Annotated in this window: 53 protein-coding genes (2 of these 53 only partly in view); 43 read left to right on the top strand and 10 right to left on the bottom strand. The window is 60.2% G+C overall.

Going from position 1 to position 57,671, the window contains the following annotated elements; translation table 11 throughout:
• The 11 genes from BTN45_RS15460 to BTN45_RS15410 all read left to right on the top strand — a co-directional run.
• On the top strand, positions 1-321 hold the end of the coding sequence (locus tag BTN45_RS15460) for a 3-oxoacid CoA-transferase subunit A (protein WP_037092253.1). The gene continues 387 nt to the left of window position 1, outside the view; the window shows 321 of its 708 coding nt (coding positions 388-708); the start codon falls outside the window, past its left edge; its stop codon occupies positions 319-321.
• Positions 318-1,013, top strand: coding sequence for a CoA transferase subunit B (locus BTN45_RS15455; protein ID WP_207589890.1), 696 nt, complete (start codon positions 318-320; stop codon positions 1,011-1,013). Before BTN45_RS15460 ends, BTN45_RS15455 begins: the two co-directional genes overlap by 4 nt.
• A gap of 10 nt (positions 1,014-1,023) precedes the next feature.
• Positions 1,024-2,229 carry a 3-oxoadipyl-CoA thiolase gene (gene pcaF / locus BTN45_RS15450; protein ID WP_037092252.1) on the top strand — a complete coding sequence of 402 codons (1,206 nt, stop codon included), beginning with the start codon at positions 1,024-1,026 and terminating at the stop codon, positions 2,227-2,229.
• A gap of 431 nt (positions 2,230-2,660) precedes the next feature.
• Complete coding sequence (locus tag BTN45_RS15445) at positions 2,661-3,689, top strand: LacI family DNA-binding transcriptional regulator (RefSeq protein ID WP_207589889.1); 1,029 nt, start codon at positions 2,661-2,663, stop codon at positions 3,687-3,689.
• A 279-nt stretch (positions 3,690-3,968) separates the two neighbouring features.
• Entirely contained in the window at positions 3,969-4,151 is a 183-nt protein-coding gene (locus tag BTN45_RS15440; RefSeq protein WP_207589888.1) for a hypothetical protein, read from the top strand.
• A 152-nt stretch (positions 4,152-4,303) separates the two neighbouring features.
• Positions 4,304-5,212, top strand: coding sequence for a sugar ABC transporter substrate-binding protein (locus tag BTN45_RS15435; RefSeq protein WP_207591649.1), 909 nt, complete (start codon positions 4,304-4,306; stop codon positions 5,210-5,212).
• A 46-nt stretch (positions 5,213-5,258) separates the two neighbouring features.
• Complete coding sequence (locus tag BTN45_RS15430) at positions 5,259-6,155, top strand: sugar phosphate isomerase/epimerase (protein WP_207589887.1); 897 nt, start codon at positions 5,259-5,261, stop codon at positions 6,153-6,155.
• 10 nt (positions 6,156-6,165) lie between these two features.
• A complete protein-coding gene (locus tag BTN45_RS15425; protein WP_207589886.1) occupies positions 6,166-7,176 on the top strand; it encodes a Gfo/Idh/MocA family oxidoreductase in 1,011 nt (336 codons plus the stop codon).
• A gap of 8 nt (positions 7,177-7,184) precedes the next feature.
• Positions 7,185-7,970: a TIM barrel protein gene (locus tag BTN45_RS15420; protein WP_207589885.1), complete on the top strand. Its 786-nt coding sequence runs from the start codon at positions 7,185-7,187 to the stop codon at positions 7,968-7,970.
• Positions 7,971-8,166: 196 nt separating this feature from the next.
• The gene (locus BTN45_RS15415; protein WP_207589884.1) at positions 8,167-9,213 is read left to right on the top strand and encodes a LacI family DNA-binding transcriptional regulator; all 1,047 of its coding nucleotides are present in this window, start codon (positions 8,167-8,169) and stop codon (positions 9,211-9,213) included.
• A gap of 116 nt (positions 9,214-9,329) precedes the next feature.
• Positions 9,330-10,406 carry an Ldh family oxidoreductase gene (locus BTN45_RS15410; RefSeq protein WP_006700206.1) on the top strand — a complete coding sequence of 359 codons (1,077 nt, stop codon included), beginning with the start codon at positions 9,330-9,332 and terminating at the stop codon, positions 10,404-10,406.
• Positions 10,407-10,432: 26 nt separating this feature from the next.
• Here BTN45_RS15410 and BTN45_RS15405 read toward each other — a convergent pair whose 3' ends face one another.
• Positions 10,433-12,427 (bottom strand): GGDEF and EAL domain-containing protein, encoded by a 1,995-nt coding sequence (locus BTN45_RS15405; protein ID WP_207589876.1) that lies wholly within the window; start codon positions 12,425-12,427, stop codon positions 10,433-10,435.
• 314 nt (positions 12,428-12,741) lie between these two features.
• Between BTN45_RS15405 and BTN45_RS15400 the strand changes: the two genes are divergently transcribed.
• The 9 genes from BTN45_RS15400 (at position 12,742) to BTN45_RS15360 (ending at position 25,505) form a co-directional block, all read left to right on the top strand.
• Positions 12,742-13,788 carry a class I SAM-dependent methyltransferase gene (locus BTN45_RS15400; protein WP_006700367.1) on the top strand — a complete coding sequence of 349 codons (1,047 nt, stop codon included), beginning with the start codon at positions 12,742-12,744 and terminating at the stop codon, positions 13,786-13,788.
• Positions 13,789-13,877: 89 nt separating this feature from the next.
• Positions 13,878-14,702 (top strand): bifunctional allantoicase/(S)-ureidoglycine aminohydrolase, encoded by an 825-nt coding sequence (locus tag BTN45_RS15395; RefSeq protein WP_113382397.1) that lies wholly within the window; start codon positions 13,878-13,880, stop codon positions 14,700-14,702.
• A gap of 169 nt (positions 14,703-14,871) precedes the next feature.
• Complete coding sequence (locus BTN45_RS15390; RefSeq protein WP_004445093.1) at positions 14,872-16,377, top strand: sensor domain-containing diguanylate cyclase; 1,506 nt, start codon at positions 14,872-14,874, stop codon at positions 16,375-16,377.
• Between the two features lie 225 nt (positions 16,378-16,602).
• The gene (locus BTN45_RS15385; RefSeq protein ID WP_034496683.1) at positions 16,603-17,835 is read left to right on the top strand and encodes an efflux RND transporter periplasmic adaptor subunit; all 1,233 of its coding nucleotides are present in this window, start codon (positions 16,603-16,605) and stop codon (positions 17,833-17,835) included.
• 11 nt (positions 17,836-17,846) lie between these two features.
• Positions 17,847-20,981, top strand: coding sequence for an efflux RND transporter permease subunit (locus BTN45_RS15380; RefSeq protein ID WP_112766314.1), 3,135 nt, complete (start codon positions 17,847-17,849; stop codon positions 20,979-20,981).
• Positions 20,982-21,081: 100 nt separating this feature from the next.
• Positions 21,082-21,702, top strand: coding sequence for a TetR family transcriptional regulator (locus BTN45_RS15375; protein ID WP_006700369.1), 621 nt, complete (start codon positions 21,082-21,084; stop codon positions 21,700-21,702).
• A 201-nt stretch (positions 21,703-21,903) separates the two neighbouring features.
• On the top strand, positions 21,904-23,427 hold the full coding sequence (locus tag BTN45_RS15370; protein ID WP_044459250.1) for a sugar ABC transporter ATP-binding protein: 1,524 nt from the start codon (positions 21,904-21,906) through the stop codon (positions 23,425-23,427).
• 50 nt (positions 23,428-23,477) lie between these two features.
• Complete coding sequence (locus tag BTN45_RS15365; protein ID WP_045531660.1) at positions 23,478-24,479, top strand: ABC transporter permease; 1,002 nt, start codon at positions 23,478-23,480, stop codon at positions 24,477-24,479.
• Between the two features lie 72 nt (positions 24,480-24,551).
• On the top strand, positions 24,552-25,505 hold the full coding sequence (locus tag BTN45_RS15360) for a substrate-binding domain-containing protein (RefSeq protein ID WP_004445078.1): 954 nt from the start codon (positions 24,552-24,554) through the stop codon (positions 25,503-25,505).
• Positions 25,506-25,745: 240 nt separating this feature from the next.
• Here the strand turns inward: BTN45_RS15360 and BTN45_RS15355 are convergent, their stop codons facing one another.
• Positions 25,746-26,639 carry a LysR family transcriptional regulator gene (locus BTN45_RS15355; RefSeq protein ID WP_004445076.1) on the bottom strand — a complete coding sequence of 298 codons (894 nt, stop codon included), beginning with the start codon at positions 26,637-26,639 and terminating at the stop codon, positions 25,746-25,748.
• A 537-nt stretch (positions 26,640-27,176) separates the two neighbouring features.
• On the opposite strand from BTN45_RS15355, the gene odc2 reads away from it, so the two are divergent.
• The 7 genes from odc2 (at position 27,177) to BTN45_RS15320 (ending at position 33,683) form a co-directional block, all read left to right on the top strand.
• Complete coding sequence (gene odc2 / locus BTN45_RS15350; protein WP_207589874.1) at positions 27,177-28,310, top strand: ornithine/lysine decarboxylase; 1,134 nt, start codon at positions 27,177-27,179, stop codon at positions 28,308-28,310.
• Positions 28,311-28,501: 191 nt separating this feature from the next.
• Entirely contained in the window at positions 28,502-29,071 is a 570-nt protein-coding gene (locus BTN45_RS15345) for an N-acetyltransferase (protein ID WP_207589872.1), read from the top strand.
• 144 nt (positions 29,072-29,215) lie between these two features.
• Positions 29,216-29,617: a MarR family winged helix-turn-helix transcriptional regulator gene (locus BTN45_RS15340; RefSeq protein WP_207589870.1), complete on the top strand. Its 402-nt coding sequence runs from the start codon at positions 29,216-29,218 to the stop codon at positions 29,615-29,617.
• 88 nt (positions 29,618-29,705) lie between these two features.
• Positions 29,706-31,001, top strand: coding sequence for an MFS transporter (locus BTN45_RS15335; RefSeq protein ID WP_034496672.1), 1,296 nt, complete (start codon positions 29,706-29,708; stop codon positions 30,999-31,001).
• Between the two features lie 276 nt (positions 31,002-31,277).
• Entirely contained in the window at positions 31,278-31,976 is a 699-nt protein-coding gene (locus BTN45_RS15330) for an OmpW family protein (RefSeq protein WP_004445064.1), read from the top strand.
• Between the two features lie 208 nt (positions 31,977-32,184).
• Positions 32,185-32,628 carry a glyoxalase superfamily protein gene (locus BTN45_RS15325; protein ID WP_207589868.1) on the top strand — a complete coding sequence of 148 codons (444 nt, stop codon included), beginning with the start codon at positions 32,185-32,187 and terminating at the stop codon, positions 32,626-32,628.
• A 311-nt stretch (positions 32,629-32,939) separates the two neighbouring features.
• A complete protein-coding gene (locus tag BTN45_RS15320; protein ID WP_113382402.1) occupies positions 32,940-33,683 on the top strand; it encodes a class I SAM-dependent methyltransferase in 744 nt (247 codons plus the stop codon).
• A gap of 59 nt (positions 33,684-33,742) precedes the next feature.
• On the opposite strand, the gene BTN45_RS15315 is transcribed toward BTN45_RS15320, so the two are convergent.
• From BTN45_RS15315 to ugpB, 4 genes are all read right to left on the bottom strand, one after another.
• Positions 33,743-34,804 (bottom strand): sn-glycerol-3-phosphate import ATP-binding protein UgpC, encoded by a 1,062-nt coding sequence (locus BTN45_RS15315; RefSeq protein ID WP_006700376.1) that lies wholly within the window; start codon positions 34,802-34,804, stop codon positions 33,743-33,745.
• Positions 34,804-35,652, bottom strand: a complete 849-nt coding sequence (gene ugpE / locus BTN45_RS15310; protein WP_004445050.1) for a sn-glycerol-3-phosphate ABC transporter permease UgpE — start codon at positions 35,650-35,652, stop codon at positions 34,804-34,806. Before ugpE ends, BTN45_RS15315 begins: the two co-directional genes overlap by 1 nt.
• Before the next feature lie 10 nt (positions 35,653-35,662).
• Positions 35,663-36,544 (bottom strand): sn-glycerol-3-phosphate ABC transporter permease UgpA, encoded by an 882-nt coding sequence (gene ugpA / locus BTN45_RS15305; RefSeq protein ID WP_004445049.1) that lies wholly within the window; start codon positions 36,542-36,544, stop codon positions 35,663-35,665.
• Between the two features lie 69 nt (positions 36,545-36,613).
• Positions 36,614-37,924, bottom strand: coding sequence for a sn-glycerol-3-phosphate ABC transporter substrate-binding protein UgpB (gene ugpB, locus BTN45_RS15300; protein WP_173615987.1), 1,311 nt, complete (start codon positions 37,922-37,924; stop codon positions 36,614-36,616).
• A 364-nt stretch (positions 37,925-38,288) separates the two neighbouring features.
• Between ugpB and BTN45_RS15295 the strand changes: the two genes are divergently transcribed.
• The 3 genes from BTN45_RS15295 to BTN45_RS15285 all read left to right on the top strand — a co-directional run bounded on the left by BTN45_RS15295 (position 38,289) and on the right by BTN45_RS15285 (position 40,169).
• Positions 38,289-39,368 (top strand): GTP-binding protein, encoded by a 1,080-nt coding sequence (locus tag BTN45_RS15295; RefSeq protein WP_207589866.1) that lies wholly within the window; start codon positions 38,289-38,291, stop codon positions 39,366-39,368.
• Positions 39,365-39,634 carry a hypothetical protein gene (locus BTN45_RS15290; RefSeq protein WP_006700378.1) on the top strand — a complete coding sequence of 90 codons (270 nt, stop codon included), beginning with the start codon at positions 39,365-39,367 and terminating at the stop codon, positions 39,632-39,634. Before BTN45_RS15295 ends, BTN45_RS15290 begins: the two co-directional genes overlap by 4 nt.
• Positions 39,635-39,731: 97 nt before the next feature.
• The gene (locus BTN45_RS15285) at positions 39,732-40,169 is read left to right on the top strand and encodes a YqaA family protein (RefSeq protein ID WP_207591647.1); all 438 of its coding nucleotides are present in this window, start codon (positions 39,732-39,734) and stop codon (positions 40,167-40,169) included.
• Positions 40,170-40,324: 155 nt separating this feature from the next.
• On the opposite strand, the gene zigA is transcribed toward BTN45_RS15285, so the two are convergent.
• The gene (zigA, locus tag BTN45_RS15280) at positions 40,325-41,530 is read right to left on the bottom strand and encodes a zinc metallochaperone GTPase ZigA (protein ID WP_137069352.1); all 1,206 of its coding nucleotides are present in this window, start codon (positions 41,528-41,530) and stop codon (positions 40,325-40,327) included.
• Positions 41,531-41,870: 340 nt separating this feature from the next.
• Here zigA and aztA point away from each other — a divergent pair, with 340 nt between their 5' ends.
• The 10 genes from aztA (at position 41,871) to BTN45_RS15230 (ending at position 51,801) form a co-directional block, all read left to right on the top strand.
• Positions 41,871-42,683 carry a zinc ABC transporter ATP-binding protein AztA gene (gene aztA / locus BTN45_RS15275; protein ID WP_207589864.1) on the top strand — a complete coding sequence of 271 codons (813 nt, stop codon included), beginning with the start codon at positions 41,871-41,873 and terminating at the stop codon, positions 42,681-42,683.
• Positions 42,676-43,542 (top strand): zinc ABC transporter permease AztB, encoded by an 867-nt coding sequence (gene aztB / locus BTN45_RS15270; RefSeq protein WP_034496649.1) that lies wholly within the window; start codon positions 42,676-42,678, stop codon positions 43,540-43,542. The genes aztA and aztB overlap by 8 nt, the downstream gene beginning before the upstream one ends.
• Before the next feature lie 27 nt (positions 43,543-43,569).
• Positions 43,570-44,595, top strand: coding sequence for a zinc ABC transporter substrate-binding protein AztC (gene aztC / locus BTN45_RS15265; protein WP_113382403.1), 1,026 nt, complete (start codon positions 43,570-43,572; stop codon positions 44,593-44,595).
• 357 nt (positions 44,596-44,952) lie between these two features.
• Positions 44,953-45,966, top strand: a complete 1,014-nt coding sequence (locus BTN45_RS15260) for a LacI family DNA-binding transcriptional regulator (protein ID WP_006700382.1) — start codon at positions 44,953-44,955, stop codon at positions 45,964-45,966.
• Positions 45,967-46,224: 258 nt separating this feature from the next.
• Positions 46,225-47,583, top strand: a complete 1,359-nt coding sequence (locus BTN45_RS15255) for a flagellar protein FlgA (RefSeq protein WP_006700383.1) — start codon at positions 46,225-46,227, stop codon at positions 47,581-47,583.
• Positions 47,584-47,600: 17 nt separating this feature from the next.
• Positions 47,601-47,903, top strand: a complete 303-nt coding sequence (locus BTN45_RS15250; RefSeq protein WP_034497555.1) for a putative quinol monooxygenase — start codon at positions 47,601-47,603, stop codon at positions 47,901-47,903.
• 12 nt (positions 47,904-47,915) lie between these two features.
• Entirely contained in the window at positions 47,916-48,818 is a 903-nt protein-coding gene (locus BTN45_RS15245) for an NAD(P)-dependent oxidoreductase (protein WP_107327274.1), read from the top strand.
• Between the two features lie 22 nt (positions 48,819-48,840).
• Positions 48,841-49,836, top strand: a complete 996-nt coding sequence (locus BTN45_RS15240; protein ID WP_035210337.1) for a DctP family TRAP transporter solute-binding subunit — start codon at positions 48,841-48,843, stop codon at positions 49,834-49,836.
• A gap of 129 nt (positions 49,837-49,965) precedes the next feature.
• Positions 49,966-50,517, top strand: a complete 552-nt coding sequence (locus tag BTN45_RS15235) for a TRAP transporter small permease (protein WP_004445019.1) — start codon at positions 49,966-49,968, stop codon at positions 50,515-50,517.
• A gap of 3 nt (positions 50,518-50,520) precedes the next feature.
• On the top strand, positions 50,521-51,801 hold the full coding sequence (locus BTN45_RS15230; protein WP_004445017.1) for a TRAP transporter large permease: 1,281 nt from the start codon (positions 50,521-50,523) through the stop codon (positions 51,799-51,801).
• A gap of 24 nt (positions 51,802-51,825) precedes the next feature.
• Here BTN45_RS15230 and BTN45_RS15225 read toward each other — a convergent pair whose 3' ends face one another.
• Positions 51,826-52,722 (bottom strand): LysR substrate-binding domain-containing protein, encoded by an 897-nt coding sequence (locus BTN45_RS15225; RefSeq protein ID WP_006700384.1) that lies wholly within the window; start codon positions 52,720-52,722, stop codon positions 51,826-51,828.
• An 85-nt stretch (positions 52,723-52,807) separates the two neighbouring features.
• Positions 52,808-54,004: an MFS transporter gene (locus BTN45_RS15220; RefSeq protein WP_004445010.1), complete on the bottom strand. Its 1,197-nt coding sequence runs from the start codon at positions 54,002-54,004 to the stop codon at positions 52,808-52,810.
• Between the two features lie 124 nt (positions 54,005-54,128).
• Here BTN45_RS15220 and BTN45_RS15215 point away from each other — a divergent pair, with 124 nt between their 5' ends.
• Complete coding sequence (locus BTN45_RS15215; RefSeq protein WP_004445008.1) at positions 54,129-54,983, top strand: helix-turn-helix transcriptional regulator; 855 nt, start codon at positions 54,129-54,131, stop codon at positions 54,981-54,983.
• Positions 54,984-55,042: 59 nt separating this feature from the next.
• On the opposite strand, the gene BTN45_RS15210 is transcribed toward BTN45_RS15215, so the two are convergent.
• Complete coding sequence (locus tag BTN45_RS15210; protein WP_207589863.1) at positions 55,043-55,933, bottom strand: helix-turn-helix domain-containing protein; 891 nt, start codon at positions 55,931-55,933, stop codon at positions 55,043-55,045.
• A 92-nt stretch (positions 55,934-56,025) separates the two neighbouring features.
• Between BTN45_RS15210 and BTN45_RS15205 the strand changes: the two genes are divergently transcribed.
• Together BTN45_RS15205 and BTN45_RS15200 are read left to right on the top strand one after the other, a co-directional pair.
• Positions 56,026-57,297: a sugar ABC transporter substrate-binding protein gene (locus BTN45_RS15205; RefSeq protein ID WP_207589860.1), complete on the top strand. Its 1,272-nt coding sequence runs from the start codon at positions 56,026-56,028 to the stop codon at positions 57,295-57,297.
• 253 nt (positions 57,298-57,550) lie between these two features.
• Positions 57,551-57,671, top strand: the beginning of a protein-coding gene (locus tag BTN45_RS15200; RefSeq protein WP_022562661.1) for a sugar ABC transporter permease. The gene runs 740 nt beyond the window's last position; only the first 121 of its 861 coding nucleotides appear in the window; the start codon lies at positions 57,551-57,553; its stop codon lies beyond the right edge, outside the window.

The raw sequence follows: 57,671 nt of genomic DNA, 5'->3' as shown, positions 1-57,671 counted from the left end.
GCAGAAGGCAAGGTGATCGCGGAATTCGACGGCCGCTCCTATGTGCAGGAGCGCTGGCTGAAGGCCGATTTTGCCATCGTCAAGGCCGAGCTTGGCGATACGTATGGCAACCTCACCTACAACAAGGCCGGGCGCAATTTTAATCCGCTGATGTGCATGGCCGCGAAAACCACCATTGCGCAGGTCTCGAAGATCGTCGCCGCCGGCGAGATCGATCCGGAGCATGTCGTGACGCCGGGTATTTTCGTAAACGGCGTCGTGGAAATTCCCGATCCGCAACAGGAAGAAGTCCTCATTCGCGCGGGAGTAGCCTACGCATGACCACGACCATCGACACCCGCGAAGACATCAAGCTTTCCAACGCCCAGATCGCATGGCGCGCGGCGCAGGACATCGAAGATGGCGCCTACGTCAATCTCGGCATCGGCTTTCCCGAAATGGTGGCGCGCTATCAGCCACCCGGCCGTCAGGCGATCTTCCACACCGAAAATGGCATCCTGAATTTTGGCGAAGCGCCGCCGGAAGGCGAGGAGGACTGGAACCTCATCAATGCCGGCAAGAAGGCCGTGACGCTGAAGCCGGGTGCCGCCTTCTTCCACCATGCCGACAGCTTCGCGATGGTGCGTGGCGGACATCTGGATGTGGCGATCCTCGGGGCCTATCAGGTGGCCCAGAATGGCGATCTCGCCAATTGGCGCGTCGGCTCCAAGGGTGTGCCAGCCGTCGGTGGGGCCATGGATTTGGTTCATGGGGCCAAGCAGGTCTTCGTCATCACCGAACATGTGACCAAGAATGGCGAGCCAAAGCTGGTTGAGAAATGCGCTTTCCCGCTGACCGGCGTCGGCTGCATCACCCGCATCTATACCAGCCACGCGGTGATTGACGTGGTGGACGGCCGCTTCGTGCTGCGTGAAAAACTGCCGGCGATGACGTTCGATGAGTTGCAGGCCATGACCGGCGCGCCGCTTCATGTGGATGGCGTGGTTACTGATCTCGTTGCACCGGAACTTTGAGGAAACACCGATGACCGAAGCCTATATCTGCGATTACATCCGCACGCCCATTGGCCGTTTCGGCGGTGCGCTTTCTTCCGTGAGGGCGGATGACCTCGGCGCGGTGCCGCTGAAGGCGCTGATGGAACGCAATCCTTCCATCGACTGGGAAGCCGTCGAGGATGTGATCTTCGGCTGCGCCAATCAGGCGGGTGAGGATAACCGCAACGTGGCGCGCATGTCGTTGCTGCTCGCCGGCCTGCCGGTGTCGGTAACCGGAACGACCATCAATCGTTTGTGCGGTTCCGGCATGGATGCCGTCATTGCTGCCGCCCGCGCCGTCAAATCGGGCGAGGCGGAGCTGATGATTGCCGGCGGCGTCGAAAGCATGAGCCGCGCGCCCTTCGTTCTGCCCAAGGCGGAGAGCGCTTTTTCGCGCAATGCCGAAATCTACGATACCACCATCGGCTGGCGTTTCGTCAACCCACTGATGAAGGCGCAATATGGCGTCGATTCCATGCCGGAAACCGGTGACAATGTCGCGGTCGATTATCAGGTCTCGCGCGAGGATCAGGATGCCTTCGCCGTACGCAGTCAGCAGAAGGCAGCGGATGCGCAGGCCAATGGCCGGCTCGACAGGGAAATCGTTTCGGTAACGATCCCCCAGCGCAAGGGCGATCCACTTGTCGTCTCGAAGGACGAACATCCGCGGGCCACAAGCCTCGAAGCACTGGCTAAGCTGAAGCCGGTGAACAAGCGCGAGGGCGCTACGGTAACGGCGGGAAATGCGTCTGGCGTCAATGATGGCGCGGCCGCGCTTATCATCGCGTCAGCCGAGGCTGCGAAGAAATATGGCCTCACTCCCATCGCCCGTATCCTCGGTGGCGCCGCTGCCGGCGTGCCGCCGCGCGTGATGGGCATCGGCCCGGCTCCGGCCTCCGCCAAGCTTCTGGCGCGGCTCGGGCTGAAGCAGGAACAGCTCGATGTGATCGAGCTGAACGAGGCTTTCGCGAGCCAGGGCCTCGCGACGCTGCGCCAGCTCGGCATTGCCGATGACGATGCGCGGGTAAATGCGAATGGCGGTGCCATCGCGCTCGGCCATCCGCTCGGCATGTCCGGTGCGCGTATCGCCGGAACGGCGGCGCTCGAACTTTCCTTGACGGGCAAGCGGCTGGCGCTCGCCACCATGTGTATCGGCGTCGGGCAGGGTATCGCCGTCGCGCTGGAGCGGATCTGACGGGATAACGGCTTCAGTATCGTGATAACGGTGCTAATGCCGCCGTAAACCGGTACGAATGCCCGCTGCCGCAGCTTCCTTAGTGTGACAGTGGCCATTCAGGTTACTCGGCAGGTGATTTTTTCGCTCTGACACATCCCAGCCCCCATTCCTGTGCTTGTCACAGGAATCCAGCCGACGCGCGTCTGCGCGGCGGAAAGACTCCTCTCAGCCCAGGGACTTGGGCTGGCTGGATCTCCGTGACGAGCACAGAGATGAGGGGAGGAGGCGTGCTGGGCCAAGCAAGCCGGCCCTGCGATGCAGGCCCCGGTCGATTATTCCCTGATAAAGTACTCCACGCTCTTATCCCTCTGCACATGTTGGATTCCATCATGATCCGTGACATGTTTTGCGAGATATGACAGGAATCTTTCCGTCTACGGGGCACCCGCATGAAACGTCCGACCATTACCGATGTTGCAAAGGCCGCCGGCGTCAGCGTCGCCACGGTCGACCGGGTGCTGAACGGCCGCCTGCCGGTGCGGGAGGAAACCTCGCGGCGTGTGTTCGAGGCCGCGGAGAAGATCGGCTTTCATGCCACCAACATCATTCGTCAGCGTATGCTGGCGGATATGCCTTCCTATGGCCTTGGCATCATTCTGCGCAAGGAGCGGCACGCCTTTTATCAGACCTTTGCCGACGAGCTGCAGCTTGCGGCGCGCAACATCCGGGATCGCCACGTCAGTCTGCGCATCGAATTTGCGCAATCCGGTGAGCCGGCGGAGCTTGCGGCGCTGCTTATAGGCATGAAGGGCCGGGTACAGGCGGTGGCCGCTACCGGGCCGGACCACCACGATGTCACGGCCGCCGTCGAGGCATTGAAGATCAAGGGCATTCCGACATTCTCGCTGCTTTCCGATTTTGCCCAGGGCGTGCGGGAAGCTTATCTCGGTGTCAACAGCATGAAGGTGGGACGCACAGCGGCGTGGATGATCTCACGACTGGCGCGCAGCAAGGGCAAGGTGCTTCTGCTGCTTGGCGGTCACCGGTTTCATGGTCATTCGCTGCGCGAAACCGGCTTTCGCAGCTACATGCGTGAATATGCGCCGGAATTTGAGGTTATGGATGCCCTGATCACGCTGGAAACGCGACGCGTAACCTATGAGCTCGTGATGGACTCTATCGCCAAGCACAGGGATCTCGTCGGCATCTATTGCGTGGGCGGCGGCATGGAAGGGGTGATCGAGGCACTTCAACACGAAAAGCGGCAGGAACCCATTGTCTGCCTTGTCAACGAACTGACCCCCGTGTCCCGCCAGGCACTGCTGGAAGGCAGCATCAGCGGCGTGTTCCAGACCCCGCTACGCGAATTGTGCGCCGATCTCATCCCAACCATGGTTCACACTATCGAACATGGCATGGCGGAGACGCCGGGACAGCGTTTCCTTCCTGCCCATCTCTGGGTTCCTGAAAGCCTTTGATGGTTTGATAGATTGCATCATATCGCGCCCGCCCGTTTCTATCATGCTCGATGGTTTTGCCTGCTGCTGACGCGTTGACGTGGTGACCGGACTAGGAAATCTTGCCTGCCTGTGGAGCGGACAGGAGGCCGACCTTCACAGCATGAGATTACGTCGGGGTTGCTTGACGCTGCGGATATTCCTCCGCGGCGCGGGGGCAGCTTTTTCCGGAAAGCCGTGACGGCGCACTTCGAGCGCGATGGTGCGGCCGGTTCTTTTCAAGGTTTGGAGGGGAAAGAGATGAAAAAACATTTCGCCAATGCAGCCTTCGCGACCATGCGGACGACGGGCGCGCCGGTGCAGTCCGTTGGAGTTTCGATGGCGCTGAAACCTGCCAGAAACGCTGCGGCAGACAGGAGGGTCTTCGTGCCCTTCGAGCTGGTAACGCCCACCAATCTCAAAAACCATCAGGCCGGGAACTGAGCCATGGCCGTGCCTGCCGGCTTCTGCGCTCCCCGGGGGAGTGCCGCCGGAGGGGCCTGACGCGCCGCAGCCGGGCACGACCGGCTACGGTAAAAACTGGACAATGCAATCAGCAGCGATTTCCGCGGGAGGAAACCTTGAAAAAACTATTGATGGCGACGGCAATCTGTATCTTCGCGACACCGGCTCTGGCCGAGACCCGAATTGCAGTCTCTATGACGTCTTTCGACAATCCGTTTCTGACGATCCTGCTCAACGGCATAAGGGCCGAGGCCGGGCGCGACAAGACCATCGAGCTTCTGGTCGAGGATGCCCAGCTCGATCCTTCAAAGCAGCTGAACCAGGTGCAGAATTTCATTGCCAATGGCGTCGATGCGATCATTGTCAACGCCGTCGATGGTGACGCTACCTCGGCGATCACCAAGGCCGCATCCGCTGCGAAAATTCCTCTTGTCTATGTGAACCATCCGCCGGCTGAGCTGGAAACCGGGCTGCCTGACGGCACGGCATTTGTCGGCTCCAATGAACTTGATTCCGGCACCATGGAAGCCGAAGCCGCCTGCAAGCTGATGGGCGGCAAGGGCAAGGCCGCCATTCTGATGGGCCCTTTGGAAAACCATGCGGCGCTGGTGCGCACCAAGGACGTGGAAACGGTGTTCTCCAAGCCGGACTGCAAGATCGAAATCCTTGAAAAGCAGACGGCGAACTGGAGCCGCACGCAGGCACAGGACCTCGTTTCCTCCTGGCTGACGGCGGGCATACAGTTCGATGCGGTCATCGCCAACAACGATGAAATGGCGATTGGCGCCGTGCAGGCGCTGAAGGCAGCGGGCGTATCCATGAAGGACGTCGTCATTGCCGGCATTGACGCGACACCCGATGGACTTGCCGCGATGCAGGCGGGCGATCTCGATATCACCGTCTACCAGAATGCGACGAAGCAGGGCGAGGTCTCCGTTCAGACGGCGGTGAAGGCCGCTGCCGGTCAAAGCACCGAAAAGACGCTCTGGGTGCCCTTCGAACTCGTCACGCCGGAAAACATGTCCGCCTATGCCAAATGAGCCGGGGCTTCGGCCCCGTCCCTTATCCCACCGACTGGAAACAGCCATGAAACATACGCTCGATCCCCACATGTTCCGGCATCTTTCGCTGGCCGAGACCTGCCGCAAGGTCGCAGAGCTCGGTTACGACTATGTCGAACTTTCACCCCGTCCGGATTTTCTGTCCTGGTGGACGCGACCGAAGGTCTATCCCGAGCGCGTCGCCGAATTCAAAAAGGCCCTGAAGGATCACGGCGTCGGCCTTGCCACGCTGCAGCCCATGTACCGCTGGGCGAGCCCGTATCCGAACGAATGGGAGGTAGCGATCGACAACTGGAAACGCGCCATCGAGATTGCGGTCGAGATGGAGTGCCCGATGTTCGTTTCGGAATTCGGCCGTGGAGGCTCGCCGGAGCGCAGCCTCAACGACCGGTCCGGACTGCACCGTCCGGAAACCTGCGAAGCGCAGTTCTTCCGCGCCATGGATGTTCTGGTGCCGATCCTCGAGCGGGAGGGGCTGGTGCTGTCGCTGGAGGCGCATCCCGAAGACTGGGTCGAGGAAATCGCGCCGGCCATCGACATCATCAAGACCATCAATTCCAAGGCGGTAAAGGCCTCCTTCATCGCGCCTCACACCTTCTTTTACGGTCCGGACATGGTTGCCAACCTGCGCGCGACCGAAGGTCATCTGGTGCATGTGCGTCTTGCCGATACCTATGACCACACCAAATCGTCGCAGCTGCGCTACATCGTCAATCCGCCCGGCGCCAAAGTCAGGGTGCACCAGCACACGGATTTCGGCCAGGGCGAGATCGACTGGGAGATATTCTTCGCCACGCTGGCCGACATGAAATTCGACGGTGTGCTGTCGAATTGCGTCTTTGCCTGGGAAGATCGTGTCGATGAAAGCGCGCGTTTCATGCTCAGCGAAACCCGGCGATATGTCGCCAAATACTGGAAATGAGGTTTTTCGGATGACTGTGAAAATTGGTGTCATCGGCACCGGTGCCATCGGGCGCGATCACGCCCGACGTATCAATGAGGTTCTGGGCGGTGCGAAGGTCGTTGCGCTGAGCGACGTCAACCGCGCCTCGTCCGAAGCGGTCAAAAAAGACATCGCCCCTGATGCCGCCATTTTCGCCACCGGCGAGGAGCTCATTGCATCAGCTGAGGTGGATGCCGTGCTTGTCACCTCCTGGGGCGCGACGCATGAGCAATATGTGCTGGCGGCCATCGCCGCCGGCAAGCCGTGCTTCTGCGAAAAGCCGCTGGCGACGACGGCAGAGGGCGCGAAGCGGATCGTCGATGCTGAGGTGGTGCATGGCAAACGGCTGGTGCAGGTGGGTTTCATGCGCCGCTACGATGCCGGTTACGTGGCGCTGAAAAAGACCGTGGACACCATGATCGGCGCCCCGATCATGGTCCATGCCGCCCATCGCAACCCGACCGTTCCGGAGCAGTATGTGACGCCCATGGCGATCCACGACACGATGATCCACGAGATCGACGTGCTGCGCTGGCTGCTCGATGACGACTATGTGTCGGCCCGGGTTCTCTTTCCACGTGCCGCCGCCCGCAGCCATGCAAAGCTAAGGGACCCGCAGATCGTCATTCTGGAAACGGCCAGGGGCACGATCATCGACGTCGAAATCTTCGTGAACTGCCACTACGGTTACGACATACAGTGCCAGGTGGTCGGCGAGGACGGCATTGCCAGCCTGCCGGAGCCGATGGCGATACAGACGCGGCTCGGCGCCAAGCTGCAGAACGATATTCTCACCGACTGGAAGGATCGTTTCATAGCCAGCTACGACGTCGAATTGCAGGACTTCATCCATGCGGCGGCGAAGGAAACAGCCTCCGGCCCCAATTCCTGGGACGGCTACGTGGCCGCGATCACCTCCGATGCCTGCGTCGCCGCGCAGGAGACGGACGGGGCAGCTGTCGCAATCAGGCTTCCCGCCCGTCCCGCCCTTTATCAGTGAGGTCTTTCATGCGTTTTGCCATCAACCACATCACCGCCCCGGCGCTTTCGCTCGAGGACTTCTTCCAGACCGCGCGCGAACTCGGCCTCACCGAGGTCGAGATCCGCAACGACCTGCCGGATATTGTCGGTACGGTGACACCGGCGCAGGTGAAGGCGGCGGCCGAAAAGGCCGGCGTGACGATCATCTCCATCAACGCGCTTTATCCCTTCAACGTCTGGTCGGGCGACCTGCCGCAGCGCGCCGTCGCCATGGCCGATTACGCCGCGGCGAGCGGTGCAAAAGCGCTTGTCATGTGCCCGCTCAATGACGGCAGGGCGGTTTCCTTCGACGATCTCGTGACGGCGCTGAAGGCCATGAAGCCGATCCTTGAGGAGAGGGGCCTTACCGGTCTTGTCGAACCGCTCGGCTTCCCGGTCTCCTCGCTGCGCACCAAGACCGAGGCGGTGAGAGCCATTGATGTGGCCGGCGGCGGCGATGTCTACAGGCTGGTGCACGACACCTTCCACCATCACCTCGCGGGCGAAACGGCGTTTTTCCCCGAGCGCACCGGTCTCGTCCACATTTCCGGCGTCACCGACCCCGCCGTCTCCGTCGCCGACATGCTGGATGCCCACCGCGTCCTGGTGGATGGCGCCGACCGGCTGGAGAACATCGCCCAGATCAGGGCGCTGGAGGCCGCCGGTTACAAGGGGCCCTACAGCTTCGAGCCCTTTGCGACGGAAGTTCATGACCTGAAGGACCCGGCCGCTGCCGTGAAAGCCAGCATCGACCACATCGCCGGCGCGCTCTGACCGCGCTGCCGCCCGCGGTGAAGCGCGGGCGGCAACCGGACGATCGCCTAAGCCGGAGAAATCAATTCCGCATTTACGGATGATGCTGTAGTCTCCGGTAACGAGAGAGCAGCAGACCGGCGCGGTTATTCTTCAGATCGATTGCGTGAGTCTTTCCGCCAGGGCCGTCCGAAGAAGAGTGGTTGAATTCCCTTTTATGAAAATAGACAGGAAAACGACGCTTAAGGACGTCGCGCGGGAGGCGAATGTTTCGCTGAGCACGGCTTCGCATGCGATCAACGGCACGGCACCGCTCACCACGCAGGTTCGCGAGCGGGTTCTGGAAGCCGCCCGGTCGCTTGGTTATCTCGAAAACCGGCGCCAGAAGGCGACCATCGCCACCTTGCGTGTCGTCCTGCTGGCCATGACCAACGACGCGGCACCGCAGAGCGAGCTCAACATGGTCAGCTGGACAATGTTGAACGGCTTCCGCCGCGAATGCGAGCGGCGCGGAATCCGCATCGTTCCCTATGTCAGTGCAACGAGCCGGCTCGACCCCGTGGCGGTTGCCGAAGCCGTCAGGACAGATAATGTGGACGGTGTCGTGGTTCTGAATGACGACAGGCCGCAGCTGGTCGAGGCGCTTTCCGCGCTTGGCAAGCCCGTGGTGCTGATCAATGGCGAAGATCCGGCCATGATCGTTGATACGGTAACGGCGGAGAACCGGTTCGGCGCTCGCCTCGGCATCGAGCATCTGCTGTCGCTCGGGCATCGCAATATTGTGCATGTGACCTGGAAGGGCCGCACGACGATCCGCCGTCGTCATGATGGCTATAACGATGCATTCCTTGCAACGGGCCTTGCCGTTCCGGCCGATATGGTCATCGAGGTCGAGAGCTACGAACCGGAATGGGGGGAGGTGGCTATCCGCCGTCTGCTTGCCGAGCAGCGACCACTGCGAAACGCCACCGCGATTTTCTGCGCCGCCGATAATCTGGCGCTCGGCTGTCTGAAGGCCTTGGGGGTGGCCGGTATCCGGGTGCCCGAGGATGTCTCGGTGCTGGGTTTCGATGACATCATGCCAGCCGCCTTCAGCACACCGCCTCTCAGCACCATCCAGTTGCCCGCCGACAGGCTGGGCGGGGCGGCGCTGTCGCTGCTGGAGCAGCGGCTGGTGGCGGCCGATCCCACCCGGCCGGCGCACCGGCTGGAACTCGGTTGCCGGCTGGTGCTGAGGGGCAGTATCGCCCCGCCGCGCAAATAGGCCGCTTTCCGCCGCCGCCGCGCCGATCGACGTTTTCCACGTGATATTCGATTGCAAAAACCTATCCCATGAATAGCCTGTGCGGCATGGATTCTGGAATCGGGAGGGTTCCCTGCATGTCGCACAGCAATGAAAACGTCCCTGCTCTGGCGAGGCTGGATGAGCTGGATCGGTTCTGCCGCGCCGTTTTCCTCGCTGCCGGTACGGATGACGAGACGGCCGATGCCGCGACCCGCGCCATGATGCATGGCACGCGGCTTGGCGTTGACAGCCACGGTGTGCGCCTGCTCGCTCATTATGTCACCGCACTTGAAGGCGGGCGTCTCAATCCGCGGCCGCAAATCAGCCGCGTTTCCGGCTTCGGCGCGGTGGAGACGGTGGATGCGGACAACGCCCACGGCGCCCGCGCCACCTATGCGGCCATGGAAAACGCCATGGCGCTCGCGGAAAAATTTGGCATCGGCGCGGTGGCGATCAGGAATTCCTCGCATTTCGGACCGGCTGGGGCTTATGCGCTGGAGGCGGCCCGTCAGGGCTATATCGGCCTGGCTTTCTGTAATTCGGACAGTTTCGTGCGCCTGCATGATGGGGCCATGCGCTTTCACGGCACCAACCCGATTGCCGTCGGCGTTCCTGCAGCGGATGACCTGCCGTGGCTGCTGGACATGGCGACCAGCGCAGTGCCCTATAATCGCGTGCTGCTTTACCGCAGCCTCGGGCAGCAACTGCCTGCGGGCGTTGCCTCGGATGGTGACGGCGTCGATACAAGGGATCCGAATGCTGCGGAAATGCTTGCCCCCGTCGGCGGCGAATTCGGCTTCAAGGGCGCGGCTCTGGCGGGAATGGTGGAGATTTTCAGTGCGGTTCTGACCGGCATGAAGCTGAGCTTCGATATCGCCCCGATGGGCGGGCCGGATTTCTCCACGCCGCGCGGGCTTGGTGCCTTCGTTCTGGCGCTGAAACCGGAAGCCTTCCTTGAGCGCGACGCGTTTGACGAGGGCATGAAGCGCTATCTCGAAGTGCTGCGGGGTTCCCCCGTTCGCGAGGATTGCAAGGTCATGGCGCCTGGCGATCGCGAATGGGCGGTGGCGGCGAAGCGGGAAAGGGAAGGAGCGCCGGTCGATCCGGTCACCCGCGCGGCCTTTTCGGAAATGGCGGCAAGGTTTTCGGTCAGCCCGCCCGCTTATCACTAAGCTTCCACGATTGTCGCAGCGCCCGCTCAGGCGGGACGAAGAAGCATGCTGGGACGCGGATAGGGTGCTTTTGCGGGTCCCAGCCTTTCCGCCACGACCGGACGGCCGATGTAATAGCCCTGCGCGTAATCGATTTCCATCTGGCGCACGAGTCTCAGCTGTTCCTCGGTTTCCACGCCTTCGATCAAAATTTTATGGCCGCGATTGCGAATGAGGCGGATCATGTCCTGCAGCATCGCCCGTCCGCGTGGGGTCTTGCTGTCATGCAGGAAGGAACGATCAATCTTGACGGTATCGAAATCCGTCATGCGCAGCCATGACAGGCCGGCGAAACCCGTTCCGAAATCATCCAGCCAGATTTTGATGCCAAGCGTCTTCAGGTCGTTCAGGCAACGCAGCACATCCGAATGCATTTCCATGTCCAGGCCTTCGGTGATTTCGAAGGCGAGCCTGTTGCCGGCAATACCGGCTTCCACGAGAATGGCCGCGACGGACGTGGCGAACCCAGGGTTCTTCAATTGCATGGGTGACACATTGACGCTGACGACATCAACCCTGTCATCGGCCAATATGTGTTTGCAGACCGTCTTGATGGTCCAAAGGCCCAGTTCCATAATGGTGCCGGTACGCTCGGCGATCGGGATGAAGATGCTGGGGGCGACGGAATTGCCATCCAGCAGGCGAAGTCGCATCAGCGCCTCGACGCCTGCCGTCTCGTTGGTCGAGATGTTCAAGATCGGCTGGTAGACAAGGGAAACAAGGTTCTCCGCAACTGCGATCTTCAGAAGGGCGGCGATGTTTTCCGTTTCGTCGCTGGTCTGCGGATCGTCGGGATCGAACAGCTTCATGCAATTGCGGCCATTGCCCTTGGCGATGTAAAGCGCGCGATCGGCCTCGTTGATGATCTTCTCCAGCTTGCCGTCCGGATTGGGGCGGGTGAAGGAGGCGCCGATGCTGACAGTGACGATGAAGGTGCCGTCGCGGCGCTGGTCATGTGCAAGGGACAGGCTTTCCACGGTATGGCGGATCGTTTCGGCGAGCTCGCCAACCTGTTGTTTGGACTTGAATGGCGCCAGCACGATGAATTCTTCGCCGCCGTAACGGCCGATAGAGGCGCCATGCTGGATGATTGCATCCTGCAAGGCATTGCCCACGGTCACGAGACACTTGTCGCCTTCCTGGTGGCCATAACGGTCGTTGTATTTCTTGAAGAAATCGACATCGATCAGGAATACGGAAAAACCTTCTTCCTTCTTCATCCAGTTATCCCACAACAGGCGCAAATGGTGATCGATGGCGCGGCGGTTCTGCAGCCCGGTCAGGGAATCGGTGTTGGAAAGACGCAGCAGCGCCTGGCCACGCTCATCCGCCGCCTTCTGCTGGGCCTTCGCTTCCAGCCCGTTGACGAAGACATGGTAGCGTTCCCTGTTCAGGTTCCAGTTCACATAAGACGTGAAGACGAAGCAGGAGATATAGAAGGTGCCGAAAGCGAACTTGTAGAAAGCGTCTTCAGGAAACTGCGTCGCCGCCAGAAAATAGGTGACGAGAATGATGCCCGATGACACCAGCGACAGATGGAATCTGAAAGTGAAAAACAGATTGGCGCCCATCATGAAGATCGCCCCGAAAACCATGTAATAGGACATGTTTTCGATATTGTCGGTCAGCAGCGATGGCAATAGCCAGCCGATATAACCCATGACGAGGGCGGTCGCACAGGTGAGGTCGAGCGCTGCGGTGCTGGCACCCCGGCGTAGCTGGATTTCCAGTGTCAGCAGCGATGATACGGCGACCGCGAAACGTGCGACAATGGTGTAAAACGCGACGTCGGGTATCAGAACGATGTCTGAAGCGGCAAACAGAAGATAAATGAAAACAGCCGTCCACAGGCCCCGACGGATAGAACCCCGGCGGCTGCGTTCGCCTTCCTGCTGGTAAAGGGCAAGAAGTTCATCAGAAAACCGGGAGTCCGGCCGCCGATAGTCTTGCTGTCCACTCACCTCTCCCAATGTGTGCTTCATGCACTTTCCCATAGTGTTGCGTATACTTATTAAGTAACTGCTTATTCCACTTTTCCGTGTGCTGTCGCACCCAGTTCGGGTTCCTGTCGATCTCTGCCAAAGCGGATTGAGACCATGGAAAGGAAGAACGCATCATACGTTCGCAACATTAAGTTTCACTAAACCGCCTATCCTCCCGGCCGTCACCCGAGAGTGTGACCAAAAAAATACGCTAATTTACTAATCTATCCCTACACCGCGCAAAAATCGAAATCGAGTGGCCTTCGGTGTCCCAGAAACGTATAGTTAACAATGTGTTAACACTGGAGGCTGAAGTGGTGCGGGTAAAGAAGAAAAATCTGGATGGGGCAAGTCTGATCACCCCGGATACTGTCGCAAAAGAGATTTTTGCACGCAAAACGAAAACGTTCGATGAGCAGTTCGCAGTTGCAAAAGCAGAAATTGCCATCATTCTCGAATTGGCACAGCAGCAGTTCGATAATGGTATTTCAGCACATGACATAATACATCGAACGGCGGGGGCGCTGCATGGGTTGCGAGAAAAACTCCACTCAAGCGTGTGGGCTGAACTGATCCCCATCATACAGAATCACCCCGTGTCGGAGCGTTTTCTGCAGGATCCCTTCACGCGCTGGTCGTTCGACAAGCCGCGGGGTTATTCCGGCGATGCGCAATTGCTGGATTTTATCTATGGCCACGAAAGCGTTGCCGGTCTGGTCAAGAATGCGACGCCGCTGGGGCGTGATCTTTACGACTATACGAAGGACGCCAGTTCTTCCGTGGCGGTGCGCGAGCGACGGGATCTGCTGACGCGCTTTGTCGACGAAGCGGCGGCCCGGCACGGTGAAGATACCGAAATCCTCACCATAGCGTCCGGACATCTGCGCGAGGCGGATGCTTCCGCGGCGCTGAAGGAGGGCAGGCTGCGGCGCTGGGTGGCGCTCGATCAGGACCCCTTGAGCGTCGGTTCCGTTGCCCGCGATTTCGCCGGCACCTGCATCGAGGCGATCGACGGCTCGGTGCGCGATATCGTCCTGCGCACGCAGGAGCTCGGCACTTTCGATCTGATATACGCAGCCGGTCTATACGACTACCTGAACGACCGTGTGGCGATCAAACTCACGCGGCGCTGCATGGAGATGCTGAAACCCGGCGGCATGTTCCTCTTCGCCAACTTCTCCGAGGACATCGTTGTAGACGGCTACATGGAAACCTTCATGAACTGGGCGCTGCTGTTGCGCTCGAAGGCGGATATGTGGCGGATCGTCAATGCCAGCGCCGATCCGGACAGCATCGAGGCTGAGGTGTTCTTCGGCGAGAACCACAATATCGTCTACGCGACGATGCGTAAGAAGGCATGACATCCTTCGGCCCGTCTTCCTGCCAATAACCATTTGCTTAAACCTCGTCGCGGGCCTAAGAATCCGCGCCGAATGCATTGCAGAATGGAATGGCTGAAATGAAGAGATATTATTCGGATATGGGCGGTCTGCCCGGGCAGACGGAACTCCTGTCGAGCAAGGCTGTATTCAAGACCGCCTATGCTGTCATCCCCAAGACCGTGATGTCCGATATCGTGACAAGCGTGCTGCCCCACTGGACCGGCACGCGTGCCTGGATCATCGCCCGGCCGATGACCGGCTTTTCCGAGACTTTCGCGCAATATATCGTTGAAGTGCAGCCCGACGGCGGCAGCGACCGGCCGGAGCCGGACGCAAGGGCGCAGGCGGCGATCTTCGTCGTCGACGGCGAGATGACCGTGGAATTCGAGGGCGCCCGGCATGAGTTGCGGGAGGGCTCCTTCGCTTTCCTTCCGGCCGGCAGCCGCTGGCAGGTTCGTAACTCGGGCAAGGCGCCGGTCAAATTCCACTGGGTGCGAAAGACGTTTCAGGCCGTAGACGGGCTGGAGCCGCCGCCGGCGATCTTCACCCATGAAGACGAGACCGCCCTTTCGGCAATGCCGGACACCGACGGCAAATGGGCGACGACCCGTTTCATCGATCCTGATGACGTGCGTTACGACATGCATCTCAACATCGTCACCTTCGAGCCGGGCGCGACCATTCCCTTCATGGAAACCCATGTCATGGAACACGGCCTTTATGTTCTCGAAGGCAAGGCCGTGTACCGGCTGAACGAGGACTGGGTGGAGGTGCAGGCCGGCGACTTCATGTGGCTGCGCGCCTATTGCCCGCAGGCGTGTTATGCGGGCGGGCCGGGCCGATTCCGCTATCTGCTCTATAAGGATGTAAACCGACACGTGAAGCTCTGGTAACGGGCCTGCGGTCTGCAAAAACCATGAATTGTCGCGCAATCCGGCGGTTTGCGCGATAAATGCTTGCTTTGGATCGAATATCCCTAATAAATTCCCGTAGGCGGCGGCTAGTGCTGCGCCGCTCCGTTTGGTGATCCGCCTGCACCTACCCTTGAGAAGACTTGCCCGTATGACTGAGACGATCGATGCCAATGTCTTCAATCTTGCGCCCGTGGCGATGTGGATCGAGGATTTCAGCGAGGTAAAGCGCCAGTTCGATATCTGGCGGGCGGAGGGCGTAGAGGATCTCAGGGCGTTTCTTCTGGACGATCTGACAAGGGTGGCGGCCTGTTCGCAGAAGATCCGCGTCATCCAGGTCAACGCCAGGACGCTGGAACTGTTCGAGGCCCACGACCAGAACCATCTCGTCGACAATCTGCACCGCATCTTTCGCGATGACATGCTAGAGAGCCATGTGAACGAGCTTTCCGAACTCTGGGCCGGCAAGACGGAATTCACCAGCAATGCTGTCAATTATTCGATCGGTGGCAAGCGACTGGACATTCAGTTGCGCGGCGCGGTGATACCCGGCCACGAGGACACGCTCGACCGGCTGCTTCTGACCACCGAGGATGTGACGGAGCGGGAGGAGGCCCGCCGCAAGGAGCTGCTCAACCGCCGTTATGCCGAGGGCATGTTCAAACATTCGCCTGTGTCCCTATGGGTGGAGGATTTCAGCCGGGTAAGGCGCCTGATCGAGGAGGTCAGGGAGCGCGGCATCATCGATTTCCGGGTCTTCATGGATGTGCATCCGGAATTCGTGCGGCAATGCATGAGCGAAATCCGCGTCATCGACGTCAATCGCGCGACGCTCGACCTGTTCTGTGCGCCGGACCGGCAGGTTCTGCTGCAGCGGCTCGGCGATATTTTCCGAGACGAGATGGAAAAGCCGTTCCGCGAACAGCTGATGGAACTCTGGAACGGTAATCTCAGCCATCACCGCGAGGTGGTGAACTACGCGCTGGACGGTTCCGAGAGGCATCTGCTTTTGCATTTTTCGGTTTTTCCCGGGTATGAGCGGGACTGGTCTCTGGTGCAGGTGGCGCTGACGGATATTACCGCGCGCAAGAAAGCCGAAGCCTACCTCGAATATCTCGGCAAGCACGATGTGCTGACCAAGCTGCACAACCGCGCCTTCTATTCCGACGAGCTGAACAGGCTGGAGCGCAGCGCGTTGCGGCCCGTATCGGCGATCGTGATCGATCTCAACGGCCTGAAGGACGCGAATGACAAGCTTGGGCACGATGCCGGCGACGCCCTGTTGCGACGCATGGGCGAGGTGCTGAACGGCGTGGTGACCGCGCCGAACCATGCAGCCCGCATCGGCGGCGACGAATTCGCCATTCTTCTTCCCGGCGCCGACAAGCAGGTGGCCGCCGCCATGGTCGAAACCGTTTATGAGCTGCTGAAGATCAACAACCAGTTCTATTCCAGCGCGCCGCTCAGCCTGTCGTTGGGTGTGGCGACCAGCGAGGCAGGCGAGACGATGGAATCGTTGGTGCGCCGCGCCGATATGAATATGTACGAGCAGAAAAATGCCTATTACGCGGCGCTGCGTAACAGATCTGCCGACAATAACGACAAGACCAATGCCGGCCCCCAGCCCGAAGCCAGCTCGCTGAAGCGTTTGTCCTGAGGGTAAGACGGGTCGTCGACCCTTGCTCTCGCAATTATTTCTGATCTTCCGGCCATAAGGCCCAAGGCGGGACCCACGCCGTCGTGGGTCCCAGTGCCTTCCGTTTCCCGATGTTCTTGCGAATGCAGGCCGTGTTTCCACGCCGTCTCGCGCGGCTTCACAAGCGCGTGAGGCCGGTTTTGCGCTGCAACAATTCTATTGTCAGAAATTTACATACGTCTTAGTATGTATGTAAATGTGACCTTTTTCATGGATTCGGAGCGCAGAATGGCGAATAGACTGGGGCAGATCGTGGCGGTGTTGTTGGCGGGCATCGTTGTGGTCGGATGTAGCGACGAGCAGGCGTCTGCCCCCGGCGCGCCGCCGCCTGGTGCAGTCAAGGTCGTGACCGTAAAGCAGGAAGAGTTGCCGATAACCAACGACCTGCCGGGCCGCATTGCACCGACGCGACTTGCCGAAGTGCGCCCGCGTGTCTCAGGCATCATCGTTGAGCGCGTGTTCGAGCAGGGTTCGCTGGTGAAGGAAGGCGATGTCCTCTACCGCATCGATCCCGCCCCGTTCCAGGTGCGCGTCGACAGCGCCGAGGGCACGTTGCGCCGGGCGCAGGCCGCGCAGCTTCAGGCCCGGCAGACGGCCGACAGGCAGCAGCAGCTGCGCCGTTCCAACGTTGGTTCGCAGCAGGAATTCGACAATGCCATTGCCCAGCTGGCGCAGGCCGATGCCGAGGTGGCGGTGGCTGAGGCAGGCCTGGCGGAAGCGAAGCTCAATCTTCAATATGCCGATGTCAAAGCCCCGATCAGCGGCCGGATCGGCCGCGCGCGTATTACGGAAGGCGCGCTCGTCAGCGCGACCGGTTCTGAAAACCTGGCGACGATCCAGCAGCTTGATCCGATCTATGCCGACTTCACCCAGCCGGCGGCCGATCTCATTCGTCTGCGCAAGGCGCTTCAGGACGGCAAGCTGATGACCGGCCCGAATGAAGCCGAAGTCAATCTGCTCTTCGATGACGGCAGCCGTTACCCGCAGCCCGGCCGTCTGCTGTTTTCGGAGGCGGCGGTTGATGAGACCACCGGCCAGGTGACGCTGCGCGGTGAATTTCCCAACCCGAACGGCGATCTGCTGCCGGGCATGTATGTCCGCGTGCAGATCCAGCAGGGCATTCAGAAGGCTGCATTCGCGGTGCCGCAGCAGGCGGTTCAGCGCGATGCCGGCGGTCAGGCGAGCGTGCTTGTCGTCAATGCCGAAGATACGGTCGAGCAGCGGCGCGTCAGCGTCGGCCGTTCCATCGGTGACCGCTGGGTAATTTCGGAAGGGCTGAAGGATGGCGACCGCGTTGTTGCCGAAGGCTTCCAGAAGACCGCCCCGGGAGCCAAGGTGAAGCCTGAACCCTGGTCCGACGAGGCCGATGTCGCCGCTGCCGCAGGCAGCGAGAGCGCGGCTCCGGCCCAGAAGCAATAAGGACCGATTTCATGGCACGTTTTTTCATCGATCGGCCCATTTTTGCCTGGGTCGTCGCCATCTTCATCATGCTGGCGGGCCTGCTCGCCATTCCCATGCTGCCTATTGCGCAATATCCGAATGTGGCGCCGCCGCAGATTTCGGTCTCCACGACCTATCCCGGCGCTGCGCCGGAAGATATCTACCAGAGCGTCACGCGCCCGATCGAAGAGGAACTGAACGGTGTTCCCGGCCTGATCTATTTCGAGTCGACATCGGAGGCTTCCGGCCGCATTTCGATCAACGTCACGTTTGAACCAGGCACCAATATCGGTGAGGCGCAGGTCGAAGTTCAAAACCGCATCGCACGCGTGGAGCCACGCCTGCCGCAGGCAGTGACGCAGCAGGGCCTGCGCGTGGAACAGGCAGGCACCTCGTTTCTGATGATGGTGGCGCTCACCTCCGTCGACGGCAATACCGATGCCATCGGTCTCGGCGATTATCTCAGCCGCAACGTGCTCGGCGAATTGCGCCGCGTTCCCGGCGTTGGCAGCGCGCAGCTCTTTGCCACCCAGCGCTCCATGCGCATCTGGATGGATCCGGACAAGATGCTGGGCCTCAGCCTGACGTCTAGCGACGTCATCGGCGCCATCCAGGCGCAGAACTCGCAGGTCGCCGCCGGCCGTATCGGTGCATCGCCAAACCCGATTGGCCAGCAGATTTCCGCGACCGTCAACGTGCAGGGTCAGCTCACATCGCCGGAAGAGTTCGGCTCCATCGTGCTGCGCGCCAACCCGGATGGTTCTTCCGTCAGGCTGCGCGATGTCGCGCGTGTGGAGGTGGGCGGCGAAAGCTATAACTTCTCGAGCCGCCTGAACGGCAAGCCGAGCGCCGCCATCGGCGTGCAGCTGTCGCCGACCGGCAATGCGCTGCAGACATCGGAGGGCGTACGCGCCACGATGGAGGAGCTGTCGCGCTATTTCCCGCAGGGCATAGAGTATGAAATTCCCTATGACACCAGCCCCTTCGTCAAGATTTCGATCGAGAAGGTCATTCACACGCTGATCGAGGCGATCATCCTCGTCTTCGTGGTGATGTTCGTGTTTCTCCAGAACATCCGCTACACCATCATTCCGACATTGGTGGTGCCCGTGGCGCTGCTCGGCACCTGCGCCATCATGTATGTCTCGGGTTTCTCGATCAACGTTCTGACCATGTTCGCCATGGTTCTCGCCATCGGCATTCTGGTGGATGACGCGATCGTCGTCGTTGAGAATGTCGAGCGCATCATGGCGGAAGAGCATCTGTCGCCGAAGGAGGCGACCCGCAAGGCAATGGGCCAGATTTCCGGCGCGATCATCGGCATCACGCTGGTGCTGACGGCCGTGTTCGTGCCCATGGCCTTCTTCCCCGGCGCCGTCGGCATCATCTACCAGCAGTTCAGCCTGACCATGGTGGTGTCGATCCTGTTCTCCGGCTTCCTGGCCCTGTCGCTGACGCCGGCGCTGTGCGCTTCTTTCCTGAAGCCCATCAAGGCCGGGCATCATGAAAAGAAGGGCTTCTTCGGCTGGTTCAACCGCAACTTCGACAAGGCGTCGCACAAATATTCGTCTTCGGTCGGCGGCATCATCAAGCGCTCCGGCCGCTTCATGATGATCTATGCGGCGCTGCTGGTCGGTCTCGGCTGGGCCTATATGCAATTGCCGAGCTCGTTCCTGCCGAACGAAGACCAGGGCTACCTGATCGTGGACATCCAGGCGCCTGCGGAAGCCAGCAGCGACCGCACCCTGCAGTCCATCCAGCAGATCGAAAAGATCTTCCTGGAAGAGCCGGCGGTTGAACGCGTCATCGCCGTGTCGGGCTTCTCCTTCTCCGGTTCCGGCCAAAATGCCGGCCTCGCCTTCGCGACGCTGAAGGATTGGAGCGAACGTGGACCGGAGGATTCTGCAGCGGCCATCTCAGCCCGGATCAATGGCAAGCTCTGGGGCCTGCCGGACGCAATGTCCTTCGCGCTGTCGCCGCCGCCCATTCAGGGTCTCGGCAACTCCAGCGGCTTTACCTTCCGCCTGCAGGACAGGTCCGGAGCGGGCCAGACGGCACTGAGCGCCGCCGGCGCGCAGCTGATGGCCGCGGCGCGGCAGAGCCCCATCCTTGCCGGCCTTCGCATTGAAGGCATGCCGGATGCGGCGCAGGTCAATCTCGTCATCGACCGTGAGAAGGCAAACACATTCGGCGTGACTTTCAGCGATATCAACGCCACCATCTCGGCCAATATGGGTTCGTCCTACGTCAACGACTTCCCCAATGCCGGCCGTATGCAGCGCGTGACGGTGCAGGCCGAACAGGGCCAGCGCATGAAGACCGAGGATCTTCTGAACCTCAACGTCCGCAACGCCAATGGCGGCATGGTGCCGATCAGCTCTTTCGCCTCGGTGGAATGGGTGCGCGGTCCTTCTCAGGTGGTCGGTTATAACGGCTATCCGGCGATCCGTATCGGTGGCCAGGCGGCGCCGGGCTACTCCTCCGGTGATGCCATTGCCGAAATGGAACGTCTGGCGCGCGAATTGCCCGGCGGTTTCGGTTTCGAATGGACCGGCCAGTCACTGCAGGAAATCCAGTCGGGTTCGCAGGCACCGGCGCTCATCGGTCTCAGCGTGCTGTTCGTCTTCCTGCTGCTCGCAGCGCTTTACGAAAGCTGGTCAATTCCGCTCTCCGTCATGCTGGTGGTGCCGCTCGGGGTCATCGGCTCGGTGGCGGCGGTGATGCTGCGCGGCATGCCGAACGATGTCTACTTCCTCGTCGGCCTCGTCGCGATCATCGGCCTTTCCGCGAAAAATGCGATCCTCATCATCGAATTCGCCAAGGATTTGCGGGCAGAGGGCAAATCCACCTATGATGCGACGGTGGAGGCGGCGCATCTGCGCTTCAGGCCGATCCTGATGACGTCGCTCGCCTTCTCGCTCGGCGTGCTGCCCATGGCGATCGCCTCCGGCGCGAGCGCCGCGAGCCAGAATGCCATCGGTACCGGTGTTCTCGGCGGCATGATCTCGGCGACGATCCTCGCGATCTTCTTCGTTCCCGTGTTCTTTGTTTTCGTCATGAAGATTTTCGGGGATCGGAAGAAGGAGAACGAGATTGCTGCTGACGCCGTTTCACCGGCGGAATAACATCGAGGGAAAGCCGGGATACCGTCATGTCATGACGCCCCGGTATTGAGGAAAGGCACGGTGCGGAAGCGCCGTGCCGGCAGTGGAAGGAGATAACGGAATGCGCCGTACCAAGGCCGAGGCAGAAGAGACGCGTCAGGCGATCCTTGCCGCTGCCGAGCGGGTGTTCTTCAAGAAGGGCGTTGCCAACAGCTCGCTTGACGAGGTGGCGGCCGCGGCCGGGGTCACACGCGGGGCGATATACTGGCATTTTTCCAGCAAGACCGATCTCTTCATCGGCCTTTACCAATCGGTGGCTCTGCCGGAATCCGACCTGCTCGATTTCGGCGATCCCGACCTCAAGGGTGCGGCGCTGCTCTCCAGGATAGAAGAAGCGGCCTGCAAATGGCTGGCGCTCCTGGCGGGCGACGAACAGCGCCAGCGCATCATGACGATCAGTCTTCGTACCAATTATTCCGATGAGTTCGCGCCCGTGCTTCATGCTCAGGAGGAGCTGGATCGATACCACAAGGAGCGGCTGGAGGCGGCTTTCGAGCGGGCGCAGGCGGAAGGCGCGTTTAACGACAACTGGACCGCGGAATCCGCGCTTGGCGCGCTTTACTGGCTTTTGAAGGGCATGTGCTCCGACTGGCTGCTGTTCGGCAAACGATTCGATCTGGCCAGCGACGGCGCCGAAGCGGTACATCGCCTCATGAAAGGCTTCCAGCGTTCCCCTGCGTAGTGAGGCGTTTTGCGAGCTCCCCGTCCACCGGACGGCCCTCACATTTCAGTGTATTCTAACAGACAAGCGAAATTTGCTTTACGTACCTCAAAACCAACGCTAGCTTCTTCTTCGAGCTTTGGGAGGAGTTCGTTCATGGTCACTTCAAGGACAATCGAAGGGCAGGAGCCGCCCGTTCGCACCGGATGTCGGTGAGGGCGCATGGCTATTGCTGAGGTTACTGCGGAACCGGCACTTGTCCGGACGGTCGGGTTATCGAAATCTTTCGGACCGGTTCAGGTTCTGAAGGACATAGAGATAGACGTGCGGGCCGGTGAGGTGCATGCCATCATCGGTGAGAACGGCGCCGGCAAGTCGACGCTCATGAAACTGCTGGCGGGCAATGAAAAGCCCTCGGGCGGTGAGATCCGTGTCGACGGCGACCCGGTCACGCTGAGCGGGCCGGTGGATGCCGAACATCGCGGCATTGTGCTCGTCCATCAGGAAATATTGCTCGCGCCTGATCTGACGGTGGCGCAGAACATCTACCTTGGCCGCGAACTGCGCAAGGGCCCAGTGGTGGACGATCGTGCCATGCGCGACGGCGCCCGCAGGGCGATCACCGAACTGGGCGGCGTGATAGACCCCGATGCCATCGTCGGCAGCCTGTCTATCGCCCAGCGGCAGTTGGTGCAGATCGCGCGCGTGCTGCTCGTGCCGCATCGGCTGGTCATTTTTGACGAACCGACGGCCAGCCTGACGCCTATCGAAACCGAGGCGCTGCTTAACGTCATCCGCGATATTCGCGCGAAAGGCGTGGCCGTGCTCTATATCTCGCACCGCCTGCCGGAAGTGAAGGAAATCGCCGACCGCGTGACCGTGCTGCGCGACGGCCGGCTGGTCGCCTCTCACCCGGCCTCGGAGCTGGAGCCTGCCGATATGGCGCGGCTGATGGTGGGGCGCGATGTGGCGAAACTCTATCCCGACCGGAACGCCGGCGGCGAGCGCGAGCCTGTTCTTGAGGTGGAGCATTTTAACGTCCCCGGTTATGCGCAGGATGCCGGTTTCAGCCTGCGCAAAGGTGAAATCCTTGGTTTTGCCGGGCTGGTGGGGGCGGGCCGGACGGAGCTGATGGAGGGTGTGCTGGGCCTGCGGACCGGGCGTGGGACGGTGCGTCACCTTGGCCGGACGGTGCACTTCGCCAAGGCGGAGGACAGCCTCAGGGCCGGCATCGTTTACCTCAGCGAAGACCGTAAGGGGAAGGGGCTGTTGCTCACCAAGGATCTGCGGGTCAATCTCACGCTTGCGTCGCTGAAAAAATTCAGCCGTCTGTTCCAGATCGACACCGGCCGGGAAACGGCCGCGCTCGATGCTGCAGTGCGCGACTTCGACATTCGCACAGGACGCAAGGACTTGCTGGCGGGCCAGCTTTCCGGCGGCAACCAGCAGAAGCTGCTGCTGGCCAAGATGATGCTGCTCGACCCGTCCATCGTCATCATCGACGAGCCGACCCGCGGCATCGATATCGGCACCAAGGAGCAGATTTACCGCTTTATCGCCGGGCTTGCGGATGAGGGGCGCTCGATCATCGTGGTTTCCTCGGAAATGCCGGAGCTGATAGGCATCTGCGACCGCATTCTGGTGATGCGTTCGGGCAGGATTGTCGGTGAGGTGACGGGGGAGCGCATGACTGAAAACGACATCGTGGCGCTGGCGACGGGTGTTCACACGCAGGAACCCGCCTGAGCGCCCGCGTTCGGGGAAACATGGCCTGACAAAAGAAACTGAGGGGAAATATGACTGAGGCCGCATTTGATAACGGCAAAACGCCGAAGACCTCGAAGGACTGGGACCTGCGCGCCGTCGCGCCTTTCGTGGCGCTGGCACTGCTGCTGGTTCTCGGCACCATCGCCAATCCCAATTTCATCGGCATCGACAATCTGTTGAATGTCATCACCCGCAGCGCCTTCATCGCCATCATCGCGCTGGGCGCAACCTATGTCATCACGTCAGGCGGGCTGGACCTGTCGGTGGGCGCCATGGTTGCTTTCGTGGCCAGCCTGATGATCCTGTTCATGAACAGCGGCGCGATAGCGAGCCCGTTGCTGATGCTTCTTGCGGCAATGGCACTCGCGCTCGCCATCGGCGCGGCCTGCGGGCTGGTAAACGGGCTCATCACCACCATCGGCCGCATCGAACCCTTCATCGCCACACTCGGCACCATGGGTATCTATCGCGGGCTGACGACCTGGCTGTCGCAGGGCGGCGCGATCACGCTGCGCAACCCGGAAATCCAGACGCTTTATCGCCCGGTCTATTTCGGCAATGTTCTGGGCGTGCCGGTGCCGGTCATCGTCATCTTCGTCACGGCTGCGATAGCCGCCTTCGTGCTTTACCGTACCCGCTACGGGCGGCATCTGACGGCGGTTGGCTCCAGTGAGGATGTTGCGCGTTATTCCGGCATTTCGGTCGCCCGGGTTCGCACCATCGCCTATGTGGTACAGGGGCTCTGCGTCGCCGTTGCGGTGCTGCTTTACGTCCCGCGCCTCGCGTCTACTTCGGCAACGACAGGCATGTTGTGGGAGCTGCAGGCGATTACGGCCGTCGTCGTCGGCGGTACGGCGCTGCGCGGCGGGGTAGGGCGCATCTGGGGCACGATCTGCGGCGCCTTCATTCTGGAGATCGTCGGCAACATCATGATCCTGTCGAACTTCGTCAGCGAATATCTGATCGGCGCCATTCAGGGGGCCATCATCATCATCGCCATGCTGGTGCAGCGCTCGCTCAGCCGCAGGTAAGGTATCACACCGCGCCATGTGGGGCAGGCGCGGTTGGAGGAGGAACGCCCCGGTCTTGGGAGGAAAGAGACTATGCGTAATAAATTCATCGGCGTGGCCTTTGCCGCGCTGGCAACGGTGCTGGCGGGTTCGGCCCACGCGCAGGACAAAAAGGTCACGATCGGCGTGTCCATTCCGGCGGCCGACCATGGCTGGACGGCGGGCGTGGTCTACCATGCCGAACGTGTGGCGAAGCTTCTGATGAAGGAGCATCCGGGTCTCAACGTCATCGTCAAGACATCGCCGGACGCCGCAAACCAGGCCAATGCGCTGCAGGATCTGGCCGTGCAGGGGCTCGACGCGCTGGTCGTCCTGCCGTCCGATCCCGATCCGCTTGTCAACGCCATCAAGGAGATCAAGGACAAGGGTACCTTCGTCGCGCTCGTCGACCGCGCGCCGAGTGTCAACGACAATTCGATCCGCGATCTCTATGTGGCCGGCAACAACCCGGCGCTCGGCCAGGTAGCCGGCGAATACATCAAGAAGACGACGCCGGATGCCGAAGTCGTGGTCATTCGCGGCCTGCCGATCCCGATCGACCAGCAGCGCCAGGATGGCTTCGACAAGGGTATCGCCGGCTCGAATGTCAAGGTTCTCGACCGCCAGTACGGCAACTGGAACCGCGACGACGCCTTCCGTGTGATGCAGGACTATCTGACCAAGTACAAGAAGATCGACGTGGTCTGGTGTCAGGATGACGATATGGCGATCGGCGTGCTGGAAGCCATCCAGCAGGCCAAACGCACCGATATCCAGTATATCGTCGCGGGCGCCGGGTCCAAGGACATGATCAAGAAGGTCATGGACGGCGACAAGCTTGTGCCGGTCGACGTGCTCTATCCGCCGGCGATGGTGGCGACCGCCATGCAGCTGACGGCCGGGCATTTCTACGATCAGGTGCCGGTCGCGGGTGAGTACATCCTCGATGCAACGCTGATCACCAAGGACAATGCCGAGCAGTTCTACTTCCCGGATTCGCCGTTCTGACGAGCTGGCTTCTGCCATGCGACGCCCGCTGCAAGGCGGGCGTCGATGCTGCTAAAAGTTTTGCCTAGGTTTGGATTTGGCGAGACGGCTGCATCCCCACTCCGTCACCCCGGACTTGATCCGGGGTCCAGGGCGATCAAGTCCTTGATCGCGGGAGAGTCCTTTCACGGCGCAGACGCGCCGTGGCTGGATGCCGGATCAAGTCCGGCATGACGTAAGTACGCTCGGCGAATGCCGCCTTCACCCGTTCTTCCTGAACCACGCCGAGAGATAATCCACGAAGCTGCGCACCTTGGCGGGCAGGTAGCGACGATGCGGATAGACCGCATAAATGCCGCGGTCCTTGGAAATATAATCGTCGAACAGCGTCACCAGTTCTCCGGACTGGATATAGGGCCGGGCGATAAAGTCAGGCACCATGGCGATTCCGAGGCCGGCACGCGCCGCGCGCAGGGTCGCCTGTGGGCTGTTGACCTCGATGGGTCCGCTGATGGCGACCGAATTTGAGCCGCCATCCGGCTCCAGATACCGCACCGTATTATGAAAACGCGTATTGGTGTCGATGATGAAGGGAACGCGGGAGAAATCCTGCGGACCATCGAGCGGTCCGTGTTGCGCGACGAAATCCGCCGTCGCCACCGCATAGACCCGGAAATCGGAAAGCTTGCGGGCGATCAGGCCCGAATCCTCCAGCCGGGTGATCCGGATCGCGAGATCGAAGCCTTCTTCGATCAGGTCGACGAATCGGTCTTCCGCGACGATCTCGAGCGACAGTTCCGGATTTTCCTTGGCGAAGTCGATGAGGCTCTGGCCGACCTCCGCGTCGATGAAAGTGCGTGGAACGGAGATCCGCAGTTTTCCTTTCAGATCGGCATTCTTTTCCCGAACAAGGTCGGCGAGATTGTCGATCTCCTTCAGAATGTCGGATGCTGTGCGGTAATAGGTGTGCCCGGCTTCCGTCAGCGAAAACTGCCGCGTGGTTCGGTTTAAGAGAAGCGCTCCGAGATCGTCCTCCAGTTCCCGCACATATTTGGACAGAAGCGCCTTGGAGCGCCCGGTCTTGCGCGCCGCAGCGGAAAACCCCTCCGCTTCGACAACATCGATAAAGGCGCGGATGCGCGTCAGCGTGTCCATGAAAACCCTCCAGTTTGTTCCATATAATTGAACACCGCGCCCTGACTGTTCAACCTTAAAATCGCTGCTGAAAAATTCCGCTATATGGTGAAAAAATCCTCTTGATTATGACGGCGAATATTCTTATCTCCCGTGCTGCCCAAAGTCGCACGTGCCCATGTGTGTCCGCCGATTCCTCGATGTGGTGAGGATTTAGGTAAGGTACCTGGAACTAACCCCTCCAGTCGCTATTTCGGCCAACCGGAAAATGCGAGGACATACGAAGCAACGACGGTGCGGGCCTTTCTGGTTCTCTGCCGGCTCTCCATCAGCCGGGGTACTAAAGAGGCACACCATCATTGCCTGAAGTGCGGTCGGGTCATTCCCTCCAATCCATGGCAGACAAAGCCGAATGATGCTCTGGCAGGGCGTCGTTCACATTCGCGCCTTGAGCGTATGCTATCGATTCTGCGCCTCCACCGGCTGATTCGAATGCATATCTCGAGCGTCCTTTGTCCTCCGGATTTTTCCGGAGCCGGTTTAACAGGGAATACATCGATGACGACTGCACGCATTCTCGACTTCATCAAGACCCGACGTCCCGAAGGCCCTTGCCTCGTGGTTGATCTCGACGTCGTGCGCGACAATTTCAACGCGTTCCGGCACTCCCTGCCGAACAGCGCGATCTATTATGCCGTGAAGGCAAACCCGGCTCCCGAAATCCTGAAGCTGCTTGCTTCGCTCGGCTCCAACTTCGATTGCGCCTCCGTGGCTGAAATCCAGATGGCGCTCGATGCGGGTGCGACTTCCGAACGTATCTCCTTCGGCAACACCATCAAGAAGGAACGCGATGTTGCGCGCGCCCATGCGCTCGGCATCGATCTCTTCGCCGTGGACAGCCATGAGGAAGTTGAGAAGGTTGCCCGTGCAGCTCCCGGCGCGCGCGTGTTCTGCCGCGTTCTGACGGATGGCGAAGGTGCGGAATGGCCGCTGTCGCGCAAGTTCGGCTGCGTACCGCAGATGGCTGTCGACGTTCTGGTCTACGCCCATCAGCTCGGTCTCGAGTCCTACGGCGTGTCCTTCCATGTCGGTTCGCAGATGATGAACCTTGACGCATGGGATGCGGCACTGGCCGATGCCAAGCGCGTTTTCGCTTCGCTTGCCAAACAGGGCATCCACCTGCAGATGGTCAATATGGGCGGCGGTTTCCCGACCAAGTACCTGCGCGACGTTCCGGCTGCCGAAGAATACGGCCAGGCCATCGACACGGCGCTGCGCAAGCACTTCGGCAACCAGATCCCGAAGACCATCATCGAACCGGGCCGCGGCATGGTAGGCAATGCCGGCGTCATCAAGGCGGAAGTCGTTCTCGTGTCGCGCAAGTCCGACAATGATAACCACCGCTGGGTGTTCCTCGACATCGGCAAGTTCGGCGGTCTCGCCGAGACGATGGATGAGGCGATCCGTTACCCGATCCGCACCGAGCGCGATCAGGACGAGATGGAGCCCTGCGTTCTGGCCGGCCCGACCTGCGACAGCGCCGACGTGCTGTATGAAAAGAACATGTATCCGCTGCCGGTCTCGCTGACCATCGGCGATGAAGTTCTGATCGAAGGCACGGGCGCTTACACGACCACCTATTCGGCGGTTGCGTTCAACGGTTTCGAGCCGCTGAAGGCCTACGTCATCTGATCCGAGTGCCGTCCGCTGAAAGAGCGGCGTCTCGACCAAGCTTCCGTTCCGGCCCTGCCGATTGTGCTGTTGCGCAAATCCCTGCTTGCTGCACCTCTTCCAGCCGAGGAAAGCGTGTCGGCGGGCCGGAACGGCTCCACCAATTTTCATCAAGGGCCGCGTGTGGGCGGTTGTGTGACGGGAGGCCAAGGATGGCCGCTCTTTTGAATTCGGTACGGGCATTTTTCACACCGCAGACATTTCATGTCGATCAGGAAAATCCGGGCGATGTCGTTGCCCGTGAAAACCTGCTGGACCGCGCCATGGGCGCCGGACGCCGCCGCAAGTCTTCCGAAAAGCTGCGCGCCGGCCGCGTTCCCGCCGAAGGCCTGGCGCTCGTCGCCCGCGATGAGGACGGCCATGTCATCGGCACGGTGCGCCTGTGGAACGTCGAAGCCGGTATCTCCCGCGAAGGCCGCGCCGTCGAAGCGCTGCTGCTCGGCCCGCTGGCCGTCGATGCCGCCCATGAGGGCAAGGGCATCGGCTCGGCGCTGATGCGCGCCGCCATTACCGAGGCCACCAGGCGGGGCCATGGCGCCATTTTTCTGGTTGGCGACGCCCCCTATTACGAGCGTTTCGGCTTTTTCGCCGACAAGGCCCAGCATCTCATCATGCCCGGCCCGTTCGAGCGTAGCCGTTTCCTGGCGCTGGAGCTGAAAGCTGGCTGGCTTGAAGGTGCTGCCGGCCTGCTGGTGGCAAGCGGCCGCAGGCTCTCTGCCTGAGACGAACCTCTGTCATGATATTAAACCCCGGCCCAAAGCCGGGGTTTATTGTTTGTGCTTTGCGCGATTGCGAGGCCCTGCGGCGCTCGACAATTTGGGGGGCAGGTCTTGCGCGCGGCAATATACGGGTATATACCCGGTGTCATGTCAAGCAGCCATTGCCACTGTATCCTGTTGCGCAAAGCATCCCGCAAGGTCTCGTCCTATTATGACGAGGCGCTGGCGCCGCTTGGTGTCAACATCGCTCAGTTCAGCCTGCTGCGAAATATCAATCGGATGGCGCCGGTCTCGCTCACGGATCTGGCTGCCCGGGTGGAACTGGATCGCTCTACCGTTGGCCGCAATGCAAAGGTGCTGGCGCGGATGGGTCTGGTCTCTATTGGTCACGGTGAGGATCAGCGGGAAGCGATGCTGACCGTAACGGAGGAAGGGCACGCGATCCTCAAGGCGGGCGCACCGCTCTGGGATGGGGTGCAGGATGAAATCGAGGCCCGGCTTGGGCCCGAGAAGACAGCACAATTGCAGGAGTTGCTCGCAGCCTTGTAATTTTTTGGTGATATGCGGGTATCTGCCCGCAATGTGGGGTGTATACCCGTAAAATGTGGGCCGCGGCCGCCGGAAAGGGAATTCGAACATGCTCTCCACACGCCTCGCAAGCTGGATGGCCGGCAGAAATCTGCACTATGGCTGGCTCGTCGCCGCGACCACCTTTCTCACCATGCTGGCCACCGCGGGTGCGATGGGATCGGCGGGGGTGATGATCCAGCCGCTGCATCAGGAATTCGGTTGGGATATCGCCGATATTTCTTCGGCCATGGCCGTCAGGCTTGTGCTGTTCGGTCTGCTTGGGCCCTTTGCCGCCGCTTTCATGAACCATTTCGGCATCCGGCAGGTGGTTTCCACCGCGCTTGCCCTGATCATGGGCGGCATTGTCGCCTCCTTCTTCATGACTGAGGTGTGGCAATTGCTGCTGCTCTGGGGCGTGGTGATCGGCGTCGGCACCGGCATGACTGCCCTGGTGCTGGGCGCCACCGTGGCGACACGCTGGTTTTCCAAGCGTCGGGGACTGGTGATCGGCCTGATGACGGCAAGCAACGCCACCGGCCAGCTGGTTTTCCTGCCGCTGCTGGCGGCGCTGACGGAAGCCTATGGCTGGCGAACCGCCTTGACCCTGTCCGTCGCGGTGATTGCCACCGCCATGGTCCTCGTCCTGCTTTTGATGCGTGACCACCCCGCCGATGTCGGTTTGCCGGCCTATGGCGAGACGGTGGTGACAAAGCCGGTCAAGCAGGACCACAATCTCCTCGCCACGCTGGCATCGCCGCTGGTGACGCTGAAAAGCGTCTCGGGCAACCCCGTCTTCTGGGTGCTGTTCGGCACGTTTTTCGTCTGCGGACTTTCGACCAACGGTCTCATCCAGACACACTGGATCTCGATCTGCGGCGATTTCGGCATGGCTGCGGTAACAGCGGCGGGAACGCTGGCGGTGATCGGCATTTTCGACTTCTTCGGTACGATCTTCGCCGGTTGGCTTTCCGACCGGTTCGACAATCGCTTCCTGTTGTTCTGGTTCTACGGTCTGCGCGGTCTTTCCTTGCTTTACCTCTCATTCTCAGGCTTCAGCTTCGTGGAGCTTTCGGTCTTTGCCGTCTTCTACGGGCTGGACTGGGTAGCGACCGTGCCGCCGACGGTGAAGCTTGCCGCGGAAAACTTCGGCCGTGAAAAGGCCGGTCTTGTTTTCGGCTGGGTCTTTGCCGGCCATCAGCTGGGGGCAGCCACCGCCGCCTTTGGCGCCGGTTTCTTCAAGAGCGACTTCGATACCTATATGCCCGCGCTGCAGATTGCCGGTCTGATGTGCATGATTGCCGCCGTCTCGGTTCTGCTGCTGCGGAAGCCGGGCTCCGCGACCCTGACGCCGCAGACGGCGTGATATGCATGGGGGAGGCCTGCGCATGTGGCCTTCTCCTTATTCTGTCTTCTGCAGGCGGGTCGCCGGGCGGTATTGTTGCGTAATTGCCACAATGCTTGCCGGTTCATCGCTTCCATACATGAAGGGCATCCCGGTTTGATCCATCTCAATCGGCCTGCGTCACCCTTCGTCATAGTGGCTCCCAAGCGGTTGCGGCAGGCGAAGATTCGCAAGGCCCGCCGTCATCAGCCGGTTCCGGGGACTTGCCCGGCTGCGGTGCGCTATAGGAGAGATGGAATGACGAATAGAAACAGAAACAACGCCTTGCTTGCCAGTGTTGCGATTGGCGTTGCCGCCATGCTCGGGTCCGCCGATGCGATAGCCGCTGATATGACCCAGGCGGCGCCGGCTCCGACTGCGGAGGAAGCGATTGCGGCGGCAAGCCCGTGGATGCTGCGCGTGCGCGGCCTCGGCGTCATCACCAACGACAGCGGGAGCGTCGACGGTGTGCCAGGGGCTGGCTTGTCCTATTCGGATACCGTAATCCCGGAACTCGACATCAGCTATTTCTTCACCGATAACTTCGCCGCCGAACTCATTCTCGGCACCACCTATGCCAAAATCAATGGCGAGGGCGTGCTGGCCGGCACGCCGGTCGGCAAGACCTGGCTGCTGCCGCCGACACTGACGCTGCAATATCACTTCACCGACTTCGGCGCTTTCAAGCCCTATATCGGCGCGGGCGTGAACTATTCGCTGTTCTACAACCAGACCGAAAAGCCCGGTTTCAGCAATCTCGACGTCAAGAACAAGCTGGGCGCCGCCGTGCAGGTCGGTTTCGACTATATGCTGGATGAGCATTGGGGTGTGAACTTCGACGTGAAGAAGATCTTCCTCAAGACCGACTGGACGGCGGAACTCGGTGGCACGCCGATCAGCGGCAAGGCCAAGCTGGATCCGTGGCTGATTGGCGCGGGTATCACCTATCGTTTCTGACAGTAGATCAATGAAGCGCGGCCTTTGACGGGCGGCGCTTTCTGGGCTATAGGGACGGCCACGGGCAAGAGCCCCGGCCGTCCGCAGGCGCGTTTGCGCCCCTGGTGAAGCTCTTTTCTTGATAACGGTCATCCCATGTTTTGCATGTCGTCGATGGCAACGCGGACCCCCTTCGGAACATTCGGCATGCACATGTTGGAGAACCGTTATGAACGTGTCCAAACCGCTTCCCGCACTTGAGGGGCTGAAAGAACAGGCAAAGCGCCTGCGTGCCGCTCTTGAGGATGAGGGACAGTCAATCGCCCATTCAAAGGCGTTGGAACTTATCGCCGCGCAATATGGCTTCCGCGACTGGAATACGCTACATGCCGCCGCGGGAAATCGTCCCGCCTTCAATCCCTATCTTCTGGGTTCGAGGGTGGAAGGTTTTTACCTCGGGCAGCCTTTCGTGGCCTCCGTTCTGGGCGTGCAGGCGCTCGGCGGCGATCCCGAACGTTACCGGCTGACCCTGCATCTCGATGATCCCGTGGATGTCGTGACCTTCGAAAGCTTCTCCGCTTTCCGCCAGCGCGTTCATTGCAATGTCGATACCTCCGGCCGCACCCTGGAGAAAACTTCCAATGGCCGGCCGCAGGTGGAACTCGTCTGGTAGGTTGGCGCTCCCTTGATTGGTCGCCGTTCATGGAGGCGAAGCACGGGATTTCAGGCTTTTGAACCCCCTTTTCATTTGAAAACTGAAAGGGGGTTCAGTCGAAATTTGCGATGTTTGCTTCACCGCGTCTTTCCGCATCGCCCCCTTAATACACGTCAGTGCTCGTCCGAGTATACATAATATATTTTTTGGTTGTGCTTGTGTGTTATTAATAGCATTTATTGTAGATATATTTGTTTTGCAAAGTAAAATCTGTTACTGTATTGAGTGGATATATAAATATTATTGTCTGCTTATGTTTGAGGGATTTTATGAGCGATACGCAGTGGCTGGAATGGGGCAGGAAAAACCCATATTACGGCGTGTATTCCGAAGACCGATTTCACACTTCAAATATCGAGGCAACGAAGGGAGAATTCTTCGCAACCGGGGAAGCCAATGTCTCTTGGATGCTGGGTCGTGCGGAACAGTATTGCGGGCCGTTGGGTAAAGGGCGTGTTCTTGAGTTCGGTGCCGGGGTGGCTCGAATGAGCATACCGCTTGCATCCCGTTTTGAAACCGTAATCGGCGTTGAACTATCTCCAGACATGCGTGCCGAAGCCGTTAAGAACTGCCAGTTATACAATGTCAAAAATGTCGAAATGGTCCCTTCAGACGACGATTTAAGTCACGCTTCGGGCGAATTTGACCTCGTCCTCAGCTATATCGTTCTCCAGCACGTAGATGCCAGGAGGGGAGTGATGCTGATCGACAAGTTGCTGTCTAAGGTCGGCCCCAACGGTGTCGCCATTCTCCAGGCGAGCGTCAAACGGCCTGAACGCCGCTTGTCAGACCGTCTACGCTATCACCTGCGCCACAATGTGCCAGTGCTGGCGGCAACATACAGATTCCTGCGTGGAAAAGGCTGGAATACACTTTCAATGCGAATGTCGGAATATGATCCTATCGCCATCCTCGCGGCGTTCAGTCGGAACGGAATGAAGGACGTTTTGCTTTCCGAGCATTATCAAGGTGATGTCCTTACCTTTCATTTCACGGCGAGAAAGGGCGGCTAACACGACGGGACGCCATTACTTAGATGCTGGACATCGCAGTAATGGCATCCCGCAGTGGCTTAAATCCGCTTCCCCGCCGAATCGAACAGATGGAAATCCTTTGCCTGGGCGGCGATTTTCAGCGTTTCGCCGATGCGCAGTTGTGAGCGGCCGTGGACGCGGAAGACGATGGTGGTGCCGTCGGCGAAGGAGCCGTGCACGTAACTTTCCGCACCCACCAGTTCCACGGCGTCCACCTGCACGGTGCCGGTAAATGCAGCGTCGGTGGGTGCCTCACTGGCAAGGGTGATGTCTTCCGGGCGGATGCCGAGCGTGGCAGCGCCCTGCGGCAGTGCCGTGCTTTCTATCACCGACCAACCGGAAGAGCCGTTGGCCGTCGCCGTCCCGTGGTTCAGCAGGTTCATCGAGGGCGAGCCGATGAAGGTGGCGACAAAGGTCGTGGCCGGTTTCTCGTAAAGCTCGATCGGCGTGCCCATCTGCTCGATTCGGCCGGCATTCAGCACCACCAGCCTGTCGGCGAGCGTCATGGCTTCCATCTGGTCGTGGGTGACATAAACGCTTGTCGTGGCGAGAGAGCGCTGCAGACGGCGAATTTCGACGCGCATCTGCACGCGCAGCTTGGCGTCGAGGTTGGAAAGCGGCTCGTCGAACAGGAATGCCGCGGGCTTGCGCACGATGGCGCGGCCCATGGCCACACGCTGGCGCTGGCCGCCGGAAAGCTGGCGCGGCTTGCGCTCCAGGAATTGTTCGATTTCGAGAGCCTTGGCCGCCTCCGTGATACGCCGCTCGATCTCCTCCTTCGGCGTGTTGCGGTTCTTCAGGCCATAGGCAAGGTTCTGGCGCACCGTCATATGCGGGTAGAGGGCGTAGTTCTGGAATACCATGGCAATGTCGCGGTCTGAGGGTTCCAGATCGTTGACGACGCGGTCGCCGATGACGATCTGGCCGCCGGAAATGCCTTCCAGACCGGCGATCATGCGCAGCAGGGTGGATTTTCCGCAGCCGGAGGGACCGACGAGCACGATCATTTCGCCATCGGCGATGTCCATCGATACGCCCTTGATGGCTTCGACATTGCCGCCATAAACCTTGCGGACGTCTTTCAGCGCAATTTTTGCCATTACTTCTCGGTCTCCACCAAACCTTTGACGAACCAGCGCTGCATCAGCACCACAACGATAACAGGGGGGATGATGGCGAGGATCGCCGTCACCATCACGTAATTCCAGGGCGTCGAGGCATCGGTAAAATCCACCATGCGCTTGAGGCCGATGATGATCGTGTTCATCTTTGCGTCGTTGGTCACGAGCAGCGGCCAGAGATATTGCGTCCAGCCGTAGATGAAGAGGATCACGAAAAGTGCCGCGATATTGGTTTTCGACAGCGGCAGCAGGATATCGCGCATGAAACGGAACGGACCCGCATTGTCGATGCGCGCCGCTTCCACCATTTCACCGGGAATTGTCAGAAAGAATTGCCGGAAGAGAAAGGTCGCCGTGGCTGAAGCCATCAGCGGCAGGGTGAGCCCCGCATAGGTGTCGATCAGGCCCAGATCGACGATGACCTTGTAGGTGGGCAGGATGCGTACTTCCACCGGCAGCATGAGCGTGATGAAGATCATCCAGAAAAAGCCCATGCGGAAGGGAAAGCGGAAGAAAACGATGGCGAAGGCGGACAGGAACGAGATGATGATCTTGCCGATGGCGATGGCCAGCGCCACGACGAAGCTGTTGAACAGCAGCCGTTCGAGGCTGACGCCGACGACCCTTTCCACGCCGCCAACCATGGCGTCGGTATAGTTTTCTCCGAGATGGCCGCCTGGCAGCAGCGACATGGGCGGCCGGATGATGTCGTTCGACGTCATCGAGGAAGCGATGAAGGTGTAGTAGATCGGAAAGGCCACGATGATGATGCCGAGCACCAGCATCAGATGGGCAATCACGCGTGCGATGGGGCGATTTTCAATCATCAGGACGTCCTCAGCCGTAATGCACGCGCTTCTCGACGAAGCGGAACTGGAAGGCAGTGAGCGCGATGACGATCACCATCAGGATCACGGATTGCGCGGCGGATGAGCCGAGATTGAGGTTCACGAAGCCATCATTATAGACCTTGTAAACCAGCGTTTCCGTCGCCTTTGCGGGGCCGCCGCCGGTCACCGCATGGATGATGCCGAAGGTGTCGAAGAAGGCGTAGACCGTGTTGACGACCAGAAGGAAGAAGGTGGTCGGCGCAAGCAGAGGGAAAACGATGGTCCAGAAGCGCCGCGAACCGCGCGCGCCATCAATGGAGGCGGCCTCCAGCAATGATTTAGGAATTGCCTGCAAGCCCGCGACAAAAAACAGGAAATTGTAGCTGATCTGTTTCCACGCAGCCGCCGCGACGACGAGCAGCATGGCCTGATTGCCGTTGAGCAGCGGGTCCCACATGATGCCGTTGCGACGCAGGATATAAGAGAAGGTTCCCATGGCCGGATTGAACATGAAAAGCCACAACATGCCGGCCACCGCCGGCGCGACGGCATAGGGCATGATCATCATGGTGCGGTAAAAGCCCTTGCCGCGCACCACCCTGTCTGCCGCCGTTGCCAGCAGCAGCGCCAGCCCCATGGAAACAAGCGCGGTGAGGATGCTGAAAACGACGGTGACCTGCAGCGAGTTGAGGTAGCTTTCATCAGAAAGTACCGCGGAAAAATTCGCCAGACCGACGAAATTGCTGTTCAGCCCGAAGGCATCCTCGCGCATGGTGGACTGATAGAGCGCCTGGCTGGCCGGCCAGAAGAAAAAGATCACCGTGAGGATGATCTGCGGGGCGACCAGCAGATAGGGCAGGATCTTGTTGGGGAATACGACGCTTTGCACGGCGATCTCCTGATGACATGGAAATGCCGCCCGCATCTGTCAGAGGATGCGGGCGGGGCAGGGGATCGTTTAATTGCCGGCGGCCTGTTTGATGGCCGCGTCGCCGCGCTGGACTATCTTGTCGAGTGCTGCCTTCGCATCCTGCTTGCCGGCCAGCATCGCCTCGAACTCCTCGTTCATGATGTCACGCACCTGCGGCAGGTTCACGAGACGCACACCCTTGGAGTTTTCTGTCGGCGGTTTGCCCATCATCTGCAGCAGCGGCGTTTCACGGCCGGGGTTCTTGTCGTAGAAGCCGGATTTCTTGGTTTCCTCATAGGCCGCGATCGTGACCGGCATATAGCCAGAGACCTGATGCAGGCGAGACTGGATCTTGGTCTGGGAGAGGAAGTGGAAGAACTCCGCTACGCCCTTATATTCGGCATCGCTCTTGCCACCGAAGACCCAGAGGCTGGCGCCGCCCGGGATGGTGTTCTGCGGGCCATGGCCCTCATAATAGGGAAGCTGGCCGATGCCGTAATTCATCCCGGTCTTGATGATATCTCCAAGGCCGCCGGAGGATTCGGTCAGAATACCGCATTCGCCGGACATGAAGAGTTGCTTGGCTTCCGAGGTGCGGCCGCCATAACGGAAGACACCGTCTTTCGCCAGATCGGCAATCGCCTGGAAATGCTCGACAAAGAGCGGCGCATTGACGGCGAGCTTCACATCGGTGCCGCCGAGACCGTTTTCATTGCTGCCATAGGAGACGTTGTTCCATGCGGCGAAGTTTTCGGTCTGGATCCAGGTCAGCCAAGTGGAGGTGAAACCACATTGCGCGGCACCGCTGGTCTTGATCTTTTTGGCGGCTTCGAAGACTTCAGGCCACGTCTTCGGCGGGTTGGCGGCATCGAGGCCGGCCTTCTGGAAGATATCCTTGTTGTAATAGAGGATCGGCGAGGACGAATTATAGGGGAAGGACAGCATGGTGCCGTCAGGCTTGGAATAATAGGCGACGATGCCTGCCAGATATTCATCCTTGTTGAAGGTGTAGCCGCCTTCCTTCAGCACGTCCGCTACCGGTTTGATGGCGCCCGCAGCACCCATCATGACACCGGAGCCGGCATCGAAGACCTGAATGATGGCAGGCGCCTGCTTGGCGCGGAAGGCGGCGATGCCGGCGTTCAGGGTTTCGGGATAGGTGCCCTTGAAGACGGGCATGACCTTGTAGTCTTTCTGGCTGTCGTTGAATTCCTTGGCAAGCGAATCCACGACTTCGTTGTTGGCGCCGGTCATGGCGTGCCACCACTGGATCTCCGTCACAGCATATGCATTCGATGTGACAAAAAACGAAAGCGCGGATGCCGCAGCAAGGCGGTAGCTGAGTTTTTTCAAGGCGATTCCTCCCATTATGAAAACAGTAAAAGATACAGCCCCTTAATTGCAGCCTATCCTCCTCGATATGGCTGCGGGCGATCTTTTCTGTATTAGCATCGCCGATTAAAAGCGAACTCTAACGAAAATGCAATAGAACGTGGAACGATTAAAACGAAAGTGAAGGAAACGGATTTATTATTCCATTTCCTTCGTTCCGCGGTTTTTTCATGCGCTTGGCCACCGGCGCGTGTCTTCGCTGGATTCCCTCCTGTCGAAATCCAATAGTTGCCATTGATATGTTATTACATTACCTATTATATTGCTGTGAATTTGTGCGGGCGAAGAGGTGGATGTGTTCGGATTGAAGCGGAAAAAGGCGGTTGGGCGCATGGACGATTCGGCTGGCCTGCCATCTTTGCGAACGGTGCCGGTTACCCTGCTTACCGGCTTTCTCGGTGCAGGCAAGACCACCTTGCTGAACGCGCTTCTGGCTGAGCCGGCCATGCGGGATGCGGCCGTGATCGTCAACGAATTCGGCTCGGAACCCATCGATCACGGCCTGGTGCGGACGGGTTCCGAACGATATTTCAGAACGACGACGGGTTGCATCTGCTGCACCGCCACGAGCGAGATCCGCACCTCGCTTTACGAACTGCATCAGGCCATTCTGGAAGGGGTAATGCCTGATGTATCGCGGGTTGTCATCGAAACCACCGGTCTTGCCGATCCTGCGCCGATCATCAACAGCCTGATCGCCGGCGGCACACCGGCGCTGGGCCTGCGGGATCACGTCGTCGCCCGGCATTTCCATCTTTCGGGCGTGGTGACGGCTTTCGACGTTGTCTCGGGCCCGCCGATGCTCAACAGCTTCATTGAGGGCTGGAAACAGCTTGCCTTTGCCGACCACATCGTTTTGACGAAGAGCGATCTGGCCGATGACGCGGCGCTGGACCGCGAAAGCCTTGCCGATCTCAATCCCGCAGCCTCGTTTCATGATCGCAACGCAGCCGATTTCGATCTGATGTCGTTGTTCAACGCATCGGATTATTCGCTGTGCGGCAAGGCGGAGGATGCGCCTGCATGGCTCGCGGCCGACAGGCTTAGCCTTCATGCGGCCCATCAGCACGATATCAACCGCCACGGCGTCGGGGTCGAGGCCTTCAATCTCACCTTTGACGGGGTTTTTGACCCCCAGGCTATGGTGACTTTTCTCGAGCTCGTCACCAGCAATGTGCATTCCGGTCTTCTGCGGCTCAAGGGAATTTTCGGGGCGACGGATGATCCGGAGCGACCGGTTGTCGCCCACGCGGTGCAGCATCGGCTTTATCCGCTTACCCGCCTGGAGCGCTGGCCGGATCAAGATCGTTCGACACGTATCGTGCTGATCGGCATGGACATGCCGCAAAAGCCCATTCGCGAGCTTTTCGACACATTGGCCGCGCAGGCAAGGCGGAAGGGCAGGGCATGAACAATCCGCTTGCACGCAGTGGGTCCGCGATCATCTCGCACGCCCGTCTTCTGAAGCAATGGTCACGCGATTTGCTGCAACTCAAGCCGGAAGACAGTATTACCGTCAGCGAGCTTTCCTGCGCGCTGCCGGATTGCCCGCCACGGGAAACGGTGATCGTCATCCTTGCCGTTTCCGGTACGACCCGGCAATTGTCCATCCACAAGGCGCTTCTCGCGGTGGATCATGACGATATTGTGCGCGCCATTGCCGCGAATTCAGCTTGAGAACCCGCCTCCACGCGGCAGAGCCGCTTGACGGCCGCGGCCCTTATCCGCCACTTCAGCGACAGCGATGGGATTCGCGGATGATGAAGGACAGGCGATGGCCGATCTGGCTGTATATGCGGGTTTGTTTCTGACGGCGTTCATTGCGGCGACCATCCTGCCCATGCAGTCGGAGGCGGCGCTTGCGGGTCTCGTCCTTCTAAAATCCCACCCCATTTGGCTGCTGGTTGTCGTGGCGAGCGTCGGCAATGTCGCCGGCTCCTTTGCCAACTGGCTGCTTGGCCGTGGCATCGAACGTTTTCGACACGAACGTTGGTTCCCGGTCGGGGAGGCTGCGCTGCAACGGGCGCAGAACTGGTACCGGCGTTACGGCAAATGGTCCCTGCTGCTCAGCTGGGCGCCGATCATCGGGGACCCTCTAACGGTTGCGGCCGGCATCATGAAAGAGCCGCTGCCGGTGTTTCTGCTGCTGGTCACCATCGCCAAGGTCGGGCGATACGTGGTGCTCGCGATGGTGACGTTGAATTTTTCATGAAGCTTCTCCTCCGTCATGCCGGGCTGGATCAGGCATCCAGCCACGGCGCGTCTGCGCCGTGAAAAGAGTTTTTCGCGATCAAGGACTTGACCGCGCTGGACACGGACCTGATCCCGAGTGACGGTTTGCGATTGCCCCGCATCGGTAGCTACCGCTCAAGCCGCCTGCCGGTCCCAGCTGGCGAAAGGATCGGGCAGGTGCCGCCAGGCATCGGGCGTGAAGGCATCCGTGTCGATCAGGCAGGCATCGAGCTGGGCGCGGATGCGGGCTTCATTCATTGGATCGGAACCTATGAAGACGATTTCCTGGCGGCGGTCGCCGAAGACCGGGTCGAGATAGGGCTTCATCATATCAAGGAACTGCTTTTCGCGCGGCCATTGCTCTTTCGGCACGGCGGACCACCAGAGACCCATCTTGCCGGTGCGAACCAGGGCGCCGGCCTGGCTGATCTCTCCCACATAACGCGGCCGCGTCGCCAGCCAGAAAAAACCCTTGGCGCGCACGACCCCCGGCCAGGCGCGATCGATGAAACGCTGGAACAGCACGGGGTCGAAAGGCTTTTTGGCACGATAGACGAAAGAGCGAATGCCATATTCCTCGGTTTCGGGAATGTGGTCCTTGAAACCATGCAATTCCTTGAACCAGAGAGGGTGTTGTTCGGCCCTGGCGAAATCGAAGCGGCCGGTGCCCAGAACCTCCTTCAGCGCCACCTTGCCGAAATCGGCCTCGATGAGTTTTGCATCGGGGTTCAGCCCGATGATGATCTTGCGGGCGGCATCCCGCTCCTCTGGCGTTGCAGTGCCGATCTTGTTGAGCACGACGACATCGGCGAATTCGATCTGCTCCACCAGAAGATCGACGATGGTGCGGTTGTCGCCATCGCCCGCCGTTTCGCCCCGGTCGGCCAGAAAATCGGACGAACCGTAATCGTTGAGAAGATTGGCGGCGTCCACCACCGTCACCATCGTGTCGAGCCGGGCAACATCGGAAAGGCTGCGACCATTCTCGTCGCGGAAATCGAACGTCGCGGCGACGGGAAGCGGCTCGGCGATGCCGGTCGATTCGATCAGCAGATAGTCGAAACGGTCCTGCTCCGCCAGCGCCCGCACTTCCTTGAGAAGATCGTCACGCAGGGTGCAACAGATGCAGCCATTGGTCATTTCCACCAATTGCTCTTCGGTTCGGGAGAGATTGGCCCCGCCGTCACGAACCAGCGCCGCATCGATATTGATCTCGCTCATGTCGTTGACGATCAAGGCCACGCGCAAACCATCGCGATTGGCGAGAATGTGGTTCAGAAGCGTCGTCTTGCCAGCGCCTAAAAAGCCGGAAAGCACGGTGACGGGTAGTTTTTTCGACATTTGGACCTCGTTCTGTAAACGTGTTTCGAGTGGACCTTGGCGGGCACGTCGGGGCATTGGGAAACGATCCGGCGCGCATCGTTACCATACGTAACGTAATAACATTACATATATGGGGCGTGTCAACAGGTGAGCGAGAAATTGCCTTCGGCATGAGCGTGGTGGTTACGCGTCCGGATGAATAATTCGCCGTTTGCCAGCAACGGCCTACCCCGCGGAGGGGACAGCGTGCCAGTCCGCTTCCACCAGTAAATGTTATTTCATTACATATTCGTTTGACGAATGTAATAACATTACATATCAAGGGTCATCGAATGACATCCTGCTTCCGGAGGGATCGATGAACGATCCGTGCCTTATCTTCTCAAATCTGACCCTTGGATATGCCGGCCGGGCGGCGGTGCACCATCTCAATGGTAGTATTGCCTGCGGCTCGCTTACCGCCATTATCGGCGCCAACGGCTCGGGAAAATCCACGTTGATGAAAGGCATTGCCGGCATTTTGAAGCCGCTTGGCGGCGAATGTCGGGTCAGTCCGGCGATCTCCGTCGCCTATCTGCCGCAACAGTCGGAGCTGGACCGGTCCTTTCCCGCTCAAGTACGAGACCTTGTGGCCCTCGGTCTCTGGCCGAGACGCGGCCTGCTCGGACGACACCGTTCCGAAGATAGGACGGCGATCGACCAAGCGCTGAAAGCGGTCGGACTGTCCGGTTTTGAAAGGCGAAATATCGACTCCCTCTCGGGTGGCCAGATGCAGCGTGCCCTTTTTGCCCGGGCCATGCTGCAGGATGCGCAGCTCATTCTGCTCGATGAGCCCTTCAATGCCGTCGACGAGCGGACGGTGACCGACCTGCTGGTGCTGATTAAGGCATGGGTGGCGCAAGGGCGCACCGTTCTGGCCGTACTTCACGATCACCAGCTCGTGCAGCAGCATTTTCCCCAGACGCTTTTCCTGGCGCGAAGGCTGGTCGGGCTTGGTCCAACGGCTGAAGTCCTGCAGGCGGAGAATCTTCGCCAGGCCCGAGATTTCCATGAGGCGTGGGAGGCGAATGCGCCTTGGTGCGCGCCGGCTTCCCCTCCGCTCCCTCCGGATCCGGCGGCGCCGCCGCACGCCCACGCCCACCTCCACGCGAATTCGAATAGCCATGGCTGATATCTTCATCGATCCTTTCATCCAGTATGTCTTCATGCAGCGTGCGCTTGCCGGTGCGCTGATCCTCGCGGTCAGCTGCGGCCCCGTCGGGGTTTTTCTGATGCTGCGCCGCATGAGCCTGACGGGCGATGCCATGTCGCACGCCATCCTGCCGGGCGCTGCTGTCGGCTTTCTGTTTTATGGGCTGGACATTCTGCCGATGACGATTGGCGGGCTCGTCGTTGGCCTCGTGGTCGCGCTGGGGGCCGGCGCGGTGTCGCGTTTCACCGTTCAGAAGGAGGACGCCTCTCTCGCCGCGCTTTATCTGATTTCGCTGGCGCTCGGCGTGCTGCTCGTCTCATGGCGTGGCTCCAGCGTCGACCTGATGCACGTTCTGTTCGGCACGGTGCTGGCGCTGAACAATGAGGCGCTCGGACTGATCGGCGGCATCTGCGTCATTACGCTTGCGGTGATGATCACCTTCTGGCGCGCGCTCGTGGCCGAATGCCTCGATCCGCTCTTTCTGCGCTCGGTCAGCAGATGGGGCAGCCCGGTGCATTTCCTCTTCCTCGGCATCGTCGTGCTCAATCTCGTGGGTGGCTTTCAGGCGCTGGGGACGCTGCTTTCAGTCGGGCTGATGATGCTGCCGGCTGCCGCCAGCCGCTTCTGGTCAAACCGCGTCGCGCCCATGTGCTTCATTTCCATCGGCATCGGCATGGTGTCCTGCTTTGCCGGTCTTGTCCTGTCCTATCACGCGTCGCTGCCATCGGGCCCGGCGATCATCCTTTCGGCGGGTGCCGTCTATGCGCTCTCCATCCTCTTCGGCACGCGCGGCGTGCTCATCGATCTTCTCGGTTCCGGCCGCCACCGCGCGGCCTGAAAACAGCCTTTGAAACAGGAGAATCCAATGTTCAAAACCTTCCGCTTAGCCACGTGCGCCAGTCTTCTTTCGCTCTCACCGGTTCTGACGGCGCAGGCTTCCGCCGCCGAACTGAAGGTCGTCGCCAGCTTCTCGATCATCGCCGACTTCGCGAAAAATGTCGGTGGGGATCGTGTGGAGATCACCACGCTCGTCGGGCCGGATGGCGATGCCCATGTCTATGAGCCGCGCCCTGCCGATGCTGTCGCCGTCAGCAAGGCTGATGTGGTGCTGGTCAACGGCCTGGAATTCGAGGGCTTTTTGAAGCGGCTGATTGAAACGAGCGGCACGAAGGCGCCAGTTGTCGAGCTGACCAAGGGTGTCGAGCCGCTCAGGCTTTCCGACGAGCCCGCCGGCCACGCCCATCCTGAGGCCGAGGAAGAGGAGGCTCACGACCACAAGACCGGGGAAGCCGGCCACAAGCACGAAACGGCTGACGCCCACGATCACGACCATGGCCATGGAGGACATCACCATCACGGCGAGTACGATCCCCATGCCTGGCAGTCCATCAAGAATGCCCAAATCTACGTGAAGAACATAGCCGGCGCCTTTTGCAAGGCCGACAAACCCGGCTGCGCGACCTATACCGCGAATTCCGACGCCTATGTCGCCAAGCTTGCTACTCTGAACGAGAAGGTGAAGACAGAGATCGCCGCGATCCCGCCGGAGAAGCGCGTCATCATCACCTCGCATGATGCCTTCGGTTATTTCGAGCATGCCTATGGCCTGAATTTCCTCGCGCCGGAGGGCATCTCGACGGAGTCCGAAGCCTCTGCCGCCGATGTCGCCAAGCTGGTGGACCAGGTCAAACACGACAAGGCTTCGGCCATCTTCGTCGAAAACATCACCGACAAGCGGCTGATCGACCAGATCGCCAGCGAAACCGGCCTGAAGGTTGGCGGCACGCTTTATTCCGACGCGCTTTCCACGGCCGATGGCCCGGCCGCGACCTATATCGACATGGTCAACCACAATATCGAGACCATCTCGGCCGCTGTACTCGGGCAATAAGACCGCCGTTCAGCCGAAAAGTTTCAGGGTGGCTTCGGCCACCCTGATTTCGCTCGTGTCATTCAGGCCGGGATGACCCTGCTGTCATCGGCGTGATGAAACGGCCTGACCGAGCCTGAGCTCGAGCTTGCCATCGGTTCTGGCCGTCGACCCCCGTCGACCTTTCGTCCTGGCAGGGGCGGACCGGAGCTTTGGAGTTGTCTGATCCGGCCACTATAAAACTCTAATTTGCGGCCGATTGATCGTTTGGCCGTTGATAACCGCATCGGACCGGCTTTTCGTGCGAAGGCCCGTCGATGTAAAGTGCCACCTGTGACGTTCATGGGGGCAAGCACTTTGGCCAAATCTATCAGGACGATGGAGGAGTTTTCGGAGTTTGTCGGCCTTTCCCGCCCGACCGTTTCGAAATACTTCAATGACCCGGCCTCGGTCCGCAAGAAGACGCGGGATGCCATCGAGGATGCGCTGAAGAAATCCGGGTTTCGGCCGAACATTTTCGCCGTCAACCTCAACCGCCGCCGTTCCAACATCATCGGCATCATCATCCCGAGTTCCACCGACCCCTTTTATATGGCGCTCACGAGCCGTATCGAGCTCATTGCGAGCGAAGCCGGGTTTCTGGCCTTCGTGCTTTCATCGGACGGCAAGCCCGAAATCGAAGACCGCGCCATCCGCACCTTCAAGTCGATGAACGTGGCGGGTGCCATCATCGCGCCGCTTGGCGTCAAATCCCATCGCGCTACGCTGGAGCAACTCGCGGCCACTGTCCCGATCGTCTATGTCGATTCGCCGCTCGACGAGACGTCCGCCTTTGTCGGCACCGATAACCGGCAGAGCGTGGGACTGATGGTGGATTATCTCTGCCGCTCGGGAGAACCGCCCTGTTTCTTCGACATGCCGCAGGTCAATACCAATGCCGCCACGCGCCGCACGGCCTATGTGGAGGCCATGCAACAACTCGGCTTCGAGCCACATGTGATTAACGTCCCGGGCGACATCACATGGGAGTTTGAACGGTTTGCTTTCGAGGAAGCAGGCCGGCTTCTGGAACGGCGCACGCTTCTGCCGTCGCGGACGATCCTGTGCGCCCATGACCGCATCGCCTTCGGCGTCATCGCCGCGGCTTTTCAGAAGGGCATCAGGGTCGGCCACGGCGCCGATTACGATCTGAGGGTCGCTGGCCATGACGATCATCCGCTGGCGCGTTATGCCTGCCCGCCCATCACCACCGTGGCGCAGAACTACAACGAGATCGGCAGGCTGTCGATCGAGCTGCTGTTTCAGAAACTGAACGAGGAGGCAGACGATGCCACCCGAATGCGGGAGCGCATCCTGCTCAGCGCCGATCTGATGCTGCGGAAATCGGCCTGAGGATCGTTAGAAAAACTAAAATAAAAATGTGATTTTCTAAATAGAACTAATATTTGAACGCTCCTACTCTGTTCTCAAGGTTGCTTTGGGAGGCGACCGCGAGAGCCGGCGCACAGGTGTGCCGGGCTTCGGGAGGAACGTCAGATTGCCATGTCTCCAGTGCCGTGAGGGGAGCCTCGCAGCCGCGGTATCGCATGGTTTTCGCCGGGCTGACTGGACATTCTCGCCAGCAATTTCCCCAGCGAAGGATGATGAAACATGAACCTCTATTCTCTTCTGTCAGAACGTGCGGCCGGCGGCAGGCCTGTCCGCGTCGGTCTCATCGGCGCGGGCAAGTTCGGCTCCATGGTGCTGGCGCAGGCGCAGCGCATCGCCGGTTTCCACATGGTCGCCGTTGCGGACCTCAATGTCGGAAAGGCGAAGGAATCGCTGGATCGCGTCGGCTGGCCGAAGGAGCGCTACGATGCGAAGAGCTGCGCCGAGGCGCTGAAGAGCGGCAAGACCTATGTGACCGACGACGTGAACGAGCTTTTCGCCTGCGGTGAGATCGAATGCGTCATCGAAGCCACCGGCCATCCGCTGGCCGGTGCCCGCCACGCGTTGGGCGCCATCGACCACAACAAACACGTCGTCATGGTCAATGTCGAAGCTGACGTCATGGTCGGCCCGATCCTTGCCGAAAAGGCCCGCGCCAAGGGCCTGATCTATTCCATGGCTTACGGCGACCAGCCGGCGTTGATCTGCGAGCTTGTCGACTGGGCGCGCGCCACCGGCTTCGAGGTCGTTTCCGCCGGCAAGGGCATGAACTTCGAGCCGCGTTACCGTTATTCGACGCCGGACACGGTCTGGGGTTATTTCGGCTGGACGGACGAGGAAGTGGCCAAGGGCGACTTCAATCCGAAAATGTATAATTCCTTCACCGATGGCACCAAGGCAGCCATCGAAATGGCGGCTGTCGCCAATGGTACGGGGCTGGATTGCCCGGATGACGGTCTGGCTTTCCCGCCCGCCGGCCTGCACGATCTCGCCCGTGTTTTCCGTCCCGCCGCCGATGGCGGCCGCATGGCCCGTTCAGGCCTGGTGGATATCGCCGCAAGCCAGGAACCGGATGGACGCGAGGTGTTCAACAACATCCGTTACGGCGTCTTCGTCACGTTCAAGGCGCATAATGAATATGCCCGCGCCTGCTTCAAGCAATATGGCCTGCTGACCGATCCGTCCGGCTGGTACGCCTCCATGTGGCGTCCGTTCCATATCATCGGACTCGAAACCTCGATCAGCGTGCTCTCTGCCGTATTGCGAAACGAGGCAACCGGCTGCTCGAAGGAGTTCCGCGGCGATGCCGTCGCCACAGCCAAGAAGGACATGCAGCCCGGCGAGATGCTGGACGGCGAGGGCGGTTATGCGGTCTGGGCGAACGCCATTCCAGCGACCCGCAGCCTGGACATGAAAGCGCTGCCGATCGGCCTCGCCCATAACGTCAAGCTGAAGCGCGCCATCAGGAAAGACCAGATCGTCAGCTTCGACGATGTGGAGCTGGTCAACGATCTCGACGTGGTGAAGCTGCGTCAGGACATGGAAAACCGCTTCCGCCCGCAAAAGGACGCTGCGGCGTGACGGGCGGGGATCAGGACATGTCGAAGGGGGCTTTCGTGGTGATAGCGGAATTTCGGGTCAAGCCCGACGCGATGGAGGCCTTTCTCGACGCTGCGCGTGATGACGCCACCCATTCGGTTCGTGATGAACCGGGTTGCCGGCAATTCGACGTGGTGCGGCCGGAAACGGGAAACAATGTGGTGTTCTACGAGGTCTATGACGACAAACAGGCTTTTGACGACCACCTGAAGACACCGCATCTCGACCGCTTCCGCGAGGCGTTTCCGGCGCTTATCGAAGAAGAACTGCCGGTGCGCTTCCTGAACCGGCAATGGCTTTGAAGGATGGGAACGATGGCAGACATCCGCCAGGTTGCCGTTATCGGTACGGGCATCATGGGCGCACCCATGGCGGCGCGCCTGGCAGAGGCCGGGTTTTCCGTCAAGGCCTGGAACCGCAGTGCCGACAAGGCTGCGGTTCTGGCAGAGAAGGGCGTGCAGCCGACTGTAACGGCTGCCGAGGCTGCGGCCGAAGCGGATGTGGTGCTCTGCATGCTGAGTTCCGGGCCGGTCTGCAACGATGTTCTGCTCGGTTCGCCGGGCATCGTTTCAGCCATGAAGCCCGGTGCGGTTCTGCTGGTCATGAGTTCCATTCCCGTTGAAATTGCAATGGAACAGGCTGAAGCCGCCATGGCATGCGGCGTCAGATATGTCGATGCGCCCGTGTCCGGCGGTGAAAAGGGAGCGATCGAAGGAACGCTCGCCATCATGGCCGGGGGTGAACAGCGGGATGTGGATGCGCTGCGGCCGCTCCTCGGTTTTCTTGGCCGCGTCACGCACGTAGGGCCGGTGGGCTGCGGCTCTCTGGCCAAGCTTGCCAATCAGCTGATCGTCGCCTCGACAATCTGCGCCGTTGCCGAAGCTCTCACCCTTGCGGAAGAAGGGGGAGCGGACCCGGCACAGGTGCGCCACGCCCTGCTTGGCGGATTTGCCGATTCCACCGTCTTCCGTCAGCACGGAAAACGCATGGTTGAGGGCGATTTCCGCCCCGGCGGGCCGGCGAAATATCAGGTCAAGGATACGTCCACGGCGCTGGCCTTCGCCAGAAGCCGCGGCCTGACATTACCGGTCAGCGAGGAGGTTGACCGGCTGTTTCGCTCCATGGTCGAGCATGGCGCGGGCGAGCTTGATCACAGCGGTGTGATCCTTGAAATTAAGCGCATGAATGCGTTCGGAGGAACGCTCGAAACTGTTTAAGACACAACAAAGGGAGGAACACATGAAAATTTCAAAACTTTACGGGCTGGCCCTTGCCGCCACCATGCTGGTCGCATCGATTGCACGGGCCGAGACGCTGACGCTGTCGACGCCGGATGCAGACAATTCCGAAATCACGCTTTCCGCCAACAAGTTCGCGGAACTGGTTTCAAAAAAGACCGACGGCAAGCTCAAGATCAAGGTATTCCCCAACGGTACGCTTTATGGCGGCGATCCTTCGGCGGGCGTCAAGCAGCTTGCCGGCGGCTCGCTTGACATGCTCCTGAATTCGACATCGCTCTACGCGACGTTCAACCCGAAATTCACAGCTATCGCCATCCCCTACCAGTTCCGCGATATCGACCAGCTTCGGGTCTATCTCGACAGCGATCTCGGCAAGGAGCTTTCCAGCGATCTGAGCAAGATCGGCATTCTCGGGCTCGATCTCTGGTCACGGCCGCTGCGCCAGATCACCAATTCGAGGGCGCCGATCAAATCCCCAGCCGATTTGAAGGGCATGAAGCTGCGGGTGCCGAACAATCCGCTCTGGGTTGAATTCTTCGGCGCCATGGGGGCCGCCCCGACGCCGATGGCTTTTGCCGAAGTCTATAATGCCCTCCAGCTCAAGGTGGTCGACGGGCAGGAAAATCCGGTCAATGTGCCGGTCAGCGCCAAACTCTACGAGGTGCAGAAATACCTGACGATCAGCAACCACATCGCCGACGCCTGGGTGCTGGGCATGAATCCTGCCCGTTTTGAAGGTCTTGATGAGAACTTCAAGACCGCGCTCAAGGAGGCTGCCGTGGAAACGGAGGCCTGGAAGGCGCAGAACGACGCTGCCGATATCGACAAGTCACTGGAAACGCTGAAAAAGAACGGCATGGAGGTGAACGCGCTGACCGATGACGAGCGCAAGGCTTTCGTGGCCGTGGCGGCCGGCCTTTCGGCGAAATTCTCCGCTCTGGTGAAGGATCAGGCCTTCTTCGACAAGACGCAGGCGTTCCTCAAGACGAACTGACCTTTCCGCAAACGGACGGCCGGGTTTCGATCCGGCCTTCCCAAATGTCAGGCAGGGTCGTCTTGCCGTGAGGGCAGGGTGGCATTCGTTTTACCGGATATCCGGTTTCAGCAGTGGAAGGGTATTGTCATGAACGATACGAAACCTTCGGTGCTCGGCACCATCGTAAGACTCATCGCCGATGTGGCCGCAGGCGCGGCCTGCGCCGGCATTCTCATCGTCGTGCTCCTCCAGGTCATTGGCCGCCTCATCGGCAGTCCTCTCCCCTGGACCGAGGAAGCAACCCGCTTTCTCTTCATCTGGATGGTGTTTCTGGGCCTCGCCGCCGGCTTCCGCACCGTTGAAAGCGCCCGTGTTGTGGTGTTTCTCGTGCTGTTTCACCGCTTCTTCCGGCGGCTCGCGGTGCCGATCTACGTCGGTTCATCCGTGTTCTTCTTCGGCATGATGGGCTGGACGGGCCTGACCATGGTGCGCCAGCAGGTCATGATGAACGAAACCGCCGCCACGCTTCCCATCCCGATGTGGACCATCGGCATCGTTCTGCCGGTTTCCGCCATCATCGCCGTGCTCGCCATCGTCGAATCGCTGCGCAGCCGCCGGGAGCTCATCGCGCTTCCCGAGCTTGGCCTGCCGGCGGACGAGATCGCACACGCCGACATCTCCATTTCAGCAGGACATTGATCCATGTCGGTCTTTCTTCTCGTCGCCTTTTTCGGTCTCAGCATGCTCGGTGTACCGCTTGCCATTGCGCTGGCGCTCGCCAGCGTCGGCACGCTCTGGCTCTTTACCTCCATGCCGATGGACCTGCTGTCGCAGACGATGTTCTCATCCATGAACTCCTTCCTGCTCGTCGCCGTGCCGCTGTTCATCCTCGTCGGCACCGTCATGGAGCGGGGGCGTGTGGCGGAGCGCATTTTCGATTTCGCCGAGGCCATGGTGGGCTGGTTGCCCGGCGGCCTCGGTCACGTCAACGTCATCTCCTCGGTGATTTTTTCCGGTGTCTCCGGCTCGTCCGTCGCTGACATCGCCTCTGTCGGCGCCATCGAGATCAAGGCGATGGAGCGGCATGGCTTCCCGAAGGGTTATGCCGTCGGCATGACGCTTTGCACCTCCACGCTCTCCTCGATCATTCCGCCGTCGATCCTGATCGTCATTGCCGGCTCCATCGCCAACGTGTCCATCGGCACATTGCTGATCGCGGGCCTGGTGCCCGGCCTCTTCATCGCCTTCGCCTTCCTGGTCTTCAATCACTTCTATTCCGTGCACTACGGATATAACCCGCCGACCCCCTTCAACTTCCGTCTGGTTGTCATCACCGGACTTCGCGCCATCCTGCCGATGCTCACCCCGCTGATCCTCATCATCGGCATCGCCAGCGGCCTGTTCACGCCGACGGAAGCCGCTGCCATCGCGGTCGTTTATGTCGCGGTGCTCGGCGTCATCGTCTACCGCACGCTGCCGGTGCGCGAACTGCCGGAAATCCTCATCTCGACGGCACGCATTTCCGGAACCATCCTGTTCATCGCCGCCACTTCGCAGCTGGCTGCCTGGGTCTTCACCTTTGACGGCCTGCCGGAACAGGTCGCCGAACTCTTGAAGGCGATGAACCTCGGGCCGATGACGGGCATGCTCGTGATCTTCGTGTTCCTGCTGATCATCGGCATTTTCATGGAAGCGATCCCCGCCATGTTCATCCTCATTCCGGTATTGATGCCGCCGGTCGAAGCGCTCGGTATCGATCCGATCCATTTCCTGATCGTGACTGTCATGACGCTGACGCTCGGGCTGGTGACGCCGCCAGTCGGGGTCTGCCTGTTTGCCGCAGCCCAGGTCGCGAACATGAAGATCGAGGATGTCATCCGCGGTTCGCTGGCGCCGATGACGGTGCTGACGCTCGCCATATTTGCGCTGGTGCTTTTCCCGATCCTGACGCTTGGGCCGATACGGCTGATGGGTCTCTACTGAGCTGAAACAGTACGCCTGAAAAACTCAGACAACGCGACGGTCACGCCACTCGTCGCGTTGTTTTCGCATCCACTCCAGGAAAAGCGTCACCTTTCGCTGCCGCAGGTGAGAATGCGGGCAAACGATCCATTGGGTAACGAGCTTGATGCGCGGTGCGTCGATGACGGGGCAGACAAGCGCTCCGGTACTCAGTTCCCGTTCCATCATCAGCGTGCTTTCCAGCGCGACGCCCAGACCGCCGGCCGCGGCGTCGATGGCCATATGGCTGCGGTCGAACAGCACGCGCCGCCATCTTTTGTCTGAATGCACGCCCGCCATCGGGAACCAGTGCGTCCACTGCGCCTGTGCCTTCACCGAATGAATGAGCCGCAGTTCAAGCAGATCGGCGGCCTGAAGGCTTCCGGTGGCGGCATAGTCCGGTGAGGACACCGGCAGGAATTCCTCTTCCACCAGCCCTTCCACGAAGAGGCCCGGCCAACGACCATCGCCGTGGCGCAGCTCCACATCGACGAGCTCCTGCGAAAAATCGGTCGGCTCGTTGGTGCCGTCCAAGCGCACTTCCAGTTCAGGGTGCTCCTCCAGAAAGGAGCCGAGACGCGGCAGAAGCCATTTGTTGGAAATGGTCGGCGTCGCCCGGATCGTCAGTGCCGTGACGGAACGGAAACCGCGAATGCTGTCGGTCGCGTCGGATATCTGCTCGATCTGGGCGGTGATCATCGAAAAATAGCGCTCGCCCGCTTCGGTCAATGTCACCTTGCGGCCCGTCCGCGCCATCAGCGTCGTGCCGAGCTGGCCTTCCAGCAGCTGGATCTGCTGGGAAACGGCCGAAGGCGTCACGCTCAACTCTTCCGCCGCCCGGGAAATGCTGCCCGCCCTTGCCGCGGCGTGGAAAACGAGGATCGATTTTATCGGGATTTGCATGGGTAGGGCTTTGCACAACGGAATACGGCGGTCACCCGAGTATCACAGGTGACCGCCGTGTTGAAAAGCGTTGAACGCGAGGCTTTTAGCGGTGGCTCGGCAGTTTCGGCAGGAAGACCGTCAAAAGGCCGAGCAGCGGCATGTAGGAGCAGATGCGGTAGACGAATTCAATGCCTTCCTTATCCGCATAGACCCCCAAAACCGCAGCCCCGATGCCGCCGAAACCGAAGGCGAAACCGAAGAACATGCCGGCGATGAGGCCGACCCGGCCCGGCACAAGCTCCTGCGCGAAAACGACGATGGCCGAGAAAGCCGAAGAGAAGACGAAGCCGATGACGACGACCAGAACGGCTGTCCAGAACAGGTTCGCATAGGGCAGCATCAACGCGAAGGGAATGACGCCGAGGATCGAGAACCAGATGACGACGCGCGAGCCGAAACGGTCACCGATCGGGCCGCCGAAGAACACGCCGAGTGCGGATGCCCCGAGGAAGAGGAACAGCAGTACCTGCGCGTCCTGCACGCCAAGGCCGAACCTGTCGATGGTGTAGAAGGTGAAGTAGCTCGAGAGGCTGGCGAGATAGGCATTCTTGGTGGCGGTCAGAACCACCAGCACCAGAAGCGTCATCATCACGGTTCCGCGTGAGAGCGGCAGGGCGCGGCTGGCCGGAGCCTTGCCGACGGTTGCGCGGCGGTGGCGGGTATACCAGACGCCGACCCAGGACAGCACGCCGAAGCCGAGGAGGGCAATCAGCGAGAACCAGCTGAGGCTCGACTGGCCCAACGGAATGACGATGAAGGCGGCGAGCAGCGGGCCGATGGCCGTGCCGGTATTCCCACCCACCTGGAAGAAGGACTGCGCCAGACCATGGCGGCCGCCGGATGCCAGGCGGGCAACGCGCGAGGCTTCGGGATGGAAGATCGCCGAGCCGATGCCGATGAGGCAGGCGCCAATCACCAGAACCTCGAAACTATGGGCAAAGGCGAGCGTGATGAGGCCGGCGCAGGTGGAGAGCATGGCCACGGGCAGGGAAAACGGCATGGGCCAACGGTCTGTCACCATGCCGACGACCGGCTGCAGCAGCGATGCCGTGACCTGAAAGGCGAAGGTAAGCAGTCCGATCTGTACGAAATCGAGCGCGTAATTGGCTTTCAGCAACGGGTAAAGCGACGTCAGCAGCGATTGCATGATGTCGTTCAGCATATGGCAGAAGCTCGCGGCTGCGATGATTGAAAACGCCGTGCGTTGCGGGTTGAACCCGGTGCTGGTGACGGTGGCCATGAATTATCCTCTCCAGATCCCCGCCGATGAAACGGGAAACATGTCTTTATTTGCTCCCGCTTTTATTCATATTGTGTCTGGCCTGCATTTGTGTTCTGGACGAGTTTCTTTGTGAGTGGGCCAAATGGCAAAAATCAAATCGCGACAGACAGTCGGTGTGACGCTCGAGGAGCATGAGCGCAGCCTGAAATTGATCGACGGCACCAATGAGCCGGTGCTGGCGCTCCATCGCATCTATCCGACGGGGCATCGCACTCCGCCCCATAACCATAGTCGCGTGCAGATATGGTGCGCGCGCCGGGGGGTGGTGCTGGTCAGCACGGCGGATGGGCGCTGGATGATACCGCCGGGTCACGGGCTGCTCATTCCCGCCGGTCTGCAACATGAGGCCGAAGTCATCTCCAATGTCGAGATGCACTCCATCTATGTCCATCCCGATCTCTTCCAGGCAACGTCTCCAAGGGTCGTGGAAATAACAGATCTCGCCTCGAGCCTGATTTCCGAATTGCTGGCCGAGGAACATCAGCCAGCTGCTTTTCACCGGCAGGGTCTCGTGCGCGCACTTTTGCTGGATGAAGTGAATCGCCTGCCGGAACGCCCTTTGGGTTTGCCATTTCCGGACAATCAGCGGCTGGCAGCGCTTTGCCGGGATTTCCTCAACAGGCCCGTGGCGAGGGTGGAGATCGACGACTGGGCGGCGGCCATGGGCATCAGCCGCCGGTCCTTCACGCGTCTGTTTCGCAAGGAACTGGGGGTGAGCTTCGCCACATGGCGTCAGCAGGCCTGCATCTTCGCCTCCCTGCCGCGGCTGGCGGCGGGGGAGGCCGTGACGAACGTGGCGCTGGATGCCGGTTATGAAAACATCCCCGCTTTTACAACGATGTTCCGGCGAATGCTGGGCAGCTCGCCCCGCGCTTATCGCCAGGCGGCGCGGCAGCGCAGCGCTGCTTTTCCCGATTTTGAAGAGATGGGTGGCTAAGGGTTGGGGTGCTCACTCAACCTCATCCCTGTGACGAGCACAGGAATGAGGAGGGTACCCTAAGCCGCCGCCGCCCGCATGTCGCGGCGGAAATCGGAAGGCGACATGCCTGATATCTGGCGGAATGCCTTGTTGAATGCGCTGACCGAGCCAAAACCGCTTTCCATGGCGATCTGCAGGATATTGTCCTTGCCCGTCATCAGCATGGCCTGCGCGCGCGAAAGACGGAGCAGGGTCAGATATTTGATCAGCGTCATGCCGGTGGATTTGCGGAACAGGTTCATCGCATATTTCGGGTGAAGCGCGGCGGCGCGGGCGATGTCGGTTGCGTCGATATCGTCGAGGAAATTGGCGGCAATGAAATCGCACATGCGTACCACGCCGATGGAGGGCGCCATGCCCTCATCATTCTCTCTGCGTTTGCCGCTGGCGGCGGAAGATATGACGGCGTATGGCTCGAGGAACATCCGCTCGACCCTGAGCAGCAATTCTTCCACCGCGTGCTGGGCTTTCGCCGGGTCGCCGGAGGAGACATAGCGAAACCAGCGGCCGAAATTTTCGGCGTCTGCCTTGTCCGTCTCAGCACTCACCATCGTCGCACCGCCCATCAGCAGGCTGGAAACGGTAGCGGGCAGGCGCATGCGGAAAAAGTGCACGAGCGGAAGATGCGCGCCGGCGTAAAACGAATCGTCGGAAGAGTGGTCCATCTGGTGCGGCTGGCCACCCCAGAAGATGCACATCTGGCCGGAATGAAGCGTAAGGTCATGATCGCCCATGCGATAATGCACCGATCCCGCCATCACGTAATTCACCTCCACCTGCGCGTGCCAGTGTGGCCTGAGCATGATGGGCGGGTGATTGTGAAAAAGCTGAAGGGTTGTCGGCATGCCTTCGATGCTGCTTGCACCCGGCTGGTAGAAGGCTCTTTCAGCAATCTTACTTTCCGCCAAATCGATGTTCCCTTTTTACGAGACAGATTTCCTGCCGCCGGTAATGTGCCCATGTTCGCTGAAGAACGGCAATTGAAAAAGGGAGGTTTTCAATGTGCTTGAAATTTCTTGGCGCGTCTACGGCCATGCTGCTTCTTGCAGCCCCGGCTTTCGCGCAAACCGAGACCGTCACCAACTGGAGCTGGAATGTCGCGGCTTCCGCGCTGAAATCCACGGTAGAGGGCTTCAACAAGCAGAATCCGGATATCAAGATCGTCGTTGAAGACCTTGGAAACAATCAGGTTTTTGACAAGACGCTGGCTGCGTGCGCCGCCGGGGGCGATGGTCTTCCTGATATCGTCACCATTGAAAATTTCGAAGCGGAACTGTTCTGGAGCCGTTTCCCAGACTGTTTCGCCAATCTGACCGAGCTTGGCTATACGCCTGAGAAACAGGCGCTTTTTCCTGATTTCAAGCGCACGGAACTGGAGGTTGACGGTGTCGCCTATGCGGTTCCGTGGGACTCCGGCCCGGTAGCGGTTTTCTATCGCCGCGACTTCTATGAAAAGGCGGGCGTCGATCCGGCCACCATCAAGAGCTGGGATGATTTCATCGCCGCCGGCAAGAAGGTCATGGCTGCCAATCCCGGAACGGTCATGGCGCAGGCCGACTTCAACGGCGATAGCGAATGGTTCCGCATGATCGCCAATGAGCAGGGATGCGGTTACTTTTCGACCGATGGCCAGAACATTACCATCAACCAGCCCGCCTGTGTCGCGACCCTTGAAAAGGTCAAGGAAATGAAGGACGCCGGCATCATCACGGCGGCGATCTGGGATGAAAAGATCCAGGCCAATACCGCCGGCAAGGCGGCAAGCCAGATGTATGGCGCCTGGTACGAGGGCACGATCCGCTCCGGCTCGCCCGATCTCGCGGGCAAATGGGGCGTCTATCTGATGCCGAGCCTCACGCCTGACGGTCCGCATGCGGCCAATCTCGGCGGGTCTTCGCTGGCGATCAGTTCGACGTCCGACCACAAGGAAGCCGCATGGAAATACATCGATTACGCGCTGACCACGAATGAGGGCCAGGTGACGATGCTGAAATCCTTCGGCCTCGTTCCCTCGCTGCTGTCAGCCATCGACGATCCCTTCGTGAAGGAGAAGCACCCCTATTGGGGCGGGCAGGCGGTCTGGACCGATATTCTCGCCACGCTGCCGAAGATCGTTCCAAGCCGCGGCACGGCATTCCAGTCCGATGCGGATGCGATCTACAAGGCGACGCAGACGAAATATTTCGCAGGTGGCTATCCCGATGCGAAGGCTGCGCTCGATGATGCGGCAAAGCAGATCGAAACGGCCACGGGGCTGCCTGTCGCGCAGTAAGCCGGCGGCCAGGATCGAGCGGGTGCCACGGGCTTCTTCTCCCCGAGGGGGAGAAGTCCGCGGCAGCGGGATGAGGGGGCAACGTTGGTGATAGATCGCGAGCTAACCCCCTCATCCGACCCTTCGGGCCACCTTCTCCCCCTTGGGGACAAGAAATAGGCCGCACCGCCTTGCAATGGTCTCGCCCTCGAAATCGGGCAGGCCTTCAAGCTTTTCCATTTATCCGGCCCATGTCCGGCATCTGGAGGTCGTCATGCCGTCTAGGAACAGGATCGCTTATGCGTTCCTTGCGCCCTATCTCCTGATTTTCGCCACCTTCTGGGTCTGGCCGATCATCAGCTCGTTCATGCTGTCGTTCCAGAATACCCGCATTA

This window comes from Rhizobium sp. ZX09 (assembly GCF_017357485.1).
In the GTDB taxonomy this organism is placed as follows: domain Bacteria; phylum Pseudomonadota; class Alphaproteobacteria; order Rhizobiales; family Rhizobiaceae; genus Agrobacterium; species Agrobacterium pusense.
This window is presented reverse-complemented; position numbering and strand designations above follow the sequence as displayed.

Bases quoted from the DNA above. Each gene is read 5' to 3' on its own strand.
- BTN45_RS15385 (WP_034496683.1), top strand. From the start codon at position 16,603: ATGTATGTAAATGTGACCTTTTTCATGGATTCGGAGCGCAGAATGGCG.
- BTN45_RS15335 (WP_034496672.1), top strand. From the start codon at position 29,706: ATGCTCTCCACACGCCTCGCAAGCTGGATGGCCGGCAGAAATCTGCAC.
- BTN45_RS15290 (WP_006700378.1), top strand. From the start codon at position 39,365: ATGAACAATCCGCTTGCACGCAGTGGGTCCGCGATCATCTCGCACGCC.
- BTN45_RS15360 (WP_004445078.1), top strand. From the start codon at position 24,552: ATGCGTAATAAATTCATCGGCGTGGCCTTTGCCGCGCTGGCAACGGTG.
- BTN45_RS15390 (WP_004445093.1), top strand. From the start codon at position 14,872: ATGACTGAGACGATCGATGCCAATGTCTTCAATCTTGCGCCCGTGGCG.
- BTN45_RS15220 (WP_004445010.1), bottom strand. From the start codon at position 54,004: ATGGCCACCGTCACCAGCACCGGGTTCAACCCGCAACGCACGGCGTTT.
- BTN45_RS15230 (WP_004445017.1), top strand. From the start codon at position 50,521: ATGTCGGTCTTTCTTCTCGTCGCCTTTTTCGGTCTCAGCATGCTCGGT.
- BTN45_RS15225 (WP_006700384.1), bottom strand. From the start codon at position 52,722: ATGCAAATCCCGATAAAATCGATCCTCGTTTTCCACGCCGCGGCAAGG.
- BTN45_RS15315 (WP_006700376.1), bottom strand. From the start codon at position 34,804: ATGGCAAAAATTGCGCTGAAAGACGTCCGCAAGGTTTATGGCGGCAAT.
- BTN45_RS15205 (WP_207589860.1), top strand. From the start codon at position 56,026: ATGTGCTTGAAATTTCTTGGCGCGTCTACGGCCATGCTGCTTCTTGCA.
- BTN45_RS15320 (WP_113382402.1), top strand. From the start codon at position 32,940: ATGAGCGATACGCAGTGGCTGGAATGGGGCAGGAAAAACCCATATTAC.
- BTN45_RS15345 (WP_207589872.1), top strand. From the start codon at position 28,502: ATGGCCGCTCTTTTGAATTCGGTACGGGCATTTTTCACACCGCAGACA.
- BTN45_RS15245 (WP_107327274.1), top strand. From the start codon at position 47,916: ATGGCAGACATCCGCCAGGTTGCCGTTATCGGTACGGGCATCATGGGC.
- BTN45_RS15330 (WP_004445064.1), top strand. From the start codon at position 31,278: ATGACGAATAGAAACAGAAACAACGCCTTGCTTGCCAGTGTTGCGATT.
- BTN45_RS15295 (WP_207589866.1), top strand. From the start codon at position 38,289: ATGGACGATTCGGCTGGCCTGCCATCTTTGCGAACGGTGCCGGTTACC.
- BTN45_RS15430 (WP_207589887.1), top strand. From the start codon at position 5,259: ATGAAACATACGCTCGATCCCCACATGTTCCGGCATCTTTCGCTGGCC.
- BTN45_RS15365 (WP_045531660.1), top strand. From the start codon at position 23,478: ATGACTGAGGCCGCATTTGATAACGGCAAAACGCCGAAGACCTCGAAG.
- BTN45_RS15405 (WP_207589876.1), bottom strand. From the start codon at position 12,427: ATGAAGCACACATTGGGAGAGGTGAGTGGACAGCAAGACTATCGGCGG.
- pcaF (WP_037092252.1), top strand. From the start codon at position 1,024: ATGACCGAAGCCTATATCTGCGATTACATCCGCACGCCCATTGGCCGT.
- odc2 (WP_207589874.1), top strand. From the start codon at position 27,177: ATGACGACTGCACGCATTCTCGACTTCATCAAGACCCGACGTCCCGAA.
- aztA (WP_207589864.1), top strand. From the start codon at position 41,871: ATGAACGATCCGTGCCTTATCTTCTCAAATCTGACCCTTGGATATGCC.
- BTN45_RS15410 (WP_006700206.1), top strand. From the start codon at position 9,330: ATGTCGCACAGCAATGAAAACGTCCCTGCTCTGGCGAGGCTGGATGAG.
- BTN45_RS15375 (WP_006700369.1), top strand. From the start codon at position 21,082: ATGCGCCGTACCAAGGCCGAGGCAGAAGAGACGCGTCAGGCGATCCTT.
- BTN45_RS15395 (WP_113382397.1), top strand. From the start codon at position 13,878: ATGGCTGAAATGAAGAGATATTATTCGGATATGGGCGGTCTGCCCGGG.
- BTN45_RS15250 (WP_034497555.1), top strand. From the start codon at position 47,601: ATGTCGAAGGGGGCTTTCGTGGTGATAGCGGAATTTCGGGTCAAGCCC.
- BTN45_RS15340 (WP_207589870.1), top strand. From the start codon at position 29,216: ATGTCAAGCAGCCATTGCCACTGTATCCTGTTGCGCAAAGCATCCCGC.
- BTN45_RS15455 (WP_207589890.1), top strand. From the start codon at position 318: ATGACCACGACCATCGACACCCGCGAAGACATCAAGCTTTCCAACGCC.
- BTN45_RS15440 (WP_207589888.1), top strand. From the start codon at position 3,969: ATGAAAAAACATTTCGCCAATGCAGCCTTCGCGACCATGCGGACGACG.
- BTN45_RS15445 (WP_207589889.1), top strand. From the start codon at position 2,661: ATGAAACGTCCGACCATTACCGATGTTGCAAAGGCCGCCGGCGTCAGC.
- aztC (WP_113382403.1), top strand. From the start codon at position 43,570: ATGTTCAAAACCTTCCGCTTAGCCACGTGCGCCAGTCTTCTTTCGCTC.
- ugpE (WP_004445050.1), bottom strand. From the start codon at position 35,652: ATGATTGAAAATCGCCCCATCGCACGCGTGATTGCCCATCTGATGCTG.
- BTN45_RS15355 (WP_004445076.1), bottom strand. From the start codon at position 26,639: ATGGACACGCTGACGCGCATCCGCGCCTTTATCGATGTTGTCGAAGCG.
- zigA (WP_137069352.1), bottom strand. From the start codon at position 41,530: ATGTCGAAAAAACTACCCGTCACCGTGCTTTCCGGCTTTTTAGGCGCT.
- BTN45_RS15235 (WP_004445019.1), top strand. From the start codon at position 49,966: ATGAACGATACGAAACCTTCGGTGCTCGGCACCATCGTAAGACTCATC.
- BTN45_RS15420 (WP_207589885.1), top strand. From the start codon at position 7,185: ATGCGTTTTGCCATCAACCACATCACCGCCCCGGCGCTTTCGCTCGAG.
- BTN45_RS15325 (WP_207589868.1), top strand. From the start codon at position 32,185: ATGAACGTGTCCAAACCGCTTCCCGCACTTGAGGGGCTGAAAGAACAG.
- BTN45_RS15215 (WP_004445008.1), top strand. From the start codon at position 54,129: ATGGCAAAAATCAAATCGCGACAGACAGTCGGTGTGACGCTCGAGGAG.
- BTN45_RS15285 (WP_207591647.1), top strand. From the start codon at position 39,732: ATGGCCGATCTGGCTGTATATGCGGGTTTGTTTCTGACGGCGTTCATT.
- BTN45_RS15255 (WP_006700383.1), top strand. From the start codon at position 46,225: ATGAACCTCTATTCTCTTCTGTCAGAACGTGCGGCCGGCGGCAGGCCT.
- BTN45_RS15415 (WP_207589884.1), top strand. From the start codon at position 8,167: ATGAAAATAGACAGGAAAACGACGCTTAAGGACGTCGCGCGGGAGGCG.
- BTN45_RS15435 (WP_207591649.1), top strand. From the start codon at position 4,304: ATGGCGACGGCAATCTGTATCTTCGCGACACCGGCTCTGGCCGAGACC.
- BTN45_RS15380 (WP_112766314.1), top strand. From the start codon at position 17,847: ATGGCACGTTTTTTCATCGATCGGCCCATTTTTGCCTGGGTCGTCGCC.
- BTN45_RS15260 (WP_006700382.1), top strand. From the start codon at position 44,953: ATGGAGGAGTTTTCGGAGTTTGTCGGCCTTTCCCGCCCGACCGTTTCG.
- BTN45_RS15425 (WP_207589886.1), top strand. From the start codon at position 6,166: ATGACTGTGAAAATTGGTGTCATCGGCACCGGTGCCATCGGGCGCGAT.
- BTN45_RS15370 (WP_044459250.1), top strand. From the start codon at position 21,904: ATGGCTATTGCTGAGGTTACTGCGGAACCGGCACTTGTCCGGACGGTC.
- BTN45_RS15240 (WP_035210337.1), top strand. From the start codon at position 48,841: ATGAAAATTTCAAAACTTTACGGGCTGGCCCTTGCCGCCACCATGCTG.
- aztB (WP_034496649.1), top strand. From the start codon at position 42,676: ATGGCTGATATCTTCATCGATCCTTTCATCCAGTATGTCTTCATGCAG.